General features: G+C 65.1%; 58 protein-coding genes and 2 pseudogenes (1 of these 60 running past the window's edge). 33 read left to right on the top strand and 27 right to left on the bottom strand.

Annotated elements, in window-relative coordinates; all coding sequences use genetic code 11:
* Together VFW69_RS03910 and VFW69_RS03905 are read right to left on the bottom strand one after the other, a co-directional pair.
* Nucleotides 1-1,433, bottom strand: the 5' portion of a protein-coding gene (locus VFW69_RS03910) for an FAD-dependent oxidoreductase (RefSeq protein ID WP_526498364.1). 184 nt of this gene lie to the left of the window's left edge; 1,433 of the gene's 1,617 nt are visible here — the first part of the coding sequence; it begins with the start codon at nt 1,431-1,433; the stop codon falls past the left edge of the window.
* Between the two features lie 14 nt (nt 1,434-1,447).
* Nucleotides 1,448-2,125, bottom strand: a complete 678-nt coding sequence (locus VFW69_RS03905) for an IclR family transcriptional regulator (protein ID WP_526498362.1) — start codon at nt 2,123-2,125, stop codon at nt 1,448-1,450.
* Nucleotides 2,126-2,252: 127 nt separating this feature from the next.
* Between VFW69_RS03905 and VFW69_RS03900 the strand changes: the two genes are divergently transcribed.
* From VFW69_RS03900 to VFW69_RS03865, 8 genes are read left to right on the top strand one after another with little or no spacing between them, the layout of a single operon-like run.
* Nucleotides 2,253-3,116, top strand: a complete 864-nt coding sequence (locus VFW69_RS03900) for an alpha/beta fold hydrolase (protein ID WP_526498360.1) — start codon at nt 2,253-2,255, stop codon at nt 3,114-3,116.
* A complete protein-coding gene (locus VFW69_RS03895; RefSeq protein WP_526498358.1) occupies nt 3,116-4,840 on the top strand; it encodes a bifunctional 3-(3-hydroxy-phenyl)propionate/3-hydroxycinnamic acid hydroxylase in 1,725 nt (574 codons plus the stop codon). Before VFW69_RS03900 ends, VFW69_RS03895 begins: the two co-directional genes overlap by 1 nt.
* A complete protein-coding gene (locus VFW69_RS03890) occupies nt 4,788-5,705 on the top strand; it encodes a 3-carboxyethylcatechol 2,3-dioxygenase (RefSeq protein ID WP_526498356.1) in 918 nt (305 codons plus the stop codon). The genes VFW69_RS03895 and VFW69_RS03890 overlap by 53 nt, the downstream gene beginning before the upstream one ends.
* An 8-nt stretch (nt 5,706-5,713) precedes the next feature.
* Nucleotides 5,714-7,441: an FAD-dependent oxidoreductase gene (locus VFW69_RS03885; protein WP_526498376.1), complete on the top strand. Its 1,728-nt coding sequence runs from the start codon at nt 5,714-5,716 to the stop codon at nt 7,439-7,441.
* A gap of 2 nt (nt 7,442-7,443) precedes the next feature.
* On the top strand, nt 7,444-8,745 hold the full coding sequence (locus VFW69_RS03880) for an LLM class flavin-dependent oxidoreductase (protein WP_526498354.1): 1,302 nt from the start codon (nt 7,444-7,446) through the stop codon (nt 8,743-8,745).
* Nucleotides 8,746-8,786: 41 nt separating this feature from the next.
* Nucleotides 8,787-9,614: a coniferyl-alcohol dehydrogenase gene (locus VFW69_RS03875; protein ID WP_526498352.1), complete on the top strand. Its 828-nt coding sequence runs from the start codon at nt 8,787-8,789 to the stop codon at nt 9,612-9,614.
* Nucleotides 9,602-10,594: a cyclase family protein gene (locus VFW69_RS03870; protein ID WP_526498350.1), complete on the top strand. Its 993-nt coding sequence runs from the start codon at nt 9,602-9,604 to the stop codon at nt 10,592-10,594. Before VFW69_RS03875 ends, VFW69_RS03870 begins: the two co-directional genes overlap by 13 nt.
* Entirely contained in the window at nt 10,591-11,409 is an 819-nt protein-coding gene (locus VFW69_RS03865; RefSeq protein ID WP_526498348.1) for an alpha/beta fold hydrolase, read from the top strand. Before VFW69_RS03870 ends, VFW69_RS03865 begins: the two co-directional genes overlap by 4 nt.
* A 3-nt stretch (nt 11,410-11,412) precedes the next feature.
* On the opposite strand, the gene VFW69_RS03860 is transcribed toward VFW69_RS03865, so the two are convergent.
* Both VFW69_RS03860 and VFW69_RS03855 read right to left on the bottom strand, forming a co-directional pair.
* Nucleotides 11,413-12,939, bottom strand: coding sequence for a multicopper oxidase family protein (locus VFW69_RS03860; protein ID WP_526498346.1), 1,527 nt, complete (start codon nt 12,937-12,939; stop codon nt 11,413-11,415).
* Between the two features lie 261 nt (nt 12,940-13,200).
* Nucleotides 13,201-13,968: an SDR family oxidoreductase gene (locus tag VFW69_RS03855; RefSeq protein ID WP_526498344.1), complete on the bottom strand. Its 768-nt coding sequence runs from the start codon at nt 13,966-13,968 to the stop codon at nt 13,201-13,203.
* Between the two features lie 169 nt (nt 13,969-14,137).
* Between VFW69_RS03855 and VFW69_RS03850 the strand changes: the two genes are divergently transcribed.
* The 10 genes and pseudogenes from VFW69_RS03850 (at nt 14,138) to VFW69_RS03805 (ending at nt 24,651) form a co-directional block, all read left to right on the top strand.
* Complete coding sequence (locus tag VFW69_RS03850; RefSeq protein ID WP_526498342.1) at nt 14,138-14,944, top strand: SDR family NAD(P)-dependent oxidoreductase; 807 nt, start codon at nt 14,138-14,140, stop codon at nt 14,942-14,944.
* 130 nt (nt 14,945-15,074) lie between these two features.
* Nucleotides 15,075-15,740 carry a TetR/AcrR family transcriptional regulator gene (locus tag VFW69_RS03845; RefSeq protein ID WP_526498340.1) on the top strand — a complete coding sequence of 222 codons (666 nt, stop codon included), beginning with the start codon at nt 15,075-15,077 and terminating at the stop codon, nt 15,738-15,740.
* A gap of 11 nt (nt 15,741-15,751) precedes the next feature.
* A complete protein-coding gene (locus VFW69_RS03840; RefSeq protein ID WP_526498338.1) occupies nt 15,752-15,946 on the top strand; it encodes a ferredoxin in 195 nt (64 codons plus the stop codon).
* A gap of 5 nt (nt 15,947-15,951) precedes the next feature.
* Entirely contained in the window at nt 15,952-17,196 is a 1,245-nt protein-coding gene (locus tag VFW69_RS03835; RefSeq protein WP_526498336.1) for a cytochrome P450, read from the top strand.
* A gap of 153 nt (nt 17,197-17,349) precedes the next feature.
* On the top strand, nt 17,350-18,411 hold the full coding sequence (locus VFW69_RS03830) for an amidohydrolase family protein (protein WP_526498334.1): 1,062 nt from the start codon (nt 17,350-17,352) through the stop codon (nt 18,409-18,411).
* A complete protein-coding gene (locus VFW69_RS03825) occupies nt 18,411-19,655 on the top strand; it encodes a M24 family metallopeptidase (RefSeq protein WP_526498332.1) in 1,245 nt (414 codons plus the stop codon). Before VFW69_RS03830 ends, VFW69_RS03825 begins: the two co-directional genes overlap by 1 nt.
* A complete protein-coding gene (locus tag VFW69_RS03820; protein ID WP_526498330.1) occupies nt 19,645-20,772 on the top strand; it encodes a M24 family metallopeptidase in 1,128 nt (375 codons plus the stop codon). The genes VFW69_RS03825 and VFW69_RS03820 overlap by 11 nt, the downstream gene beginning before the upstream one ends.
* A 2-nt stretch (nt 20,773-20,774) precedes the next feature.
* Nucleotides 20,775-21,407 (top strand): enoyl-CoA hydratase/isomerase family protein, encoded by a 633-nt coding sequence (locus VFW69_RS03815; RefSeq protein ID WP_526498328.1) that lies wholly within the window; start codon nt 20,775-20,777, stop codon nt 21,405-21,407.
* Complete coding sequence (locus VFW69_RS03810; RefSeq protein WP_526498327.1) at nt 21,407-23,836, top strand: CaiB/BaiF CoA transferase family protein; 2,430 nt, start codon at nt 21,407-21,409, stop codon at nt 23,834-23,836. Before VFW69_RS03815 ends, VFW69_RS03810 begins: the two co-directional genes overlap by 1 nt.
* Before the next feature lie 6 nt (nt 23,837-23,842).
* Nucleotides 23,843-24,651: pseudogene (locus VFW69_RS03805) on the top strand (SDR family NAD(P)-dependent oxidoreductase).
* On the opposite strand, the gene VFW69_RS03800 reads toward VFW69_RS03805, so the two are convergent.
* Entirely contained in the window at nt 24,648-25,487 is an 840-nt protein-coding gene (locus VFW69_RS03800; protein WP_526498325.1) for an SDR family NAD(P)-dependent oxidoreductase, read from the bottom strand. The pseudogene VFW69_RS03805 and the gene VFW69_RS03800 sit on opposite strands and share 4 nt — an antisense overlap.
* A gap of 85 nt (nt 25,488-25,572) precedes the next feature.
* Between VFW69_RS03800 and VFW69_RS03795 the strand changes: the two genes are divergently transcribed.
* The gene (locus VFW69_RS03795) at nt 25,573-26,064 is read left to right on the top strand and encodes a MarR family winged helix-turn-helix transcriptional regulator (protein ID WP_526498323.1); all 492 of its coding nucleotides are present in this window, start codon (nt 25,573-25,575) and stop codon (nt 26,062-26,064) included.
* A gap of 20 nt (nt 26,065-26,084) precedes the next feature.
* Nucleotides 26,085-26,501, top strand: coding sequence for a DUF5313 family protein (locus VFW69_RS03790; protein WP_526498321.1), 417 nt, complete (start codon nt 26,085-26,087; stop codon nt 26,499-26,501).
* Nucleotides 26,502-26,504: 3 nt separating this feature from the next.
* Here the strand turns inward: VFW69_RS03790 and VFW69_RS03785 are convergent, their stop codons facing one another.
* Entirely contained in the window at nt 26,505-27,353 is an 849-nt protein-coding gene (locus tag VFW69_RS03785) for a mycofactocin-coupled SDR family oxidoreductase (protein ID WP_526498319.1), read from the bottom strand.
* Nucleotides 27,354-27,591: 238 nt separating this feature from the next.
* Nucleotides 27,592-28,242 carry a TetR/AcrR family transcriptional regulator gene (locus tag VFW69_RS03780; RefSeq protein WP_526498317.1) on the bottom strand — a complete coding sequence of 217 codons (651 nt, stop codon included), beginning with the start codon at nt 28,240-28,242 and terminating at the stop codon, nt 27,592-27,594.
* A 242-nt stretch (nt 28,243-28,484) separates the two neighbouring features.
* On the opposite strand from VFW69_RS03780, the gene VFW69_RS03775 reads away from it, so the two are divergent.
* Nucleotides 28,485-29,660: an acyl-CoA dehydrogenase family protein gene (locus tag VFW69_RS03775; protein ID WP_526498315.1), complete on the top strand. Its 1,176-nt coding sequence runs from the start codon at nt 28,485-28,487 to the stop codon at nt 29,658-29,660.
* 8 nt (nt 29,661-29,668) lie between these two features.
* Here the strand turns inward: VFW69_RS03775 and VFW69_RS03770 are convergent, their stop codons facing one another.
* From VFW69_RS03770 to VFW69_RS03735, 8 genes are all read right to left on the bottom strand, one after another.
* Nucleotides 29,669-29,938 carry a DUF4190 domain-containing protein gene (locus VFW69_RS03770; protein ID WP_526498313.1) on the bottom strand — a complete coding sequence of 90 codons (270 nt, stop codon included), beginning with the start codon at nt 29,936-29,938 and terminating at the stop codon, nt 29,669-29,671.
* 173 nt (nt 29,939-30,111) lie between these two features.
* On the bottom strand, nt 30,112-30,942 hold the full coding sequence (locus VFW69_RS03765) for an acyl-CoA dehydrogenase family protein (RefSeq protein ID WP_526498311.1): 831 nt from the start codon (nt 30,940-30,942) through the stop codon (nt 30,112-30,114).
* 3 nt (nt 30,943-30,945) lie between these two features.
* Nucleotides 30,946-32,043 carry an acyl-CoA dehydrogenase family protein gene (locus VFW69_RS03760; RefSeq protein ID WP_526498309.1) on the bottom strand — a complete coding sequence of 366 codons (1,098 nt, stop codon included), beginning with the start codon at nt 32,041-32,043 and terminating at the stop codon, nt 30,946-30,948.
* An 18-nt stretch (nt 32,044-32,061) separates the two neighbouring features.
* Nucleotides 32,062-32,517: a nuclear transport factor 2 family protein gene (locus VFW69_RS03755; protein WP_526498307.1), complete on the bottom strand. Its 456-nt coding sequence runs from the start codon at nt 32,515-32,517 to the stop codon at nt 32,062-32,064.
* Entirely contained in the window at nt 32,489-33,715 is a 1,227-nt protein-coding gene (locus VFW69_RS03750; protein ID WP_526498305.1) for a metal-dependent hydrolase family protein, read from the bottom strand. Before VFW69_RS03750 ends, VFW69_RS03755 begins: the two co-directional genes overlap by 29 nt.
* Before the next feature lie 3 nt (nt 33,716-33,718).
* Entirely contained in the window at nt 33,719-34,042 is a 324-nt protein-coding gene (locus VFW69_RS03745) for a hypothetical protein (RefSeq protein ID WP_526498303.1), read from the bottom strand.
* Entirely contained in the window at nt 34,026-35,303 is a 1,278-nt protein-coding gene (locus tag VFW69_RS03740) for an aromatic ring-hydroxylating oxygenase subunit alpha (RefSeq protein ID WP_526498301.1), read from the bottom strand. Before VFW69_RS03740 ends, VFW69_RS03745 begins: the two co-directional genes overlap by 17 nt.
* Before the next feature lie 14 nt (nt 35,304-35,317).
* Nucleotides 35,318-35,866: a carboxymuconolactone decarboxylase family protein gene (locus VFW69_RS03735; protein WP_526498299.1), complete on the bottom strand. Its 549-nt coding sequence runs from the start codon at nt 35,864-35,866 to the stop codon at nt 35,318-35,320.
* A gap of 386 nt (nt 35,867-36,252) precedes the next feature.
* Between VFW69_RS03735 and VFW69_RS03730 the strand changes: the two genes are divergently transcribed.
* From VFW69_RS03730 to VFW69_RS03695, 8 genes are all read left to right on the top strand, one after another.
* Nucleotides 36,253-37,551, top strand: coding sequence for an amidohydrolase family protein (locus VFW69_RS03730; protein WP_526498297.1), 1,299 nt, complete (start codon nt 36,253-36,255; stop codon nt 37,549-37,551).
* A gap of 70 nt (nt 37,552-37,621) precedes the next feature.
* Nucleotides 37,622-38,788: an acyl-CoA dehydrogenase family protein gene (locus VFW69_RS03725; protein ID WP_526498374.1), complete on the top strand. Its 1,167-nt coding sequence runs from the start codon at nt 37,622-37,624 to the stop codon at nt 38,786-38,788.
* 108 nt (nt 38,789-38,896) lie between these two features.
* Nucleotides 38,897-40,051 (top strand): thiolase family protein, encoded by a 1,155-nt coding sequence (locus tag VFW69_RS03720; protein ID WP_526498295.1) that lies wholly within the window; start codon nt 38,897-38,899, stop codon nt 40,049-40,051.
* Nucleotides 40,052-40,179: 128 nt separating this feature from the next.
* Entirely contained in the window at nt 40,180-40,794 is a 615-nt protein-coding gene (locus VFW69_RS03715) for a TetR/AcrR family transcriptional regulator (protein ID WP_526498293.1), read from the top strand.
* The gene (locus tag VFW69_RS03710; RefSeq protein ID WP_526498291.1) at nt 40,791-41,297 is read left to right on the top strand and encodes a hypothetical protein; all 507 of its coding nucleotides are present in this window, start codon (nt 40,791-40,793) and stop codon (nt 41,295-41,297) included. Before VFW69_RS03715 ends, VFW69_RS03710 begins: the two co-directional genes overlap by 4 nt.
* A 166-nt stretch (nt 41,298-41,463) precedes the next feature.
* Nucleotides 41,464-42,738: a cytochrome P450 gene (locus VFW69_RS03705; protein WP_526498289.1), complete on the top strand. Its 1,275-nt coding sequence runs from the start codon at nt 41,464-41,466 to the stop codon at nt 42,736-42,738.
* Nucleotides 42,735-42,923: a ferredoxin gene (locus VFW69_RS03700; RefSeq protein ID WP_526498287.1), complete on the top strand. Its 189-nt coding sequence runs from the start codon at nt 42,735-42,737 to the stop codon at nt 42,921-42,923. Before VFW69_RS03705 ends, VFW69_RS03700 begins: the two co-directional genes overlap by 4 nt.
* Before the next feature lie 29 nt (nt 42,924-42,952).
* Entirely contained in the window at nt 42,953-43,237 is a 285-nt protein-coding gene (locus tag VFW69_RS03695; RefSeq protein WP_526498285.1) for a DUF1330 domain-containing protein, read from the top strand.
* Between the two features lie 3 nt (nt 43,238-43,240).
* On the opposite strand, the gene VFW69_RS03690 is transcribed toward VFW69_RS03695, so the two are convergent.
* The 6 genes from VFW69_RS03690 to VFW69_RS03665 all read right to left on the bottom strand — a co-directional run bounded on the left by VFW69_RS03690 (nt 43,241) and on the right by VFW69_RS03665 (nt 48,693).
* Nucleotides 43,241-43,441, bottom strand: a complete 201-nt coding sequence (locus tag VFW69_RS03690; protein ID WP_526498283.1) for a ferredoxin — start codon at nt 43,439-43,441, stop codon at nt 43,241-43,243.
* An 11-nt stretch (nt 43,442-43,452) separates the two neighbouring features.
* Nucleotides 43,453-44,658 (bottom strand): cytochrome P450, encoded by a 1,206-nt coding sequence (locus tag VFW69_RS03685; RefSeq protein WP_526498281.1) that lies wholly within the window; start codon nt 44,656-44,658, stop codon nt 43,453-43,455.
* Nucleotides 44,659-44,873: 215 nt separating this feature from the next.
* A complete protein-coding gene (locus tag VFW69_RS03680) occupies nt 44,874-45,689 on the bottom strand; it encodes an NAD(P)-dependent oxidoreductase (RefSeq protein ID WP_526498372.1) in 816 nt (271 codons plus the stop codon).
* Nucleotides 45,689-46,531 (bottom strand): alpha/beta hydrolase, encoded by an 843-nt coding sequence (locus tag VFW69_RS03675; RefSeq protein WP_526498370.1) that lies wholly within the window; start codon nt 46,529-46,531, stop codon nt 45,689-45,691. The genes VFW69_RS03680 and VFW69_RS03675 overlap by 1 nt, the downstream gene beginning before the upstream one ends.
* Before the next feature lie 44 nt (nt 46,532-46,575).
* Nucleotides 46,576-48,282 carry a thiolase C-terminal domain-containing protein gene (locus VFW69_RS03670; RefSeq protein WP_526498279.1) on the bottom strand — a complete coding sequence of 569 codons (1,707 nt, stop codon included), beginning with the start codon at nt 48,280-48,282 and terminating at the stop codon, nt 46,576-46,578.
* A gap of 93 nt (nt 48,283-48,375) precedes the next feature.
* A complete protein-coding gene (locus tag VFW69_RS03665) occupies nt 48,376-48,693 on the bottom strand; it encodes a hypothetical protein (RefSeq protein WP_526498277.1) in 318 nt (105 codons plus the stop codon).
* A 177-nt stretch (nt 48,694-48,870) separates the two neighbouring features.
* Between VFW69_RS03665 and VFW69_RS03660 the strand changes: the two genes are divergently transcribed.
* Genes VFW69_RS03660 through VFW69_RS03650 form a run of 3 tightly spaced genes read left to right on the top strand, consistent with a single transcriptional unit; the run spans nt 48,871 to nt 51,518 of the window.
* Nucleotides 48,871-49,794 carry an NAD-dependent epimerase/dehydratase family protein gene (locus VFW69_RS03660; protein ID WP_526498275.1) on the top strand — a complete coding sequence of 308 codons (924 nt, stop codon included), beginning with the start codon at nt 48,871-48,873 and terminating at the stop codon, nt 49,792-49,794.
* Nucleotides 49,795-49,805: 11 nt separating this feature from the next.
* Entirely contained in the window at nt 49,806-50,549 is a 744-nt protein-coding gene (locus tag VFW69_RS03655) for a hypothetical protein (RefSeq protein WP_526498273.1), read from the top strand.
* Nucleotides 50,550-50,561: 12 nt separating this feature from the next.
* The gene (locus VFW69_RS03650; RefSeq protein WP_526498271.1) at nt 50,562-51,518 is read left to right on the top strand and encodes an LLM class F420-dependent oxidoreductase; all 957 of its coding nucleotides are present in this window, start codon (nt 50,562-50,564) and stop codon (nt 51,516-51,518) included.
* 16 nt (nt 51,519-51,534) lie between these two features.
* On the opposite strand, the gene VFW69_RS03645 is transcribed toward VFW69_RS03650, so the two are convergent.
* Genes VFW69_RS03645 through VFW69_RS03635 form a run of 3 tightly spaced genes read right to left on the bottom strand, consistent with a single transcriptional unit; the run spans nt 51,535 to nt 54,323 of the window.
* A complete protein-coding gene (locus tag VFW69_RS03645; protein ID WP_526498269.1) occupies nt 51,535-52,710 on the bottom strand; it encodes an acyl-CoA dehydrogenase family protein in 1,176 nt (391 codons plus the stop codon).
* Nucleotides 52,711-52,731: 21 nt separating this feature from the next.
* A complete protein-coding gene (locus VFW69_RS03640; protein WP_526498267.1) occupies nt 52,732-53,028 on the bottom strand; it encodes a ferredoxin in 297 nt (98 codons plus the stop codon).
* Nucleotides 53,025-54,323 (bottom strand): NADH-ubiquinone oxidoreductase-F iron-sulfur binding region domain-containing protein, encoded by a 1,299-nt coding sequence (locus VFW69_RS03635; protein ID WP_526498265.1) that lies wholly within the window; start codon nt 54,321-54,323, stop codon nt 53,025-53,027. The genes VFW69_RS03640 and VFW69_RS03635 overlap by 4 nt, the downstream gene beginning before the upstream one ends.
* Before the next feature lie 36 nt (nt 54,324-54,359).
* On the opposite strand from VFW69_RS03635, the gene VFW69_RS03630 reads away from it, so the two are divergent.
* On the top strand, nt 54,360-54,833 hold the full coding sequence (locus VFW69_RS03630) for a hypothetical protein (RefSeq protein WP_526498263.1): 474 nt from the start codon (nt 54,360-54,362) through the stop codon (nt 54,831-54,833).
* Nucleotides 54,834-54,838: 5 nt separating this feature from the next.
* Here VFW69_RS03630 and VFW69_RS03625 read toward each other — a convergent pair whose 3' ends face one another.
* The 3 genes and pseudogenes from VFW69_RS03625 to VFW69_RS03615 form a co-directional block, all read right to left on the bottom strand.
* Nucleotides 54,839-55,705, bottom strand: a complete 867-nt coding sequence (locus VFW69_RS03625; protein ID WP_526498261.1) for an alpha/beta fold hydrolase — start codon at nt 55,703-55,705, stop codon at nt 54,839-54,841.
* Nucleotides 55,706-55,720: 15 nt separating this feature from the next.
* Nucleotides 55,721-56,119, bottom strand: coding sequence for a Rieske (2Fe-2S) protein (locus VFW69_RS03620; RefSeq protein ID WP_064882584.1), 399 nt, complete (start codon nt 56,117-56,119; stop codon nt 55,721-55,723).
* A 1-nt stretch (nt 56,120) separates the two neighbouring features.
* Nucleotides 56,121-56,339: pseudogene (locus VFW69_RS03615) on the bottom strand (amidohydrolase family protein); the annotation flags it as partial.

Genomic DNA, 56,339 nt, shown 5'->3' with positions numbered 1-56,339 from the left:
TGATCGGTGCGCGGTCCACCCTTGGTTCCCATCGCACCGATGCTCACCGGCACCGCGTAGAACGGGGCGGTGTCGATCGGGCCCAGCGTCTTACCGGCCGGTGTGGTCGCGGTGTCATCGCCCCAGTAGCCGTCGTAGGCGCTAGAGCCGCGGCCGAAGTCGGGGTCCGCGCCGGTGGCCACATGACGGTTCCAGCTCTCGACCGTGTGGGTCAGACCGTCGGCGTCGATGCCGGTCTTGGCGGCCAACTCGACGAGGTCTGCCGACTCGCAGAACCAGTCCGGGACGGGTTGCCCAGGTTCGATACCAAGAAATCCATAGCGCTGCAGGTGAATCGAATCGAACACCATCCACCCGCGATCGTTGACGTAGCCGCCGCGAGGATCCAGGTAATGGAAGGCACCGGCCATCGAGTTGTAATCGCACGCCTCGTTGACGAAGCGCCGGCCGGCCGAGTTGACGATGATGCTGCGAGGCCGCGTTCTTTCCAGCCGCACGCTGCGGCTGCGCGGCTTGCCCTCGATCGTGTCGCCGGGTATTTGCACGATCGGCACCCACCACGCTTCACCCATGTTGGCCAGGTCGGCCCCGTGCTCCATCGCCATGCGCAAACCGTCGCCGGTGTTGTTGGGTGGAGAGACCGCGCCGTGCATGGGGCCGCGTAGAAAGGCTTGTGTCAGCGTTGGATCCCACTCGAAGCCGCCTGTGCTCAAGATGACCCCGTGCCGGGCGCGAACACTGACCATCCGATCCGGCAGCGCCACGCGCACCCCGGTGATCTCTCCGTCTTCGACGGTGAGTCCTTCGGCGCGCGCATTGGTGTGCGGGGTCACCCCGGCATCCAGCAGGCCCTTGAGGAGCCCCGCGATCAGCGCGGTGCCGGCGACGCACAGATGGCTGGTTCGTTCGTCGATCGCCGCGTGCAGGCGCGCCCTGGTCTCGGCATCGAAACCGACGTTGGACCAGTCGGCCGGGAAAGACGTGATCTGCGTTGCCCATTCGTCGAGTTGGGCCAGGTCGAAGGGGGCCGCGCTCAGCGACCTGCCCCCCGCCGGCCGCCCGCCCGGTAACTCGGGGCGGTAGTCGGGGAAGCCGGTCGCAATCTCGAACTGAAGACCGCTGTGTGCCTCGATGAAATCGAGCATCGCCGGCCCGGTGCGCACGAACGTTTCGACCAACTCGTCGTCCATCGATCCGAGCGACTGGGCGCGTAGATACTGCAACGCGTCGGCGGGCGTCAATTCGCCGTCGGGGGAACGGTTATGGGCGGGGATCCACACGATGCCGCCAGACACGGCGGTGGTCCCGCCGACGGTCGGGGCCTTTTCGTAGACCTCCACCGAGGCGCCCGCGACGGCCGCGGTCAGCGCGGCGGTGAGGCCGGCGCCGCCACTGCCGAGCACGACGACGTCGACTTCGTGGTCCCATGACATGGACTGCTATCCCTTCAGCTCAGTAGCTCCGACAACTGCTTGGCGGCCTTGACCACCGCATCTTTCCCGCGCATCACCACGTCTTCTCGGTGTGAGATGAGGTTGATGCACGTTGGCGGCGACGGCACCGGGCGGCGCACCCCCACGGCCAGACCATAGGTATTCGGTTCGATTTCGCCGTAGGTCGTCACCCAACCGCGTTCACGCGCCCGGGAAACCAGCTCCCGTTCGCCGGGGCGCGGTGGCATGCACGCGAGCAAGGCGATGCCGGCGGCGCCGCGGTCCAGCGGGTATCGGCTGCCTTCGTGAAAGGAAAGCTGGTAGGCGACATGGCTGGGCACGATCACCGCGATCGCCACCTGCTGGTCGCCCTCGGCGATGAGCAGCGACACCGTCGTGCCGAGCTCGTCGGCCAGGGCGCGCAGCGTCGGCAGGCTCAGTTGGCGCACATTGCGATCGAAGGAAGCACCGAGCACGGCCAGGCCCGCCGCCGGCCGGTAGCGGCCGTCCTCTCCCTTGGCCACCAGACGGAACTCGGCCAACGTCGTCAGCAATCGATAGGCGATGGTGCGATGCACGCCCACCTGATCGGCGAGCTGTTGCACCGTCAGTCCGCCGGGGGAGTCCGCCACCATCTGTAGCGCGGTCAGACCCCTGGCCAGGGTCTGCGAACCGGTACCGGACCCCTTCACAGCCTTGACAGACCTTCTCGCGAGAGCGAAGCTCTATATTTAACGCACATTAGTGTGCGATATTAGCACACAACGTAGGCCGAAAACGAGAACGAGATTTCCCCCGATCTGGAGGCCGGACAGCACCGTGGCGGAGTTCGAGAGCATCTGGAGCGATCTCCAGGGCGTCGCGTTTGAGCAGGGCTACCTCGATGCCGGAGGAATACGGACCCGCTACCTACGCGCCGGCCATCCCGGCAAGCCCGTACTAATGCTGCTGCACGGATCCGGCGGCCACGCCGAGGCCTACGTGCGCAACCTCGGCGCGCACGCCGAGCATTTCTGGACGTGGTCGATCGACATGCTGGGCCACGGGTACACCGACAAGCCGGGGCATCCGCTGGAAGTCGCCCACTACGTCGAGCATCTGATGGCGGTGCTGCGCACCATCGGTGCGGATCGCGCCTACCTCAGCGGCGAATCGCTCGGGGGCTGGGTGGCTGCGCGCACCGCGGTCGACCATCCGGATGTGGTTGAGCAACTGGTGCTCAACACCGCCGGCGGATCTCAGGCCGATCCCGTGGTGATGCAACGGATCATCACCCTGTCCATGGCAGCCGCCGAGGACCCGACCTGGGAAACGGTGCAAGCGCGCATCAAATGGCTGATGGCCGACAAGTCCAAGGCTTACGACGATCTGGTTGCCAGCCGTCAACGGGTATATCGACAACCGGGATTCGTCTCCGCAATGAGCGACATCATGGCGTTGCAGGATCCGGAGATTCGCGCACGCAACATCCTCGGCCCCGACGAATACGGATCGATCATCGCTCCGACGCTCGTGCTGTGGACCAGTGACGATCCGACCGCCGACGTGGCGGAGGGTCGCCGGATGGCGTCGATGATTCCGGGTGCGCGCTTCGAGGTGATGCCCGGTTGCGGCCATTGGCCGCAGTACGAGGACGCTAAGACCTTTAACCAGTTGCACCTCGACTTTCTGCTGGGTCGGTAATGATTGCACCGGGGCAGGAGGTTCCTGACATCGACACCGACGTCCTCGTGGTGGGCGCGGGCCCGGTCGGTTTGACCATCGCCAACATCCTTGGCCTGCAGGGTATCCGCACGGTGGTGGTCGACGAGCGGGACACCCTCATCGACTATCCCCGCGGGGTGGGCCTGGATGACGAGGCGCTGCGGACCTTCCAATCGATCGGGCTCGCCGACCGGGTGCTGCCGCACACCGTGCCCAATCAGATTCTGCGGTTCGTCGATGCCAAGCGCCGAGTGCTTGCCGAGATGGCCCCGCCGGACGCGCGTTTCGGTTGGCCGAAGCGAAATGGCTTCGTACAACCGCTCGTCGACGCCGAATTGCTCGCCGGCCTGGACCGATTCGAACATGTTCAGGTGCGGTGGGGCCGTCCGATGACGGCATGCCAGGAAAGCGCCGACGGGGTGACCGTCGAGCTCGGTGGCGGCGCCGACAACGACGGCGACGCCTCACGTGTGCGGGCGCGCTATGTCGTCGGGTGCGACGGCGGCCGCAGCATGACACGCCGGGTGATGGGTGTGTCGTTTGATGGAACGACGTCGTCGACACGGTGGCTGGTGGTCGACATCGCCAACGACCCGCTCGGGCACCCGAACAGCGAGGTCGGCGCCGACCCCGAACGCCCTTACGCCTCGATCTCGATCGCCCACGGAATTCGCCGCTTCGAGTTCATGATTCACGCCGACGAGACCGATGAGCAGGCCGAAGATCCCGCGTTTCTGACGCAGATGCTGGCCAGGATGGTGCCCCACCCCGACCGGGTCGACGTGATCCGGCGCCGGGTCTACACCCACCACTCGCGGATCGCCGGCGCGTTCCGCCAGGGCCGGCTGCTGCTCGCCGGGGACGCCGCCCACCTGATGCCGGTGTGGCAGGGGCAGGGGTACAACAGCGGGATCCGCGATGCGGCGAACCTGGGCTGGAAGCTCGCGGCGGTGGTGAGCGGCCGGGCCGACGACAAGCTGCTGGACACCTATGACGTGGAGCGCCGCAAGCACGCCCGCGCGATGATCGATCTGTCCACCATGGTGGGCCGGGTGATCTCACCGACCAACCGCCGCGTGGCGACCGCGCGGGATCTCCTGGTGCGGTCGGCGTCAATTGTGCCGTCGCTCAAGCGTTATGTGCTGGAAATGCGGTTCAAGCCGATGCCCCGCTACGAGCACGGGGCCGTCGTACACGCCGAGCCCGAGCGTACCGATTCGCCGGTGGGCACGCTGTTCGTCCAGCCGCGCGTCGACACCCGGGAGCAGCAGGACGTGTTGCTCGACGACGTGCTCGGTTCGTGGTTCGCCGTGGTGTGCTGGAACAACAACCCGCGCAAAATTCTCGGTGATGTGGCGTTCGCAGACTGGAAAGCGTTGGGCGCCCGATTCTTTGCGCTGCGACCCGCGACCCAGCTGCACTGGACCGGACACGACGACCCCGATGTCGTGGTGGTGGGCGACCGGCACGGTGACCTCAAGTCCTGGTTCGACGCTCACTCGGACTCGGTGCTGTTCCTGCGCCCCGACCGATGCATCGCGGGTGCCTGCATCGCTCAGCGCGCGCCCGACATGAGTACCGCGCTCCTTGACGCACTCACACTCACGCCGCGAGGGGGTGATTTGCAAAGTGGCAATGGCTCTGTGCTGTATGTCGCACAGCCCGCTCCTGAATCTTCCGGGGCCATCGCGGGACCTGCTTGACGACATCGAAGGCGCAATCGACGAAGCGCGAAGCTTCGTCGAAGAGTATGACCCCGAACTGGTGGTCAGTTTCTCCCCGGATCACTACAACGGCTTCTTCTATAAGGTGATGCCGCCCTTTTGCATTGGCACCAGTGCCTGCGGAGTGGGCGACTACGACACCCACGCCGGCCCGCTGAACGTACCGGAGGCGCTTGCGACCGACTGCGCTAAGGCGGTCCTCGACGCGGGCGTCGACATCGCGGTATCGGCCAGCATGGACGTGGACCACGGCACCGTCCAGCCGCTTGAAAAGCTCTTCGACGATGCCACCGCGCGTCCTGTGATACCGATCTTCGTCAACGCCATCGGCGTGCCGCTGGGTCCGATGCATCGCTGCCGTGCGCTCGGCGCCGCCGTCGGCAATTACCTGGCCACCCTGGACAAGCGAGTTCTCATTCTGGGATCCGGAGGGCTCTCGCACAGCCCGCCGGTGCCGACCCTGGCGACCGCGCCTGCGCAGGTGCTGGAGCGGATCGTGCATGGCCGGCCGATGACCTCCGAGCAGCGGCAGGCCCGGCAAGCCGCCGTCATCGATGCGGCCAGACACTTCGCCGCCGGCGAGAGTGACCTGCAGGCACTCAACCCGACGTGGGACCACCGATTCCTGGAGATCATCGACGGAGGGTGGCTGAGCGAACTCGACGGGTGGTCGAATTCGTTTGTCGCCCATGAGGGCGGCAGTTCCGCGCAGGAGATCCGCACATGGGTAGCGGCGTTCGGGGCGCTGGAATCAGCGGGCCCCTATGAAATTACCGGTCGTTTCTACAAACCCGCACCCGAACTGATCGCCGGTTTCGCCATCAGAACGGCACTTCCGAAGTGACGGCCGCACTGGACGGTTTCGATCACCTTGTCGACGTGCTCATCGTAGGATCCGGCGGTGGTGGCATGACGGCCGCGCTGACGGCGCAGGCCGCCGGGCTTGACGCATTGGTGATCGAAAAGTCGTCCCACTTCGGGGGTTCCACCGCTTTGTCCGGTGGCGGCATCTGGGTGCCCGGGGCCCCCGCCCAGCGGCGGGAGGGGTATGTGCCCGCGCCCGAAGCCGTCGTGGGCTACCTCAAGCAGATCACCGACGGATTGGTCAGCGAGGCACGGCTGCGGCAGTACGTCGAGACCGCGCCACAAATGCTGCAGTTCTTGGAGCAGCTGTCCGGATGGTTCGAATTCGTCTGGAAGCCCGGCTATGCCGACTACTACCCCGAGTTGCCCGGCGGCTCGGAACTCGGCAGCACGATCAACGTGCCCGCCATCGACCTGCGGAAGTTGGGCGCCGACGAGCAAAAGCTGTTGCAGCCGCTGGCCCTGGCCCCCAAGGGAATCTGGTTGGGGCCCAAGGACCTGCGCACGTTCTACCGGATTAGGCAGTCGTGGGCGGGCAAAGGCATGCTGCTGAAGCTGATTGGGCGAATGGTCCGGGCGAGGGTGTTCGGTGAGCGGATGGCGGCCATCGGACAGTCGCTGGCGGCCCGACTCCGGCTGGCGCTGAGAGAACGCGGCATCCCGCTCTGGCTGGACTCGCCGATGGTGCAGCTGCTCACCGACTCCGACGGATCGGTTACCGGCGCGCTGGTGGAACGCGAGGGCAAGTCGCAGCGGATCGGTGCGCGCCTGGGCGTCATCCTGGCATCGGGAGGATTCGACCACGACCTCGCCTGGCGCAAAGAACTTCTGCCCGAGGTGAACCAGGATTGGAGCTTCGGCAATCCCGCGGCCATGGGCGACGGCATCCGGGCCGGTCAAAACCTCGGCGCCGCGACGGAACTGCTCGACGAGGCCTGGTGGTTCCCGGCGATCCAGTGGCCGGACGGCCGCATGCAGTTCATGCTCAACGAGCGGATGATGCCGGCGCAGTTCATCGTCAACGGTGCGGGCAAGCGCTTCATCAACGAGGCGGCCCCCTACATGGACTTCGGTCACGCCATGATCGAGGGCCAGAGGTCCGGCATGAGCCACATCCCGTGCTGGCTGATCACCGACCACAGATCGTTCACCCGATACGTCGTCGGGGGGCACCTGCCGATACCCAAGATCCCGGGTGCACCGGTCCCCACCGGCCGCAAGATCCCACCGGCGTGGCTGGAGTCGGGTGTGGTCAAAGCGGCCACGACGTGGGACGAAATGGCGGCTGAGATCGGCGTGCCCGCACAACAGCTTGCCGAAACCGCCAGCCGCTTCAACGAACTCGCCCGCCAGGGCCACGACGACGATTTCAACCGCGGGGACAGCGTGTACGACAACTACTACGGCGACCACACCTTGCCCAACCCGAACCTGTATCCGCTTGGTGATCCGCCGTACTACGCCTTCCGGATCGTGCTCGGGGACCTCGGCACGTCGGGCGGCCTGCTGACCGACGAATACGCCCGCGTGCTGCGAACCGATGGCACCGTGCTGCCCGGGCTCTACGCGGTGGGCAACACCTCCGCGCCGGTGATGGGCCGCAGCTACGCCGGTGCCGGGGCGACCATCGGCCCAGCCATGACTTTCGGCTATGTCGCGGCGAAACACGTTGCGGCCCAGGCAGCCAACCGAGCCATTAATACTCATAGGAGGTAACGATGAAAATCTCACTGTTCTACGAATTCGCCCTGCCGCGGCCCTGGGCGCCCGATGACGAACATGTCTTGTTGCAGGACTGTCTCAACGAGGTCGAGGCCGCGGACACAGCGGGTTTCTCCACCGTGTGGTTGACCGAGCACCACTTCCTCGAGGAGTACTGCCACTCGACGGCACCGGAGATCTTCTTGGCGGCGGCCAGCCAGCGGACCAAGAACATTCGGCTGGGATTCGGCATCATGCACCTGCCGCCGGCGGTCAATCACCCCGCCCGGGTAGCCGAGCGCATCGCCACCCTCGACCTCGTTTCCAACGGCCGCGTCGAATTCGGCACCGGGGAATCGTCATCGGTCGGCGAACTCGGCGGATTCAACATCGATCCCGCCGACAAGCGGGCGCAGTGGGAAGAGGCCCTCGAGGTCTCGATCCGCTGCATGATCGAGGAGCCGTTCACCGGCTTCAACGGTGAACACGTCCAGATGCCGGCGCGCAACGTCGTTCCCAAGCCGCTGCAAAAGCCGCACCCGCCGGTCTGGGTCGCCTGCACGCGGCCGGCCAGCGTGCAGATGGCGGCCCAAAAGGCGATCGGCGCCCTGAGTTTCGCCTACACGGGTCCCGGTCCGCTGACCGAGCGGGTCAACGGCTACTACAAGGAGTTCGAGGAGAACGGCGTCCCGGTCACTCCCCGGATCAACCCCAACATCCTCGCCATCGGCGGTGACCTGTCCATGATGGTGGCCAAAACGGATGAGCAGGCCCTGCAGCGGCTCGGGCAGGGCGGCGGGTTCTTCTCGTTCGGAATCATGCACTACTACATGACGGGAGTGCACACGCCGGGGCGGACCGGAGTGTGGCAGCGGTATCTCGAAGAGGTGGAAAAGGATCCGACACTGGCGTATGGGCCCGGTCGGGGCGCGATCGGCTCTCCGGCCACGGTGCGCGAGTTCCTGCGCGGCTATGAAGAGAGCGGGGTCGACGAGATCATCTTGCTGCTCAACCCGCGCAGCCACGAGGGCACCATGGAATCCATCGAGCTGATGGGCAAGGAGGTGCTCCCCGAATTCATCGAGCGGGACGCAAAGGCCGTGGCGGAAAAGACGAAGCGGCTGGAGCCGGTCATCGAGAAGGTGGAGGCGCGTCGGCCGAAATCGACCGCACCGCAATTCGACGAGGATTACTCGTTTGGTGGACTCCCGACTGGTCGTGGCGGTAAGTTCACCGCCAGCGAGATCCCCGAGGCCATGGCGGAGATCAACGAAGGTCGCGTTCAGGCGGCGCAGCGCGCAAAGGAACAGCAAAAGTAGTGCCGGACGGCATCTGAGTCGGGAGAATTTCGAGGCGAGCCTTGGGAGAAATCGACGAGCTGTGGCGCTACGACGGCCGCCGTGCGGTGGTGACCGGATGTGCCTCCGGCATCGGCGAACACGTGGTAGCGCAGCTCACCGAGCTCGGGGCCGAAGTCATCGGGTTGGACAAACGGCGGCCGGATTTCGCGATCGACGAGTTTCATGAGGTCGACCTGGCCGATCAGACATCGATCGAGTCGGCGATCGCGGCGGTAACGGGACAAATCGATGCGCTGTTCAATGTCGCGGGCGTGTCGTCCGGGATCGGCGATCCGCCACTCGTTGTGACCATCAATTTCCTGGGGATGCGCCACGCCACCGAGGCGCTGATTCCGAAGATGGTCGCGGGGTCGTCCATTGTCAGCGTGTCATCGCTCGCGGCGGCCGCGTATCGGGAGCATCTGCGGGACGTGGCGCCGCTGCTGCGTACCGCGACGATGCGGGAGGGTATCGACTGGTGCGCTGGGCATCCCGATGCGCTCGGCACCGGCTATCAGTTGTCGAAGGAAGCGATCATCCTGTACGCCATGCGCAGCGCCACGCCGCTGGGCGCGCGGGGAATCCGCATCAACTGCACCGGTCCCGGGGTCACCGAGACGCCGATCCTGGACCAGTTGCGCGCGGCGTACGGACAGGACTTCCTCGACGACATTCCTAAGCCGCTGGGCCGCGTTTCCGGCCCCGCCGAGCAGGCTTCGGCCCTGCTCTTTCTGAATAGCCGTGCCGCTAGCTATATTTCGGGCCAGGTGTTATGGGTCGACGGCGGGAACGTGGGCGCCGCAATCGCGCGTGAACTCGAGGAAGGGCGTGCTCCGTGGCCAGTATGACCGACTTTCGGCGGGCCGCTCGCGACGTCAGTAACTGGGGCCGTTGGGGTGATGACGACGAGCTCGGCACGTTGAATTTCATCACCGAGGACAAGGTCGCCCAGGCCGCGAGTCTGGTCCGGCACGGGAGAGTGTTTCCCCTCGGCGTGGACTTCGGCTCGTCGGGACCGCAGGGCGCCTTCGGTTTTCGGCATAATCCGATCCACGTGATGACGGTGGACGGCGGCGATGTGAACACCCTTGCCAGGTACGGGCCCGACTGGCCGAGTAACCCGGTGGCGCAGCAGCTGAGCGGCTACATGACCGCAGACAACCCGTTCCGCTTCAACGACGACATCATCATCATGCCGTTGCAGGCGGCCAGCCAGTGGGACGCGTTGTCCCACGTCTATTACGACGGCCACCTCTACAACGGCTTCCCGGCCGATTCGGTGACCAGTTTGGGGGCATACCGCTGCGGCATCGACAAGGTCGACGGCAAGGGCATCACGTCACGGGGCGTGCTACTGGACCTGGTTCGTCACCGGAACGCGGACGTCTTCTTGGAAGCCGGAAACCCGATCTCGCCGGAAGAGCTGGATGACGTGGTGCGCGCGCAGGGGGTGACGATCGGCCGGGGCGACATCGTGCTTATTCGGACCGGCTGGTGGGCAAGGTTTCTCATGACCGGCAACAAGACAGAAGGCTATTCCGGGTTGGACTGGCGATGTGCCCAGTGGCTGCACGACCACGAGATCGCCGCCGTCGCGGCCGACAATCTCCAAGTCGAAGACCTGGTCTCGGGCGTCGAGGGGCTTACCTTTCCCTTGCATCTGCTCTGCCTGCGCGACATGGGTCTGATGTTCGGTGAGTACTGGGATCTCACCGCGCTGGCCGACGACTGCGCTGCCGACGGCGTCTACGAGTTTCAGCTCGTCGCCCCGCCGCTGAGAGTCGTTGGGGCAGTGGGCTCACCGGTGAACCCGATCGCGATCAAATGATGCAGCGTAAAACCATCTCGGTTGACGGGCTCACCACCAGCTATCTGGAAGCCGGCGAAGGCGACCCGGTGGTGTTGCTGCACGGTGGGGAGTTCGGTGCCGGCGCCGAGCTCGGCTGGGAACACAACTTCGCCGCGCTTGCCGCGCGTTACCGGGTCCTGGCGCCTGATCAGCTGGGGTTCGGGGAGTCCGCCAAGGTCATTGACTTCGTCGATGGCCGTGGCATGCGGATTCGGCACGTGGCGCGCTTTTGCGAACTGCTCGGTGTCGACTCGGCGCACTTCGTCGGCAATTCGATGGGAGCCATCAATCTGCTCACCGACGCCACGTCGGGCACACCGCTGCTACCAGTGCGCAGCCTGGTGATCATCTGCGGCGGCGGGGAGATACAGCAGAACGAGCATTTCGAGGCGCTGCAGAACTATGACGCGACGCTGCCGGCGATGCGCCGCATCGTCGAAGCGCTGTTCTTCGACTCCGGCTATCCCGCCGACGACGACTACGTGCGCCGCCGCCACGAGTCGAGCACCGCGCCGGGGGCATGGGAGGCGATCGCCGCTGCCAGGTTCCGCCGCCCCGGCGCCACGCCGTCCGCGACCCCGTCGACCACACGAGCCTACGAACGCATCGGCGTGCCAACGCTTGTCGTCGAAGGGGGAGACGACAAGCTCCTTCCGGCCGGCTGGGCCGTCGAGATCGCCAAGCAGATCGACGGGGCCCGTTCGGTTGTGGTCGACACGGCCGGACACTGCCCCCAGATTGAGCAGCCCTCGGTGGTCAACCAGCTGCTGATAGATTTTTTGGGCGCAGCCTGAACGTCAGAAGACGTAGTCCAGGCGGGTCATCATTCCTGCTACCTGGTGATAGATGTTGTGGCAGTGCATCACCCAGGTGCCGGGATTGTCGGCAACAAGAACGGCAACAAGCTTCTGCTTCGGCAGCACCATTACGGTGTCCTTGCGCGCGCCCGGGCTGCCGTCGGCCCTGATCACCTGGAACGTGTGCCCGTGCAGGTGAATTGGGTGATACATCATCGTGGTGTTGTCGAACGTGATAATGGGCCGTTGGCCTTGGTGGACGTGCAGAGGATTGGTCTTGCCGTAGGGCGCATCGTTGATCGTCCAGTTGTATTGCATCATGTTGCCGCCCAGCAGCACCGGCAGGTTGAGGTTGGGATCGGGCCGTCCTAGGTTGACCGGTGTTGTGGCCGTGAACATCTCGACGGTGCCCACCCGCTTGGTGAGCTCGCCCGGCTGGAATTGCGGGTCTGGTCCGCTGCCGGCGGCCGTGGAGAGCAATGCGCGCGCCAAGCCGTTCTTGCCCTCGGCGACCGCGACCAGAGGAAAGACGCCATCCGCGGCGGTCACGATGACGTCGTAGCGTTCGGCCATCCCGATGAGCAGCGCATCGACTTGTGTGGGGACCACGGGATAGCCGTCGGTGTGAGTCACCGTCATCGCATGGCCGGCGAGCGCGACCCGGAAGGTGGTGTCGGCGGCGGTGTTGATGAAGCGGATGCGGATGCGCTGGCCGGGCTTGGCATTAAACGCCATGGGAGAAGCGGAGATTCGGCCATTGATCAGATAGTACGGGTAGGCGATGTCGCCGGCGTCGCCGCCGAGGAGATCGCTGGTACCGACGCCCGCCGCCGAGGGCGGCGATGCTGGGCTCGTCGAGGTGCTAGGGCTGGTCGACGTCGTCTCGGTCGTCGTCGGTGTGGTCGACGTCGTCGTTTCGGGCGTGGTCTGCGGGGATTTGTTCGGGTTGCTCAGTTCGCTGTAGAGCTGCTGAGGACTCTTTCCGACGCCATCGGTCCAATCATCAAGGACGACGATCCATTCGGCGTCGTAGTTGCCCTCGGTCGGGTCGTCGACGATGACCGGGAGATAGAGACCGGTGTCGGCGTCCAGGCCGGTGTGCGGGTGTGCCCAGTAGGTACCCGAATTCGGTACGGAGAACCGGTAGGTGAAGTCGTGGCCGGGTGAAATGTCGGGTGTGGCCGGCTCGGCGCCGTCCATGTCGTTGCGCAGGGAGATACCGTGCCAATGCACCGACGTCGGATGATCGAGCCCGTTCGACACCGTGACCACGACCTCGTCACCGATGCTGGCGCGGATCACCGGGCCCGGGATGCTGTTGCCGTAGGCCAGCGTGCGAACGATCGGCCCGCCAATGTCGACCTGGGCCTGCTGGGGCGTCAGCTTGGCGGTGACGGTGCGGCCACGATGCGGACGGGCGGCCTCGGCTTCGGCGATGGCCGCGGCCATTCGGGCACTGCCCGACCGCTCCGTCTTCGGTTGGCTGCATGCTGTCAGCGCCAACCCACCGGCGATGCCGGCAGCCATGAAACCGCGCCTGGTGAGCCGAGTTCTGTCGAAGGGAACGCCACTAGTGGGTTGCACGGCAATCGGTGCTCCTCGTCTTTTGCTCAACCCAACGTTCTCCTGCTTGGATGCTAGGCGGAGCGCAACCGCCCACGCTAGGCCTCCCGAGCATCGCGCGCCGCATGCGCGCATCCAGACCGGGGCCTGGATGACGTCAATGTCGCTGTGCGCAAACGTATGTGGACCGAGCCGTGCTCTATCGGAGTCTTCGCCGAAGAGCTCTTATTGGGCACCGCTCGGTGCCTGCGCAGCCATCCAGTCGCTGAAGGTGGTGGGGTAGACGGCCACTTCTTCGCCGTCGGTGGGAACGATGCTGCGGTCGTCGAGCACGGCACCGTAATAGCGGGCATCATTATCCGTCACCACCGTGCGCGCATCACCCGTCGCCGCCAACCGGGTCCGGATGAAATCGTCCATACCATGCTTTTCGGGACCGGCGATATTGATCACCCCGTTGACCGGATCGCCCGTCGCCGCACGGGTGACCGCAAGGGCGACGTCCGCGGCGGCAATGGGCTGGAACGCACCGTGCGGGGCACGAACCGTATCACCCTCGGTGAACGAATCAGCAATGCCGTCAACGAATTCGAAGAACTGAGTTGCCCGCACGACCGAATACGACGATCCCGATTCCACGATCACTTTTTCCTGCGCGACTTTGGCTCGCATGTAGCCACTTTCGGCCGCCCGGTCGGCGCCCACGATCGACAGGGCGACATGATGCTGCACGCCCGCGGCCCGCTCCGCGTCTAGCAGGTTGCCGGTAGAGGTGGTGAAGAAGTTCAGGACGTCGTCGTCGGCCCAGGACGGCGAGTTGGACACGTCCACAACCGTGTGGACTCCGGCCATCGCTTCGGCAACACCTTCGCCGGTCACGGAATTGACGCCCGTCCTTGGCGATGCCGGAACCGCAACGTGTCCCAGCTCGGTGAGATTGGCGACGACCTGTGACCCGATCAGCCCGCTGCCACCGATTACCAACACCTTCATGATCACGCCTTTCAAGTTTCCCGACGAACTGGCTTTCTCAGCATGGCCTAGACGTCGGCGGGCCGGAACCCCGATAGCGCTTGGTCATAGCGATCTCGGAGGACTTCGCCCGCGGTGTCGTTAAATCAATTGCTTGACTTAACGCGGCATGCGCCGATTAACTCGTCGTGTGGTTAACGAATTGGACGGCAAGGTCGCCATCGTCACCGGCGCGGCGTCCGGTATCGGCCGCGGTCTCGCGGAGCGCTTTGTGGCCGAGGGCGCGCAGGTCGTCATCGCCGATGTCGAGACCGATCGCGGCGAGGCGCTGGCGAAGTCGCTCGGCGCCAACGCCGTCTTCCGGCAGACCGACGTCTCCGACCCCGAACAGGTGGGAGCGCTGGTATCCGGTGCCGTCGAGAAGTTCGGCGGCCTGCACGTCATGGTGAACAATGCCGGGATTTCCAGCCCGCTGCGCAAGTTGCTGGACGACGACCTCAGCGATTTCCACCGTGTGATGGGGGTCAACGTGCTCGGCGTGATGGCTGGAACCCGAGATGCCGCGCGGCACATGGCCGAACACGGGGGCGGGTCGATCATTAACATCACCTCGATCGGCGGCATCCAGGCCGGCGGCGGCGTGATGATCTATCGCGCGTCCAAAGCGGCCGTCATTCAGTTCACCAAGGCCGCGGCAATTGAGCTGGCTTACCACGAGGTTCGGGTGAACGCCATCGCGCCCGGCAACATACCGACGCCGATCTTGGGAAAGTCGGGGACCGGCATGGACCCCGAACAGCTGAGGCAGTTCGAGGCGCGGATCCGCGAGACGATGCGGGAGGATCGGCCGCTGAAGCGCGAGGGCACTCCCGATGACGTCGCCGAGGCGGCGCTGTATTTCGCGACCGACCGTTCGCGCTACGTCACCGGAACCGTGCTGCCGGTCGACGGCGGGACCGTGGCGGGCAAGCCGATCCGATCCAAGAAGCACGGCTGACATCGCCGAAAGGCTCCGGCGCGACGATGCAGCACGCTCGGCTTACGCACGGCTGCGGCCGCAGCGCAAACCAGAGCCCAATTTAAATCAATCGCTTGACTTAAACTCTGACACGAGGTTGACTGATCCAATGACCACCGCCGGCCGGACCGTTCGCACCGAGCGGGCCAGTTCCACCCAGGAGGCGATCCTGGTGGCGGCCGAGCGCCTGTACGCCGAGCACGGCATGTTCGCGGTGTCCAACCGGCAGGTCAGCGAGGCCGCCGGCCAGGGCAACAACGCCGCCGTCGGTTATCACTTCGGCACCAAGGCCGACCTGGTGCGGGCGATCGAGCACAAGCACCGCGGACCCGTCGAGCAGCTCCGCGAGCAGATGGTGTCCGACCTGCTGGCCTCGGGCGGGTCCGACGAATTGCGGTCCTGGGTGGCCTGTTTGGTGCGCCCGCTCACCGACCACCTGGAGCAGCTCGGAAACCCGACCTGGTACGCGCGCTTCGCTGCCCAGGCCATGACAGATCCGGCCTACTACAACATCGTCGTCAAAGGCGCGCTCAGCTCGCCGTCGCTGGTGCAAGTCGTCGACGGCTTCAACCGCTGCCTGCCCAACCTGCCGGCGGAGGTGCACTTCGAACGCAACATCATGGCCCGAAACCTGTTGATGCACACCTGTGCCGACCGTGAACGCGCTTTTGCCACAGGCGCACTGGCGTCCCACCGTTCATGGCGGGCTGCGGCATCCGGGCTCATCGACGCGGTCGTGGGCCTGTGGTTGGCGCCCGTGACGGCGTACGAGTGAAGGACTCGCGGATGAAGGTGACTGTCGACCAAGATGTTTGCGCCTCTTCGGGGAACTGCGTGATGAATGCTCCCGAAGTGTTCGATCAGCGCGATGACGACGGCGTCGTCGTCCTCCTCAACCCCAATCCACCACCCGAGCGGGCCGATGGCGCGCGGCGGGCGGCGGCTGCGTGCCCCGCGCTGGCCATCCACCTCGAGGAGTGAAAAAGATGACAGACACACTGACGAGCACTGCAACTGCGCAGACCTCCGATATCCCGGACTACCCAATGGCCAGGGAGCCGCGCTGCCCGTTCGCCCCGCCACCGGATGTCATGGCACTAGCGCAAGCCAGGCCGCTGTCGAGGGTCCGGATCTGGGACGGCAGCACGCCGTGGCTCATCACCGGCTACGAGCAAGTGCGCGAGCTGTTTTCGGATTCCCGGGTCAGCGTCGACGACCGGCAGCCCGGATTCCCGCACTGGAACGAAGGCATGCTGTCCACGGTGCACAAGCGCCCGCGGTCGGTTTTCACCGCCGACGGTGATGAGCACACCCGGTTCCGGCGCATGTTGTCGAAGCCCTTCACGTTCAAGCGCGTCGAAAATCTGCGCCCGACCATCCAGCAGATTACGGACGACCACATCGACGCGATTCTCGCCGGACCGCAGCCCGCCGACATCGTCACCGCTCTGGCCCTGCCGGTGCCCTCGCTGGTGATCAGCCAGCTGCTGGGAGTGCCCTACGAAGACGCCGACATGTTCCAGCACCACGCCAACGTCGGGCTCGCGCGTTACGCCACCGGTGAGGACACCGTCAAAGGCGCGATGAGCCTGCACAAATACCTTGCCCAGCTGGTCGAGGCCAAGATGGAGAATCCGGCCGAGGACGCTGTTTCCGACCTCGCCGAGCGGGTCAAGGCCGGCGAGCTCAGCGTGAAAGAGGCCGCCCAGCTGGGCACCGGCCTGCTGATCGCCGGGCATGAGACCACCTCCAACATGATCGGGCTCGGTGTGCTCGCCCTGCTCGAAAACCCCGACCAGCTGGCCGTCATCCGCGATGCCGAAGACCCGAAAGTCCTCGCCGGTGCGGTGGAGGAGTTGTTGCGTTATCTCAGCATCATTCAAAACGGCCAACGCCGCGTCGCGCTCGACGACATCCACATCGCCGGTGAGACGATCCGTGCCGGCGAGGGAATCATCATCGATCTGGCCCCGGCCAACTGGGATTCGGACGCGTTTGCCGAACCGGACCGGCTGTACCTGCATCGCTCGGGCGCCGACCGCAACGTCGCGTTCGGCTACGGCCGGCATCAGTGCGTGGGACAGCAGCTGGCCCGCGCCGAACTGCAGATCGTGTTCCACACCCTGGCCCGGCGCATCCCCACCCTGCAACTCGCCGTTCCGATCGAGGAGGTTCCGTTCAAGGACGACCGACTCGCCTACGGCGTCTACGAACTGCCGGTGACCTGGTAGCCCAGCTCGCTACTTTTTAAAATTGCGGATCCGAATGGAGGGTCAATGATGACGACTCGAACAAGCACGCTTTACCCGCCCGGAGGTTATGGCGCTCCGAAGGATCGACGTGGGCACGCAGCGGGAAGCGATGTCGGTTTGCCGCAGGGGACCGTGGTCTTCTCGGCAGACAACCACATCTCGCTGGCGGATGACATCTTCTATCAACGCTTTCCGGACGACCTGAAGGAAAAGGCGCCGCGGATCTGGTACGAGGACGGTGCCTACCAAGTCGGACGCAAGGGACAGTCCTTCCTGCCGGGCGACTTCAGCGCCGTGCTGATGCAGTACGACGATCTTCCCGGTGCCGCGAGCACCAACATCGAGGCCCGGATCCAAGAGCTGCACGACGACTGCGTCGAGAAGGAACTGGCGTTCCCCAACGCGGTGCTGGCGCTGTTTCACTACCCGGACAAGCAGCTTCGCGAGCTCGCCTTCCGCATCTACAACGAATACATCGCCGAGCTCCAAGAACGTTCGAACGGCCACTTCTACGGCGCCGGGTTGATCAACTGGTGGGACCCGCAGGGCACCAGGAAGACTCTGGAAGAGCTCAAGTCGTTGGGGCTGAAGACCTTCTTGATGCCGCTGAATCCCGGCAAGGGTGACGACGGCAACCCGATCGACTACTCCAGCATTGCCATGAGGCCGGTGTGGGACGAGATCGAGGCCGCGGGTCTTCCGGTCGCGCATCACATCGGGGAGACGCCGCCGAAAAGCCCGACCGAGTTCAACAGCGTCGTGGTCGGCATGATGATCAATATCGACGGATTCCGGGAGACGTTCTCCAAGTACATCTTCGGCGGAATTCTCGACGACCATCCCGGGTTGCGGATCGGCTGGTTCGAGGGCGGCATCTCCTGGGTGCCGTGGGCGCTGCAGGACGCCGAGCACTTGGTCGCCTCCTACCAGCACATGTTCAACCGGCCGCTGCAGCATGACGTCCGCCACTACTGGGACACCCACATGAGCGCGTCGTTCATGGTCGACCCACTGGGCCTGCAGCTGATCGACCAAATCGGGGTGGACAAGGTGATGTGGTCCAGCGACTATCCGCACAACGAAAGCACTTTCGGCTATTCCGAGAAATCGCTGAAAGCCGTCGTCGACGCGGTGGGTCCGGAGAACGCGGTGAAGATCGTCAGCGACAACGTCACGAAGTTTCTGGGTCTGTAGTGACGACGTTCGCGCAACTGGACGCCAACACCGGCGACGGACTGCTGATACCCGAAACAGCAGACCTGACCCGCCTGCGCCGCGAGACGGGGGCCCGGCTGCGTTCGGCGATGACCGAGCGCGGCGTCGACGCGATGATCCTGCTGGGCAACAACGCGGTGGTCTATGCCACCGGTGCGAGCTGGCCACTCGGAGACGCCGGATTGTCCTACGTCGAACGGCCGGTGGCCGTGGTGCTCGCCGACGACGAATTTCCGCACCTGTTTTTGCCCTTCCGGGAGGGAGCCTCGCAGGAAGCGGACTTGCCCGTCGATCACTTGCACGGGCCCGTCTATCTCGAATTCGACGAGGGCGTCGAACATTTCGCGCGTCAGCTGGCCGATCTCATTCCTGCCACGGCGGTCGTCGCGGTCGACGAGCTCACCGGCGCCATGTCGCGCTCCACGAAGCTCCTGTTCCCGGGCGGTGCGCCCGTTGACGCCGGGGCCATCGTCAGCGCCGCCAAGTCGGTGAAAACGCCGGACGAATTGTCTTGCATGCGCACCGCAATCCGGATCACCGACGAGGCGATGGTCGAGGTGCAGAAGCGCCTGGCGCCCGGCATCCGTCAGATCGATTTGTCGGCAAGCTTTTTGCGCCGCGCTTTCGAACTGGGCGCCACGGCCAGCATGCTCGAGCCGATCTGGCAGGTGATGCCGCCGAGTAAGGCGGAGGGAGTGTGGACCACGCACGGCGATTTGGCGCTGCCGCTCCTGACCACCGAGCGCGAGCTGGGCGAAGGTGACGTGCTGTGGACCGACGTCAGCATCACCTATCAGGGCTACTGCTCCGACTTCGGGCGCACCTGGATCGTCGGCCGGGATCCGTCCCCGCGTCAGCAGGCGCAGTTCGACAAATGGTTCGGGATCATGAGCGCGGTTCTCGGCGTCGCCAAGGCCGGTGCCACCGCGGCGGATCTGGGCCGCGCCGCCATCAAGGCCAACGGCGGCACCAAGCCGTGGCTGCCACACTTCTACCTCGGCCATGGAATCGGCGTCAACGCGGCCGAAATGCCAATGATTGGAACCGATCTCGGGCAGGAGTTCGACGAGAATTTCGTCCTGCAATCCGGGATGGTGCTGGTTCTGGAACCCGTGGTGTGGGAGGACGGCACCGGCGGCTACCGCAGCGAAGAGGTCTTGGTGATTACCGAGGAAGGCTGGATCCGTTTGACCGACTACCCCTATGACCCCTATGGCAACTGAAGTCCTGCCCGACGAGCGCACGCTGCGCTTCGGGCGCCGCCGGCGGGCGCTGGCCCAGATGGCGGCACATGATCTCGACGTACTGGTCCTCGGCCGGCAAGCCAATGTCCGTTACGTCACCGGGGCTCCGCAACTGTGGGTCGCCGGCACCCGGCCGTTCGGCCCGACCTGCGTGCTGGTGCGTGAGACCGGCGCCGTGCACCTCCTCAGCACCTGGGACGAGGGCGTTCCCGATGACATCCCGCACGAGAACCTCTACGGCATCTCGTGGAACCCGATGAACACGATGGCGGCGCTGCAGCGCATCGACGGCGCGGCAACCGCACGGCGCGTCGGAACCGACGCGCTATCCCCAGTTTTCGCGCAACTCCTACCGACAGCGTTTCCCAACGCGCGGCTGGTCGACGGCGAGCTGGCCATGCGGGCCGCGCGCCGCATCAAGACGGACGAGGAGATCGCCGCGCTGCGGGAATCCGTCGCGGTGGCCGAGTCGGCGCTGGCGGCAGCGGTTTCCGAACTGCGGCCAGGGATTACCGAACAGGCGCTGGCCGGCGTCTTGTTAGAGGCCTCCGCGGCCGGCGGTGTGAGCACGCCGTCGAATCAAGATGTCGCATGGGTGACGTCACGCAAGCACCCGTGGCGGCGCGCCCACGGCGACGGGCGTATCCAGGACGGCGATCTCGTGGCGTTCTCCGCCGGGGTGCTCGCGGGAGGCTACGTCGGCGAAGTGGGCCGGACCTGGCCCGCCGACAACCGGCGTGCGCCCAGCGGCGAGGCGGCCCTGCATGCGCGTTGGGACCGCTTGTGGGACAAGCTGATCACCGCCTGCCGGCCCGGTGCGGGAGCGGACGAACTGCTCGCCGCCTACGAGGCCGCGGGTGAGCCCGAGCCACCGATGCCGGTGGCCCGCGGCCTGGGCATGGGGTTCGACCCGCCCGTCATTTCCAAGCACTTGCCTACCACCGCGGCCGAGGAACGCCTGGAGCCGGGAATGGCGCTGGCCGTGACGGGCTACGTGTGGGAAGAAGGAGTCGGCGCGGTATTCGGACGAGAAGCGGTCCTGATCACCGCGGACGGCGCCGAAGTGCTTACCGCGAGCCCGTTCTGGCAGTCCTAGCCATGCCCGAGCCCTCCGAGCCGGCGGCCGAAGAGATCATTCGGTACCAGAAAGACGCCACGACGCGGATCGCGACGATCACGTTCGACCGGCCGGACTGTCTCAATGCGCCGACCATCTCCAGCGACGATGCACTGTTCGGGCATCCGTCATTTCGGTACTACGGCTGGGGTCCACGCATGTGGTGGTGGGCGCAGACCATGGGCATCCGGAAGTTTCAGGAAATGGTGTTCACCGGGCGGTCTTTCACCGCCGCCGAGATGTATGACTGCAACTTCCTCAACAGCGTGGTGCCGCGGGATGAACTCGAGGCAGAGGTGGAGAAATACGCGCTGGCCTGCGCCAGTAACCGACCCACCGACACGGTCTTCATGCAGAAGGTCTTCTTCGAGATCATGAAGCAGTTCCAGGGTGAATACCTGGGCAGCATGCTCAGCGGCGTCTTCGAGTCGATGGGCGCCAGCGTGCGCCCGGACGTCGGCGACGAGTTGATGCTCGACGACGCGATGAAGCGGGGCCTGGGCGATGCTGTCAAGGACAACGACGATAAGTTCCCCGCCGAATGGCGGCTGAGCAAGAAAGCCCGCAAGAAGGCGCGTGCCGACAAGGACCCCAAAGCGAAGCGAAAGAAATAGTGACGCGACACCGCGTCGAAGCGCCACTACTCGGCTATACCGTCGTCGACCTGTCCACCGGTATAGCCGGCGCCTACTGCACCAAGTTGCTCGCCGACGGCGGCGCCGACGTCGTGAAAGTCGAATCGCCAGAGGGTGATCCGCTGCGCCGGTGGTCGGCTTCGGGCGCCACCATCCCGGCCGGCGGAGACGGCGCCCTGTTCAGCTTCCTGGCCGGGGCAAAACACAGCGTCGTGGCCGATCCCGCCGGCGACGACGATACCGAGCTGGTGAACCGGCTGCTGGCCTCCGCCGACGCGGTGGTGTGGTCGGCCGGCTCGAAAGTGGCCGAGCACTCGGACTTTACGCCGCACGCCATCCACGGCCGCCACCCGCATCTCACCGTCACCTCAATCACCCCCTTCGGGCTGGAAGGTCCCTGGCGAGACCGCCCGGCTACCGAATTCACTCTGCAGGCGTGGTCGGGCGGAATCGTCGGGCTCGGCCGCGGCGAGCAGGAACGTCCACCCGTCTTCGTCGGCGGTCAGGTCGGCGAATATCTGGCCGGCGTCTACGCAAGCGCGGCCACTCTGGTGTCCCGATGGCGTCGAATCGACGGCGGCGCAGGCGAACTGCTGGATCTCTCGATGCTAGAGGCACAGATTCTCTGCCTCACCTATTACCCGGTTACCTATTTCGAGGTGCTCGGCCGGCCGTGGCGAGACATGCGACGGCCGACGATTCCGGGAGTGGCTCAGGCCCAAGATGGCCTGGTGGATCTCGGCTGCGGGACCGCGCAGCAATGGTTCGACCTGTGCGCGATGGTCGGTCATCCGGAGTGGATCGATGAGGAATCGCCGCTGTCGATCACCGAGCAGGCCAACATCCACGCCGACGAGATCTTCTCCTGGCTGGCCGGCATCCCGGTCGACGAAATCCGGGAACTGGCCTCGGCATTCCGTATTCCCAACGCGCCGGTCGCCAACGGCGCCAACGTCGCATCCTTCGATCAGTTCGTGGAACGTGATTCATTTGTGCGTAATCCGCGCGACGGGTTCCAGCAGCCGAGTCACCCATATCGGATGCGACCCGCGCAGTTGCGCCCGCCGCAGCCGGCGCCGCGGCTGGGAGAGCACACCGAGTACTACCGCGCCGCGGACCTTCCGGCGCGACCGGCGCCGGCCGGTGTGGCGAAAGCTCTGCCCCTGAGCGGGCTTCGGGTCTTGGACATGACGACCTTCTGGGCGGGACCCTGCTGTACCCATTCGTTGGCCTTGCTCGGTGCCGAGGTCGTCCACGTCGAATCGACCCGCCGCCCGGATGGCACACGGATGATCGCCGGCATACCGATCAGCGAGGACCAGTGGTGGGAGAAGTCGCCGATCTTCGAGGCCCTCAACACCAACAAGAAAAGCCTGACTCTTGACCTGCAGAGTCCGCGCGGTCGCGAATTGCTGCGCGAGCTCATCGCGACGGTCGATGTGATCGTGGAGAACTTCACGCCGCGAGTGCTGGACCAGATCGGGCTGGATTTCGCCACCGTTCAATCGATTCGGCCGGACACGGTGATGGTGCGGATGCCCGGGTTCGGTCTCCAAGGCCCGTGGCGTGACAACCCGGCATTCGCCTACGTCATCGAATCCGCTTCCGGTGTGAGTTGGCTTACCGGCTACCCGGATCGCACGCCGTATGACCCCTATTCGATCGGTGATCCGAACGCCGGTGTGCACGCGCTCAACGCGATATTGCTCGCACTCGAGCACCGGCGCCGCACAGGCGAAGGCGTATTCGTCGAAGCGGCGATGGTCGACGCCGCACTCAGCATCTCCGCCGAGCAGGTCATCGAGTACTCGGCATACGGCGCCCTGCTGGAGCGCGTCGGCAATCGGGGGCCGACCGCCGCGCCGCAGAACCTCTACCTCAGCGCCGACATCGACGAATTCGGCCGGCTCGATTGCTGGGTCGCCATCGCGGTCGCCACCGACGACCAGTGGGACGGTTTGGGCCGAGCCCTCGAATCGCCCTCCTGGGCAACCGATCCCGGGCTCTCGACCGAAGCCGGCCGGCGCACACACCAGGAGTCCATCGATGAGCGACTCGCTGCCTGGTGCGGCCACCGCAGTCGCGACGAGATTGTCGAGACCCTGTGGGATGCCGGCGTGCCGGTGGCCAAAGTCATGCAACCGCATCGTCAAACTGAACTGGAGCAGTTGGCGTTCCGGGATTTCTTCGAAGAGGTCGACCATCCGGTCAACGGTCCGGCTAGGCTCAGCACCGTGCCGATGAGGTTCTCAGCCGGGCCCCACAAGTTCCACACCGAGCATGCGCCGCTGCTGGGGCAGCACAATTATGAGCTGCTATCCGGGCTGGGTTTGTCCGATTCGGACATCGCCGGCCTGGAATCCGACGGCGTGATCGGCCGCGCACCGGCCACGCGCGCGAGGAGTTGATCGACCATGGCAATCGATCCCTCGAATATTCTGCTTACCGGCCGGGTCGCGGTGGTGACGGGTGGGGGAGCGGGCATCGGGCGAGGTATCGCGGCCGGGATGGGGCATTCGGTGCTCGGGTGGCGATCTGGGAGCGCGACCGGCAGACCTGTGCGCAGGCAGCCGAATCCATTGGCGCCCTTGGGATTGTCACCGATGTTCGGGACAGCGATCAGTTGGACGCCGCGTTGCAGCGGACCACCGCCGAACTCGGCACGCCCACGATTCTGGTCAACAATGCCGGCGGTGTGTTCTCCTCGCCGTTGCTGGATACCAGCGAAAACGGCTGGGAAGCACTGTATAAGGCGAACCTGCGACACGTGCTGCTCTGCACGCAGCGAGTAGCCCGGCAGTTGGTGACCGCCGGCGTCGGCGGCAGCATCATTTCGTTGACGTCGATCGAGGGCGCGCGCGCCGCGCCGGGCTACGCGGCCTACGCGCCGGCCAAGGCCGGCGTCATCAACTACACCAAATCCGCGGCGCTGGAATTGGCGTCAGACGGCATCCGGCTCAACGCGATAGCACCCGACATCACCCTCACCGAAGGCCTGACCGCGCTCAACAGCGACGCCGCGACGAGCGCCATGGGCGATATCGTGCCGCTCGGACGCCCCGGTCATGTCGACGAAATCGCCGGCACCGCAGTGTTTCTGGCTTCCGACATGTCGGTCTATCTCACGGGGCAGACGCTACACGTCGACGGCGGCACCAACGCCGCCGGCGGCTGGTACCACGATCCGCGGACCGGGGACTACCGGCTGGGCCCGTCCGGTTAGTGTTTCCACCCTTCGGCGGCCTGGTCGTCGAAGGTGCGATCGATGCGCTCAAACCTGCGCTTGACCGAGGCCCGGGCCGCCTCGTGCGGCAGGATATACAAGCGGTTGGCCAGAATCGCGTCGGCGGTGAGCCGCGCTACGCCATCGACCGACACTGTGTCATCCTGCGTCGGCGGGAGCTGTCCGAATCCACTCGTCAGGTCGGGCGCTGACGCGAGCCCGTCATCCGCGCCGCGAATTCGTTCCGAGTTCGCGACCAACCCGGTCTCGATGACCATCGGACAGAGCACCGAGACGCCGATGCCGTTGTCCTTGACTTCCCGGGCAAGCGTCTCGGCCAGTCCGACGACCCCATACTTGGCAACGCCGTACGCCCCGAGTCCGGCGTTGGGCACCAGCCCGGCAAAGGAAGCGGTGAAGGCGATGTGGCCGCCGCTGCCCTGCTCGATCAACCTCGGCACGAACGCCTCGACGGCATGGATCGAACCCCACAGATCGATGTCGATCACCCAGCGCCAGTCCTCGTGCGTCATCGCCGCGAGCGGACCCGCGACGACGATGCCGGCGTTGCTGAACACGACATCGACCTGACCCAGCAGCCGGAAGCACTCATCCGCCAGGTGAACCATCTGATCGAGGTGCCGCACGTCGCACGCCACTCCGTGCGCGTCGAACCCCTCGGCTTTCAGTTGCGCGACGGCCCGTTCCAACGCGGACTGATCGACGTCGGCCAGCACCAGGCGGGCGCCGCGGCGGGCGAATTCGGTGGCGGTGGCCAAACCGATCCCACTCGCACCGCCGGTGATGACTGCGCCGCGTCCCTCGAAATCGTCCATAGATTCCGAGCGTATTACTCGCGCCGGGGACGCTGTGAGAGACATCATGTGGATAGTGGCCTAACTATTAGGGCACCATACAAGTATGGCCGCCCCCACCGCGCGTGACATCGATCCGTTAGCCCTCGAACACCAGGTGTGTTTCGCGCTGACGACGACCAACCGGGCGGTCTTGGCGGTGTATCGGCCCCTCTTGGAGCCGCTCGGCCTGACCCATCCGCAATATCTGGTGATGCTGGCACTGTGGGATCACCGCAAGGCCCCCGCGGCGGACCAGTTCCCGCTGTCGGTCAAGCAGATCGCCGCCGCGTTGCAGATGGATTCCGCCACGCTGTCGCCCATGCTGAAGCGCTTGGAGGGGCAGGGGCTGATCACCCGCGCCAAGAATGCTGGCGACGAGCGCACCACCGACGTGATGCTCACGCAGCGCGGAATCACCTTGCGGGAGCGAGCACTTGAGATTCCGCCCGCCGTCGTCGCACGGCTGGGGGTCGAGCTGGCCGAACTCGAGAACCTACATCAGGTCCTCACCCGCATCAACGCCGCCGCCGTGGCGGCCGGCGCATTGCAATCCTGACATCACCCTGAGGAGCCCCCATGCCCGACGCGAAACCCAATCTCTGGCAGCGGATCGGCTATTCCTACGGCCGGCGACTGCCCGACTCGATGCGCACCTGGGTGGCACGAGACCTGGCCGGGGAGGGGGCCGTCCGCCGGCACATGATCAGGTGGGCCATCCCACCCCTGCTGGTCCTTGCTCCATTCTGGCTGCTGCCCGCCTCGCTCTACGTGCACACGGAGATGACCGCGCCGCTGTACATCTGGGCTCTGCTGATAACGCTTGCCCTGAACAAGGTTTGGCGGCGGCACCGGCTGGCAGTCCATGGACTGGACCCGAATTTGGTCGACGCGATCGCCCGCCGGAAGCAGGCGCGGATGCACGAGGACTACGTCGCCCGCTACGGGCCGCGACCCGAATCGGCCGACTGGCAGTCGAATAGCAGCCCCTTCTGACGGCTACTTCAGGCAGCTACCCGCATCGATGGGTAGGGTCACGCCGGTGACGTAGCGAGACTCGTCGGAGGCGAAGAACAGCACCGCGTTGCTGATGTCGATCGGGTCGACCCAGGGAATCGGCAGTGTGTGGAACATCTGGCAGATCGGCGCCATGTCGTCGGGACCGGGGCTCTCCAGGTCGGGTCGGAACATCTTCCAGGTGCCCTCGTTCATGATCATCGGGGTGCTCACGTGCGTGGGGTGCACGGAGTTGACGCGAATCATGTGCTGCCCCAACTCGACTCCGAAGGCGCGCATCAGACCGACGACGCCATGCTTGGCAGCGACGTAGTGGCCGGTGTGTGGGTAGGCCTTGAGCCCGCCCACCGAGCTGGTCAGGATGATCGAGCCACCGCGGCCGCCGGACAGGATGTGCGGAACACCGGCCTTCACGCTCTTCCATACCCCGGACAGGTTGACGTCGATCATTTCCGTCCAGTCTTCTTCGCTGGTCTTGTCCAAAGTCTCGCCGCCGTTGCCGATTCCGGCGTTGGCCACGATGATGTCGAGCCGGCCGAGCTGCTCGACGCCGTTGTCCACCGCCGCCTTGAGCGCGTCGAAGTCGCGCACATCGACTTCGGCCGTGAAGATCCTGCGGTTGTGCCCCTTGACCAGGTCGGCGGTCTCGGCGAGGTCTTCGGGTGTCGACGCCGGGATCGCGGTGTCCACCACGCCCTCGCGGATCGGCTTGCAGATGTCGACAGCGATGATGTCGGCGCCCTCCTGGGCCAACCGCACCGCATGGCTGCGGCCCTGACCGCGTGCCGCTCCGGTGACGAAAGCGACCTTGCCCTCAACACGTCCGGTCATGGCTACCTCAACTCCTGACTTGATCTGATCGGCGCGCCTCAGCGGAGAACAAACGCGTTCGGAGGACCGCGGGCCTTGCCGCCCTTGAACTCTGTCATTGCGCCGTCACGGGTGTCAATGACGAATCCGTTTCGGCTATCTGTGGTTCTAGATATTAGAGAATCTCATTCTCACCGGCAAACGCCGTGCGCTATTTGCTCATCATGAGATGGAGAGGATCGCGCCGTCTTCGGGTGTGCTACGCGACGAATCCGCGTGAGCAGAAGTCCCACACCTCTTCGGCGGTGATGGGGTGCATCGTCGCGTCGTCGGGCCCGCCGCTGGATTGCGCGATGAACATGACGGTCTGCATGGCCATGGCGGCCACCCGCTTGGGATTGATGGTGTTGCGCAACTTGCCGGCATCGTGGGCCGCGTCCATCAGTTCTGTCAGCAACGCGAGCAACGGTGCATGAGCGACCTTGACCTCGGCCGGATGCGTCACCAGCAACCGAGGGGCAAAGTCGGTGAACAGCGGACGCTTGGCCGTCGGGTCTGGGCGCGATGCCTCGTACAGGAGCTGAACGGCGACCTGTAGCCGCTCCAACGGATCGGTTTGGCTCTCGGTGGCCGCGCGGATCTGGTCGGCCGATCGGCTCAGGGCATCCTCGAAGAGCGCCAGCAGCAACTCGTGCTTGCCGTCGAACTGCAGGTAGAAGCTGCGCAACGACTGGCGGGAGCGGTCCACGACCTCCTGCACGGTAAAGTCCGTGCTGCCCTTTTCGATGATGATGGCCTGGGCCGCGTCGAGAAAGCGCTGAACACGCTGCGCCGCACGCAATTTCGCCGTCTTGATGGACCTTTCGACGGCGCGCTGCTTCCAGGCCGGCTCTTCGCTTGGATTGGTCACGGCCGACTCAGGTGATTGCCGCGAGGGGAGAACATGGTTGGACTGTACCGGAGAACGCCGTGACATCGCTGCGCTCGACCCCCTCACGGATCACGTGTCGGAGATTGTAACTTTCTTACCACGAGAATAGTATTCTCTCAGACGTTTGTATGGAAGCTTAACCGCAAGAGCGAACCGCGTCGGCGGCGGAAACCTGGATCTACCGACGGCGCGGTGTGCTCAGGACCATCTCGGGAAGTGCTGTGCAGCTGACGTTTGACGCCGAGGTGGAGGCGTTCCGAGCCGAATTCGTGGCCTTCCTAGACGCACATCTGCCTTCCGAGGCCGAGGCGTTCGTGCGACCCCAGTCGAGTTCGGACATCCCGGAGTGGGCCCGCCGATGGCAGCGCTTGCTGTTCGACAGCGGATGGCTACAGCCCGGTAATCCGCCGGAGTTCGGCGGCCGCAACGCCACGCTGTTGCAGCAATACGTGTACCACGAAGAGCTGTCGCGGCGCCGCATCTATCAAAGCTTCAACCCGCAGGGTGTGGGCATCATCGCGGCGTCATTGCTGTCGTTCGGCACACCCGAGCAGAAGCAACGCTGGGCGGTGCCGATCCTGCGGGCGGAGATCACCGCGTCGCTGGGTATGAGCGAACCCGGCGCGGGCTCGGATCTCGCCTCGCTGAAGACGCGCGCGGTCCTTGACGGTGACCACTTCGTCGTCAACGGGCAGAAGGTGTGGACATCGGGCGCCCATCACGCCGATGTGTTGCTGACATTCGTGCGCACCGATCCGGACGCGCCAAAGCACAAGGGCATCAGCGCTTTGCTGATTCCGACCGCGACCCCCGGTGTGGTCCGCCGCCCGTTCGCCTCGGTGGGCGACATCGAAGACGTCGACTTCAACGAGGTCTTCTTCACCGACGCACGGGTGCCGGCCGAGAACTTGGTGGGCGAGCTCAACGCGGGCTGGCGCGTCGCGACTGGTTCGCTCGGCCATGAACGCGCGATGCTGTGGCTGGATTACGCAGACATGCTGCACGCGTTGACCGTCGAGTCCAGCCCCTCGGGTCCGGTGCAGCGGGATCACTACGCGACGATGGTGATGGATTTCTATGCGATGCGGCTGCTGGGGTCGGCGACGCTGGCCAAAGCCGCGCGCGGCGAAGAGGACGTCCCCGCTCAGTCGGTACTCAAGCTGCTCGGCTCGGAGGCCATGCAACGCGCCGGTGAGGATGTCCTCAACGCCAAGGACGGCGACGGACTGGCATTGCGTGCGGTCACCGCCCCGTTCGCGCCGCTCAACCTGGACAGCCACTACGGCAGCTGGTTCGACCGGTATACCCGCACCTTCGCCGCGACTATCGCCGGCGGTACGTCGGAAATCCAGCGCAACATCATCGCCGAACGCGTACTCGGGCTGCCGCGCAATTGATTTGCGCGTCAGTGCTTCCGGGCGTCCAACTGGGCGTAGTAGCCGATGGCGACGAGACCCGCCACTATCGCGATCGCCCCTAAAACCATGCCGGCCACGGCGGTTCGGGGATTGTTCGCCTCCCCGCGGCCAACCCTTCGCCGGGCGATGTCGCCCGTCACCACCGCCGCGATGCCAAAGGGCACACCAAGCAGCAACCAGCAGGTGAGGAGTCCGACCAGGCCCAGCAGTACCGAGGCGACGCCGAACTGGTTTTTTGGTGTGTCGGGGTGACTCATGCGTCCCATCCTGTTGGTGTCGGGACGAGTCTACGTGGACATACCACCCGCATGCCCTGATTGTCATCGCCGGTATTCAGCGAAATCGACGCTACCGTGCAGTCCACTCGAACTTTTGTGCGCTACCGTCGATCTCGGTTGATGATCCGCGTGGCCGCGCGGGGTGCGACCGGTTACAGCTGCGCGAGCCGTGGCGCAGAGCCGGCCGCCACCAACGCTTTTCCGGCCGCACGCGTCAATTCTCGAGAGCTGCCCAGCAGCCCGTCGAGAATCAGCGACCGCTTGATGTGGTGGTGCAGCGGATGCTCGGCGGTAAAGCCGATACCGCCCAGCACCTGCTGGCAGTGGCGTGCGGAGGTCAGCGCGGCCTGACCGGCCGCGGCCTTGGCCAGCAGGGAAGCCAGTCCCTGCGGGTCGTCGCATTCCGTCGCGGCATGCAGTGTGGCCTCGGCGCCCTCAATCGCGACGAGTGTCTCGGCCAGCCGGTGCCGGATCGCCTGGAACGAGCTGATGTGGCGGCCGAATTGAACACGGTCCACGGCGTGCTGACGAGCCTGTGACAGCATGGCGCGGCTGGTGCCGACCAGCCACCACCCCACGGCTCGCCAACCGGCATACAGCGCGGCTGAAGGCAACGGATCCTCCTGCGGCACACGGTGTATCGGCAGCAGTTCGTCGATCGCCGAGTCGGGGTGGTCGCGGCGTTCCCACAGCACCCAGGAGCCGCCGGCGAACGGCAGCGGCAAAACGCCCCCGGGCGCGTCGCCGCCCGCGCACAGCACCACGTCGTTGAGCACGGCTGCGTGCGCGCCGGTCTCACCGAGCAGTTTGAACACCAGAGGGATTGCAACATCGGGCATTTCGTCGAGCATGTCGCGCCAGCCGAGCTCGGTCAGCGCCGCATCAAGCTTGGCTCCAGAGGCGGCGCTCATCGTCGTCCGCAGCGACTCTGCCAGCAGCCGCAGCGATTCGGGGTCTGACTCGATGTCTGCCGAAGGGGCCACGGTTCACTCCTTCCCGAGATCGAGCAGCCGGCGGGCGATGATATTGCGCTGGATTTCGGCGGTGCCGCCGTAAATCGTCGCCGCGCGCGAGTACAGGTACTCCGAACGCCACGGCGTGTCCTCGAGCTCGAGCGTGCCCGGCAATACATCGCGGACGGTGTCGTAGAGCCGCTGCTCCGCGGAGGCAAGCAGCACCTTGTCGATAGAGGTGTCGGGCCCCAGTCGGGCCCCGTCGCGCATCCGGTGCTGAGTGGCACGCGACCGGCAGCGCAACGTGTGAAGCGCCAGATAAGCGCCGCCGAGCGCGGATTCGTCGGGCTCGCCGGCTTCGGATGCCGTCGTGATCAGATCGTCGAAACGCGAATAGAGGTAGGCGATCCGTTGCCAGAAGCAGGCGGAACGCTCATAGGGCAACAGGTCCATGGCCAGTCGCCAGCCGTCCCCGGGCTGGCCCAGCATCCGGTTGGCCGGAATCACCACGTCGTCGTAGTACACCTCACAGAATTCGTCGACGCCGTGCATCGTCCGCAGCGGACGCACGGTGATGCCCGGAGTGTCGAGATCGACGAAGAACGCGGTGATTCCGTCGTGCCCGGACGCGGTGCGGGTAAGCAGGACGCACCGGGTGGAGAACTGCGCGAAGCTGGTCCAGACCTTCTGCCCGTTGACGATCCAGTTGTCGCCATCCTGGACCGCCCGGGTCGTCAGCGATGCCAGATCACTGCCCGAACCCGGCTCGGAAAAGCCTTGGCACCATTGCTCTTCGCCGCTCAGCAGGCGCGGAACCATCTCCTTGGCGAGCTCCGCCGGCGCGTAGTCGATCATCGTGGGCGCGAGCACCTCGAGCATCGAATAGGGCCCGGGTTCGGCCAGGCGACGGCCCACGACCTCTTCGCCGACGATCGCGCGCAGCACGGCGGGACCGCCCAATCCACCCACCTCAACGGGCCAGCCGAACCGCATCCAATCGGCGTCGTAGAGCGCACGGCTGACCCGGGCGAACTGCCGCATGTGCCCCTGCAGCGAGTGGTCCGGCTCGGGGGTCAGATCGTTGTCGTCGAGCCACGCGCGCAGGTCGGCCCGGAACTGCTCGACATTCACTTCGATTGGTCGGCTCCTTTAAGTCGCTGCCTGGGCCGCATTGTCACCGGCGGGACGCCCGACGGCGTGCGGGCGTCCGGAGTCGTGCACTCCGCTGCGGCGGATAAAGGTCATGGCGCGGGTCTTCAGTCGCCACCCGTCGGCGGTTCGCACATAGGTGTCACGGTAGTAGCCGATCCGCATGTCGTGGGTGGCGTGATCGATGAAGCACAACGGTTGGGTGCCGCTGGCCGCATCCGCGTCCAGGTCGACCACCGCTGTTCCGGTGAGAAACAAGCCCTTTGGGGCCGCGGCCACCAATTCCGGGAATCGGCTCAGGCTGTAGGTTTCGCCGAAAGCGCTGTAGGTGCCGTCGGGCGTGAAGACGGCGACGAGGCCCTCGATGTCCGCCTGGGTGATGGTGACCGCGTAGCGTCCGAGCAGCTGCTGGATCTCGACCAGATCTTCAGTTCTGGTTGGCTGATCTGTTGACATAGACCTTGCCGCCTTTCATGACAAAGCTGACGTTGCGGGTAACGGTGATGTCTTCCAACGGGTTTCCCGGTACCGCGATGATATCGGCAAGCTGACCCGAGGCCAGCCGGCCCAGATCGGTCGAGTTGATCAGCTCGGCGGCGGTGATCGTGGCTGCTCGCAGCACTGCCAACGGCGGCAGGCCCCACTCGACAAGCGTGACAAGCTCGTCAGCGTTTTTGCCGTGCGGTATCGCGGGCGCATCGGTGCCGACGGCGATCTTCACCCCGGCCTCGTAGGCAGCCTTGATCGATGTCTTCGCCTTCGGGAACATCTCGGCGGCTTTGTCCTGTAACTCCTTCGGAGCGCGGGACACGTCCATCGCCTCGGCGAGTCTGCGAGTGGTCACCAGGAACCGGTCGTTGTCGACCAGCATCTGGATCGCCTCGTCGTCCATGAGGAACCCGTGTTCGATGCAGTCGATACCGCACGCGACCGCGTGCTTGACTGCTTCCGCTCCGTGGGTGTGCGCGGCGACGCGCAGCCCGCGCCGGTGCGCCTCGTCAACGATCGCGCACAGTTCCTCGTCCGAATAATGTTGTGCGCCAGCCTCACCGGTCAACGACATCACGCCGCCGGAAACGCACACCTTGATCAATTCGGCGCCGTGCTTGATCTGGTATCGCACGGCCTTGCGGATCTCGTCGATTCCGTTGGCGATGCCCTCTTCGACCGTGAGCTCGAGTGCGCCCGGCATGAATGCGGCGAACATCGTCGGGTCCAGGTGCCCACCGGTCGGTGTGATGGCGTGACCGGCCGGCACCACCCGCGGCCCGTCGATCCAGCCCGCGTCAATCGCCTTGCCCAGCGCGACATCCAGCAGGTAGCCGCCGGTCTTGACGAACAGGCCCAGGTTGCGCACGGTGGTGAAACCGGCGCGCAGCGTGCGCCGGGCGTTGCCTACCGCGCGCAGTACCCGCGTCGGCGGGTCGTCCTGCACCTGGGACAGCCCGGGCGTCTCGCCGCGCCCGCCCATCAGGAGGTTGACCTCCATGTCCATCAGGCCCGGCAACAGTATCTGGTCGCCGAGATCGATGATCTCGCCTTCGGGGTCGCCCCCGACGCCGACGATCCGATCGTCCTCGATCTTCAGAATGCCGGGCCGGAGGATCTCACCGGCGTCGACGTCGAGCAGCCCAGCGGCCTTGAGCGTCAGCACCGCTTAGATCACCGGCTCCCGCAGTACCTCAACCCACGCCGCGCCACTGTCGGGAACCCGCGGCTGCTTCCACGCCTCGATGGGGAACGACACCATGACCAGCGACTGCATCATGTGCATCAAAGCCTTCGCGTCATCCGGCAAGTCATCCAAGGAGAATTTGTCGCAGTACGCGATGACGTCGTTCAGCAACGGAAACGCGACGTCGTAGAACTCCTGCATCTGGTGCATCGTCGAGGCCAGCCGTTTGGCGTAGCGCTCGGGCTCGGTGGCCAGATCCCAATCCAAATAGGGCTCCAGAGCCGCGAATTCAGACGGTAACGCCATTGCGCTGGTGCTCCTTCACGTAGTCAGCGGTCGTCTTGTGTAGATGACGGATCAACACTTCCTGGTCGCAGAGCAAAAACTCCTTGACGGCCCGGGTGCCGATCATGGTCTGGGTCGCTTCCAGCGTGTTGGCGTCCTGCAGCGCGTACTCCTTGAACGTCACCGCAGCCAACTCCTGGGCCAGCCGTTCCCGCGCATTGCGCGGCGGCACGAAATACAGCGTGGACTCGAAGATGTGTTTGTCCACCGCGGTAGGCCAGTACTGATAGGTCAGGAACCAGCCCGGCTCCCAGATCAGCAGCATGAAGTTCGGGTAGAAGAGCCACGAGTCGATGCCCCACTGCGGCACCCTCTTCACGTTGACGCCCGGTGGCAGCTCGAGTTTTTCGATGATCTCCGGCTTGTCCCACGGGCCGAACAGACCGCTGCGCAACACCTGGTCCATCGGCTTGACCATCGACATGTCTGGCGGCGGTGCCTGACCACCCCAGGTTGACTGCAAGTTGTGCGGGCCGGCCAACTCGTAATGCAGCGCCTCGTAGCCGAACTTTTGGATCTTGGCGGCTTCTTCCTTGGTGTACTGCCCCTGGTGCAGGATCGGCGCGTGGTAGAACTCGACGAAGGCATCGATGAACAGCTTCCAGTTGCTGCCGACTTCGGCCCGGTAGGAGTAGGTCTCCGTCATCTCGCCGAACGGGTAGCCCTCGATGCTCTTGGCCAGCGGGCCGAGGTAGTCAATGAGCGGCGCTGCGTTGTCGTCGAAGTTGATGAAGATGAAGCCCTCCCACACCTCGCACCGGACGGATGCCAGGCCGAAGTTGCCCTTGTCGAGGTCGAAGAACTCTTCTTCCTGTTGGACGAAGGTCAGGTCACCGTCGAGGCTGTAGCGCCAAGCGTGGTACTTGCAGGTGAACTGTCGGCAGGTGCCGGAGGTCTCCTCGTTGGGAAAGTCGTTCCACACCAACTTGTTTCCACGGTGGCGACAGACGTTGTGGTACGCCTTGACCGACCCGTCCTTGGTCTTGGTGATGATCACCGACGTGCCCTTGCCGGCCGACGGCAGTTCTCTGGTGAAGTAGCTGCCGGTGCGGGGGAGGCGCTCGACACGGCCGACGTTCAGCCACGTCTTCCTGAAGACCGCGTCGCGTTCGGCTTCGAAGAAGGCCGGGTCGATCGAGTCGGTGTAGTCAACCGGCGCGGTCCCGAGGTCGGGGTAGTTTTCTGTCCAGCTGCCGGCGGCTGGCTTGGGGAAGTGCGGCAACGTTCTTGCTCCTCTTATTCGACGTTGTTAGCGGCTGTGGTGGCGTGTTCGAGCTGGATGCCAAAAGTGTTGAAGGCCATGGCCAGCAGGGCGTAGCAGCCGACCGTGAAGACGAAATCCATGCGCTGCTGGTCGTTGAGGCGCTCGCCCAGTGCCGCCCAAGTCTGGTCGGACAACTCCGACTTCTCATCAAGTTCATCGACGCCGGAGATCACCGCGCGGTCGAAAGCGTCGAATTCCTCGGCGCTGCCATCGCCGAATTGCTGCACCGCCGCGATCTGCTCGTCGGTGATCCCTTCGTCCTTGGCCATCCTGACATGGTGCGACCACTCGTATGCGCACTGACGACGATGAGCCACCCGCAGGATGGCCACTTCGCGGATGCGAGCCGGCAGCGTGGACGACGTCAACAGGTGGACATTGAATCGAAGAAACGCCTTGGCGAGCGCCGGGTGGTGAGCCAGCGTGGAAAGCGCGTTATTGGTGTCCGCTCCACGCATAGCCGAGAGTGCCTGCTGGGTAGCCTCGTCCCACTGGTCGGCTGGGAGCGGCTGCAAGCGCATCAGGAGTGTCCTCTCGGTGAAAGAGAATCAGATTCTCATTTGCAACTAACAGACTGGCACGAAACGCGCGCCCGGTCAATGCCGGCGTGCCGCGCGGCGCGAGTGGGGCGCCGCCTGGCTGACGCGGTCGGCCGGATGGCCTGAGGCTCGACCGGGCCCGCCGCACCGATATGTCACGCCGGGTTCTACCCACTGCGCTGCCGCTTGGCGGCGGGAAATCCGCCGGTCCGCTCGGCCGCTGGTCAGGCGGCTGTAGACGGCCGCAGCAACCTCTGGATGTTGATTCTCGTCTGGCGAGAAGATAGTTTTCATTTTAGTGATCTTGGCACGGGACAGCGATTCGCCGAGGCTGTAATCGATCCGATGGATCCGATGGAAGGAAGCTCATGAACAAAGAAGACATGATGCTGATCAGCGTCGACGACCACACCGTCGAGCCACCCAACATGTTCAAGAACCACCTGTCGAAGAAGTACCAGGACGACGCACCTCGGCTGGTGCACAACGATGACGGCTCGGACATGTGGAAGTTCCGCGACACGGTCATCCCGAACGTGGCATTGAACGCGGTCGCCGGCCGGCCGAAGGAGGAGTACGGCATCGAGCCGACGGGGCTCGACGAGATCCGGCCGGGTTGTTACAACGTCGACGAACGCGTCAAAGACATGAACGCCGGCGGCATCCTGGCGTCGATCTGCTTCCCGTCGTTCCCCGGCTTTGCCGGTCGGCTGTTCGCCACCGACGATCACGACTTCTCGATCGCGCTGGTGCAGGCCTACAACGACTGGCACATCGACGAGTGGTGCGGCGCCTATCCCGCGCGGTTCATCCCGATGGCGATCCCGGTGATCTGGGATGCCGAGGCGTGTGCCGCCGAGGTGCGCCGGGTAGCCAAGAAGGGCGTGCATGCGCTGACCTTCACCGAAAACCCGGCCGCGATGGGTTACCCGAGCTTCCACGACGAGTACTGGAACCCTCTGTGGAAAGCGTTGTGCGACACCAACACCGTGATGAACGTCCACATCGGGTCGTCGGGCCGGCTGGCGATCACCGCGCCGGACGCACCGATGGACGTGATGATCACGCTGCAACCGATGAACATCGTGCAGGCCGCCGCGGACCTCTTGTGGTCGCGGCCGATCAAGGAGTACCCGGACCTCAAGGTTGCGCTGTCCGAGGGTGGGACCGGTTGGATTCCCTACTTCTTGGAGCGCGCCGACCGCACCTACGAGATGCACTCCACCTGGACGCACCAGGACTTCAAGGGCAAGCTGCCCAGCGAGGTCTTTCGCGACCACTTCCTGACCTGCTTCATCAGCGACAAGGTCGGAGTGGCGCTGCGCAACATGATCGGCATCGACAACATCTGCTGGGAAGCCGACTACCCGCACAGCGACTCGATGTGGCCGGGTGCGCCAGAAGAGCTGTGGGATGTGTTATCCATCAACAACGTTCCCGACGACGAAATCAACAAGATGACCTACGAGAACGCCATGCGGTGGTACTCGTTCGACCCCTTCACGCACATTTCGCGCGAACAGGCCACCGTCGGTGCGCTGCGTAAGGCCGCCGAGGGGCACGACGTGTCCATAAAGGCGGCAGGCCACGATAAGGACAGCCGAGGCGGCTCGTCTTTTGCCGATTTCGCGGCTAATGCGAAAGCCCTTACCGGCAACAAGGATTGACACACCACCGGACGAATCCGCGCGCCGGTGCATTTCGATCGAAGGAGACTGAGCAGTGCCCGGCGCTGGAATGAACTTTGAGCTGACCGATGACCAGGAACTGATCCGTCGGTCAGTGGCGGAGCTGGCGCGGAAATTCGACGACCAGTATTGGATGGAAAAAGACCAGGCGCACGAATTCCCGACCGAGTTCTACCGCGCCATCGCCGATGGCGGCTGGCTGGGAATGACGATCCCCACCGAATACGGCGGTCACGGCCTCGGCATCACCGAAGCGACGATCCTGCTCGAGGAGGTCGCCAAATCGGGCGGTGCCATGAACGCTGCCAGCTCGATCCACCTTTCCATCTTCGGCATGCAGCCGGTCGTGGTGCACGGTTCCGATGAACTCAAGGCCCGAACGTTGCCCACCGTCGCGACCGGCGACGTCCACGTCTGCTTCGGCGTCACCGAACCCGGTGCCGGGCTTGACACTTCGCGCATCACTACGTTCGCCAAGCGCGACGGCGATCGCTACATCGTCAACGGTCGCAAGGTCTGGATCTCCAAGGCGATGGAATCCGACAAGATTCTGTTGCTTACCCGGACGCAAAGCTACGACGAGGTCACCAAGAAGACCGACGGGATGACGCTGTTCATCACCGATCTCGACCGCAGCCGGGTCGACATCCGCCCGATCCGCAAGATGGGCCGCAACGCCGTCAGCTCCAACGAATTGTTCATCGACAATCTCGAGGTGCCGGTCGAGGACCGAATCGGAGAGGAGGGCAAGGGCTTTCAGTACATCCTCGACGGCCTCAACCCGGAGCGGATGCTCATCGCGGCCGAGGCTCTCGGTATCGGACGGGTGGCGCTGGAAAAGGCGGTGAAATACGGCAACGAGCGCGAGGTCTTCGGCCGGCCCATCGGGATGAACCAGGGATTGCAGTTCCCGCTCGCCGATTCACTGGCCCGCCTCGATGCCGCCGAACTGATGCTGCGCAAGGCTACCTGGCTTTACGACAACGGCAAACCCTGTGGGCGCGAGGCCAATACGGCTAAGTATCTCTGCGCCGATGCCGGCTTCACCGCCGCGGACCGGGCGCTGCAAACTCACGGCGGCATGGGTTACGCCGAGGAGTACCACATCACGCGGTACTTCCGCGAGGCCCGGCTGATGAAGATCGCGCCAGTTAGCCAGGAGATGATTCTGAACTTCTTGGGAGCCAACGTCCTGAAGTTGCCGAGAAGCTACTAGGTCTAACGTCGAACGTGTAGTCACGGCGGATTTTTGGTGATTTTTTCGCCCTCAGTACACGCTCGGTGATGATGGGATAGTCGGGCGAGAAGCAATCGGAGTAGGGATATGCGCGAAACAGTCATCGTCGAGGCCGTGCGTACACCGGTGGGGAAGCGCAACGGCGCGCTGGCCGGCATGCACGCCGCCGACCTCTCCGCGGTGGTGCTGACCGAACTCGTCGAACGCACCGGCATCGGTCCGGACATCATTGACGACGTGGTCTGGGGCTGTGTGTCCCAGGTGGGCGACCAGTCCAGCAACATCGGTCGCTACGCGGTCCTGGCCGCTGGTTGGCCCGAGACGATTCCCGGGACCACCGTCAACCGCGCCTGCGGGTCCAGCCAGCAGGCGCTGGACTTCGCCGTGCAGGCGGTGATGTCAGGCCAGCAGGATGTCGTCGTGGCCGGTGGAGTCGAGGTCATGAGCCGCGTTCCGCTCGGTTCGGCCCGGGCAACCGGCATGCCCTATGGTCCGAAAGTCCTTGCCCGCTATGACGATTTCTCCTTCAACCAGGGCCTGTCGGCGGAGATGATCGCCAAGAAGTGGGGTTTCTCACGCACCCGGCTCGACGAATTCTCCGTTGCATCCCACGAGCGGGCCGCCGCGGCCCAGGACGGTGGCTCATTCACCGAGCAGATCGTGCCGGTGTTCGTCGACGGGGCCGACGACAACGTCCTCACCGCCGACGAGGGCGTGCGGCGCGGCAGCAGCGTCGAGAAGCTGGGTACGCTCAAACCGGCCTTCGCCGAAGACGGCGTGATCCACGCGGGTAACTCCTCGCAGATCTCCGACGGCGCCGCCGCGCTGCTCGTGACCACCGCCGAGATGGCCGTCGAGCTGGGCTTGACCCCGATCGTGCGGTACCTGGCGGGCGCGGTGACCGGAGCGGATCCGGTGCTAATGCTCACCGGCCCCATCCCGGCGACCGAAAAGGTGCTGAATAAGGCCGGCGTCGCGCTGTCCGACGTGGGCGTCTTCGAGGTCAATGAGGCCTTCGCGCCCGTGCCGCTGGCGTGGCTGGCGGAGACGGGCGCGGACCCGGCACGGATGAATCCGCTGGGCGGCGCCATCGCGCTGGGACATCCGTTGGGCGCATCCGGGGCGGTGCTAATGACACGCATGGCGCATCACATGCGCGACAACGGCATTCGTTACGGGCTGCAGACCATGTGCGAGGGCGGCGGCACCGCCAACGCCACGGTGGTGGAGCTGCTGAACTAACGGCGGCGGCCTGCCGCACATAAAACCGTGCCCCACGTGACCCTTGTCACAGCGGTCAAACTAACCTACTGTGTGTTTACTAGGTTGGTTTTCCCGGTGTCGAAACAACGTGGGTTGAGGGGGTTCTGGTGCCCGTCGCACGGCGATACGACACGCTGCTCGCCAAAGGGGAGGACCGCAAGCAGCGGATTCTCGACGTCGCGCAACGCCTGCTCACCCGCAACGGCTGGCGCAGCACGACACTCGCGCAGATCGCCGGCGAGGCGGGGGTCACCCCCGCGGGGCTGCTGCATCACTTCGAATCGAAGGAGCAGCTGTTGCACGCGGTGCTCGATGCCCGCGACCTCGATGACGACACCCACGCCGACCGGACCGGTGACCTGTTCGACCAGATCGCCGCGGTCGCGGACCGTTTTCACCGGGCCCCCGAACTGGTGGGCACTTTCACGGTGCTGCTGGTCGAGAACATCCTTCCCGACGCCCCGTTGCACGACCGCATGCTGGCCAGGCACCGAGCCGCAACCGACATCGTCGCCGATCTCATCCGTCGCGGTCAGGCGGACGGCCGGTATCGCGAAGACATCGACCCCGCCGTCAAGGCAGTAGAAATTCTCGCCTTCGTCCATGGAATGGAAACCACATGGTTACTCGATCCTTCGATTCCGCTAGCCGAGGCGTTCAAGCAGTACGCCGAGACACTGGCGCGGGACTTCGCGCCCCCGAAGAAGCTCGAGAGGATATGAGGTACCGGCTCGACGTCGTCGCCGCCACCGTCGCCGACGTGGTGAGGTTCGCCGGCGGCTGGATCTTCGACCGGTCGATGGCGGGTTGGGACGTCACCGTGCTGGTCGCCGACCACCCCGACGACCGGCCGCTGCAGATCATCGGCGCCCAGGTGCTCGACCTCGAAGACACGCTGGCGTCGGTGCAATCGCGTCCCCGCCCGCAGGCCCTGGCGGCCGCGGCGGACCTGTTCGGCTGCGACCCGCGGGTGCGCCAAGGCGTGCTGCAGGCCCTCGACCAAGGCGTCACCGAGGTCACGCTATGGGGGGAGAACTGGCCGTCCGAACTCGACGACAGCGTCGGCCTGGTGCAACACCAGCTGAGCATGGCCGCGCAGACGTTCAAGGCCCAAGCGCTGGCGGCGGCGGCTGCGCCGCATGCCTCGATCGGTCACGTCGAGACATTCCGGAGCGGGCTGCTGGCGTGGCCGTCGGTCGCCGCCGACCTGGTCCCCGCCAGCTGACCGCCGCGGCCGGTAGCCGCGCGCAACAGCGAGTGCGGTCCAGCCGATCGCCGTTCGTTGTGGCGCCCAGGCAGGGTCCCTCGTTGACGACCACCAGCCCATGTGAAAATGTAATACTCATCTGCGAGAGGCACGTTCTCACTAGCCGAGATTCAAGGAGCAGGAGATGGCGAAGGAATTCTCCGAGTTGGACTTCTTCCGCGGCAGCGAGCTCATCGCAGACCCGTACCCATATTACGAGGCGCTGCGCGAGCGCTGCCCCGTCACCCGGGAGAGCCATCACGACGTCACCATGATCACCGGGTGGGACGAGGCCTGCGCGGTGCTCAACGACGCCGAGACGTGGTCCTCGTGCATCTCGGTCACCGGCCCGTTTCCAGGCTTTCCCGTCCCGCTTGAGGGTGACGACATCACCGAATTGATCGAGCAGCACCGCGACGAGCTGCCCTTCAGTGACCAGCTGCCCACGCTCGACCCGCCGACCCACACCGACCATCGCTCCCTGCTGATGCGTTTGATCACCCCGAAGCGCCTCAAGGAGAACGAGGACGCCATGTGGGCGCTCGCCGACCAGGCGCTCGACGATTTCCTGGCGCCCGGACAGGGCGAATGGATCAAGGGCTTCGCCGGCCCGTTCACGCTGCTGGTCATCGCCGACCTGCTGGGCGTGCCCATGGAAGATCGCGACAAGTTCATCAAGGGCATCCGCGAGCACTCGGGTGGCGGCGTCGGTGGCACCGGCAAGGAATCGCTGGCGCACAGCCCGCTGGAATTCCTCTACGGCCTGTTCTCCGACTACGTCACCGACCGCCGGCGCGACCCCCGCGACGACGTGCTGACCGGCCTGGCTACCGCGACGTATCCCGACGGTTCGGTTCCGGAAGTCGAGGATGTGGCGCGCGTCGCCGCCAACGTCTTCTCTGCGGGTCAGGAGACCACCGTGCGGCTGCTGGGTGCGGCCCTGCAGACGCTGGGGGAGCGCCCCGACATCCAGGCGCAGCTGCGCAAGGACCGCAGTCTCATTCCGAACTTCATCGAAGAGTCGCTGCGCCACGAGAGCCCGGTCAAGGGCGACTTCCGGATGAACCGGGTGCCCGTCAACGTCGGTGGCGTCGACCTGCCCGCCGGCAGCACCGTGATGATCGTGCAGGCGGCCGCCAATCGGGATCCACGCCGGTTCGAAGAACCCGCCACCTTCGATCCGGCCCGCAAGAACGCGCGCCAGCACATCTCGTTCGGGCGCGGTATCCACAGCTGCCCGGGAGCGCCATTGGCGCGGGCCGAAACCCGGGTGGCGATTGAACGGTTGCTCGACCGCACGGCGGATATCAGGATCGACGAGAGCGTTCATGGGCCGGCGAATGACCGCCGCTATGACTATGTTCCGACGTACATCCTGCGCGGCCTGACCGAGCTACACCTGGAGTTCACGCTGGCATGAAGGTATGGGTAGACGACCAGCGGTGTCGCGGTCACGGCATGTGTCTCACGCTGTGTCCCGACGTGTTCAGCCTGACCGACGACGGCTACGCCGAGGCCATAGATTCCGAAGTACCAACGGAATTGGAGGCGGACGCTCGGGAGGCAATTCAATGCTGTCCCGAGCAGGCGATCAGTGAGAAGTAATCAACCGCACGGGCGAGTAGGAGATTCGAGTGGCTAAAGGGTATGTCATCCTGACCGAGGCAATTAAAGATCCGGAAGGGATGAAGGCTTACGGCAAAGCCGCGGGATCGGCGATGAGCGGTGCCACTATCCTCGCGGTGGACACCGCACCCAAGGTCATCGAGGGTGACTGGCACGGCGACCAAACCGTCGTACTGGAATTCGAGTCGGTCGATGCCGCTCGGGCGTGGTACGAGTCCGAGGACTATCAGAAAGCGGCGAAACTGCGCCAAGCCGCGGCGGACTGCAACGCGGTCATCCTCTCCGGATTCTGATCGCTATTCTCCGACGATGGAGATTGCCTGCCTAGGGCATTGACGGACAGCCTCGCGCACGTCCGACTCAATCTCCGGGGTGACTTCCTCCTGGTGGACGGTCAGCATGTCGTCGTCGCCCAGTTCGAATATGTCCGCATTGATGCCCATGCAGACACCGTTGCTTTCGCAGAGTCCCCAGTCGACTTCGATCTTCTTGGTCATCGCAAGGCCCCTTACCGAAGCACCTTCACGGGCACGTTCTTCCAGCCCGCGACATTCTGCATGTTCACCCGTGTGCACCCGGCCCAGTCCACTTCGTAGCGCGGCATGAAGTCGAGTAGGCGTTCCAGCGCGATCCTGCTCTCCATCCGGGCCAGCGCCGCGCCGAGGCAGCTGTGGATCCCGTACCCCAGTCCGAGGTGTTGCGCCTCGGTCTGGTCGCGCTCGATGTCGAAAGTGTCGGCGTCGGTGAAGGCGTCCGAGTCGCGGTTCGCCGCGGCGCCGCAGAGGAACACCGGCTTGAAGGGTGGAATCACGCCACCGGCGACGTGTGCCTCTTTGAGGGTGTAGCGGACGTTGTACTGCACGGGACCCGCGTAGCGCAGTAGCTCCTCAACGGCGCCCGGGATCTTGTCGCGATCGTCCTGCAGCTTCTGCCATTGCTCGGGATGACGGGCGAAGAGCACCGCCGCGTTGCCCAGCAGCTTCGTCACCGTCTCAGCGCCAGCACCTCCCAATAGCGTTGCGAAGCCGGTGATCTCGATGTCGTCCAGCTTGCGCGGCTGGCCGTCCTCGCCTGGAATCTCGGCCGCGATCAGCCTGCTGATCATGTCGTCCTGCGGGTCCGTGCGCCTCTCCTGGATGAGACCGAAGTAGTACATCGCCGTGTCGATGTTGGCCTGTATGCCGGCCTCACTGGCCTCGATCTGTCCAGGCTCGTGATGCAGGCTGGTGTCGATCCAGTGGCGTACCTGCTGGCGGTACTCCTCCGGCACCCCCGCCATCCGGGTGATGACCTCCACCGGGAACGGTCCGGAGAAGTCCTGCACGACGTCGAAGTTGACGGGATCCGCGGCGCCAAGATACTTCTCGATGACTTCGACGACCGTCTCGCGCTGCGACTGAATGGCCCGGGGGGTGAACGCCTTGTTGAGCAAGCTGCGCATGTGGCGGTGCTCCGGCGGATCCATGAAGATAATCGACTTCTGCTCGGGAGAGATGCCCCTGCGCACCATAGCCAGGTCGCAGCCGCGGGCCGACGAGTAAGTGTCGAAGTCCTTGAACGCTGCCGCAACGTCCTCGTGGCGGGTCAGCGCGTAGAAGTCCTCTTTATCGTCGTAGTACAGCGGGGCATCCTCACGCATCCGTCGGTAGATCTCGAACGGATCGTTGAAGTACTCCTCCGAGAACGGATCGAAGACGACCTTCGATTTTGTCACTGAATCCTCCTCAGCGGCGAGGGTGGGCTGCAACCTTTACAGCGGAGTCCGGGACTGTAACGCTAACGGTAATACCTTCGTGACGAACCGGAAAGACCGAAACGCTGCCATTTTCGCCCCCTCTTTCGAGGGCCGCCTCGGCCTCGACGGCCTTGATGACGTCATCCGGGGCACCAAAGTTCCTGGTCGGCGGTCCGCCCCGACGAATCCGACCCTCACCGCGGGTAACCCATCCGAGCCAATGCGGCGTCGGCGGCATCGAGCACCGCTCCACCGCTTGCGCCGGAGTGGTCGGCCAGGTCGACCACCAGCCGCACATCCTTCTGCAGCAGCCCTCCCGCAACACCGGCCAGCCGATCCAGACCGCCGATACCGCCCAGGGCATTCAGCGCAAAGCTGTTGCCACTGCTGCGGGAGACCACCTCGGTGAGACGGTCCGGTTCGACGCCCAGCTCCTTGGCCAGTGAAAGGGCGGTGGCCGCAGTGCCTAGATGGGCGGTGAACAACAAGTTGTTGAGCAGTTTCGTGGTCTGTCCGGAACCCAGCTCGCCGAGGTGAACGACCGGATCGGCATAGGTTTCGAAGACCGGACGGCAGCGCTCGACAACGTCGGTGTCGCCGCCGACCATCACCAGCAGACGGCCATCGGCTGCCGCGGCTCCCCCGCCGCTCACCGGCGCGTCGATGACGGAAACGCCTTGCGGGGCGGCCTTGTTCGCGAGCTCTCGGCAGGTGTTCGGGTGCACCGTGCTGTGCACGGCGATGGCGCTGCCGGGCCTCATCGCCGACAGCAATCCGTTTTCGCCGCAGGCGAGTTCGTCGATGTCGGCGTCGCCGACCACGCAGAGGCAGACCAGATCGCTGACGGCCGCTAGCTCGGCCGGAGACCCGGCGATTTTGGCCGGGGTGTCGGCGAACGCCTCGACGGCCTCCTGTCTACGCGCCCACAACGTGGTGGGGTACCCGCCCTCGGCGATCCGCCGCGCCATGGGGCCGCCCTGGCTGCCCAACCCGATGAATCCGACGTGCATCATCCGGCCTCCAGATCGGATTCCGTGTCCGTTGAAGCCTCAGCCACGCAATCCTGAACAAAATCAAGAACTTTCGAGTGGTAGTCAGGTGCGGCGTGGCCGAGGCTGATGTTGTGCCCGGCGTCCGGTTGTCGATGCACGACGAACTGCGGCGCGCCGGCGAACAAGGCGCCGATCTCGGTCACCGCCGCATCGTCTGTCTGCCACACCTTTTCGTGCTCGGCGATGCTGAAGTGCACCGGGACGCGCACGGCGGGCGCGAGCTCCGGGAAAGTCTTTCGCGCCCAGTCCGACACCATCTGGTCCTCGTAAGCCGGGGCCGACGGCGAAACCGTGGCGCCGCCGAGGACCTCGGGCGGATAGAGCTCCTCTGGGCTCCATAGCAATTCGCGCATGCCCGACGGGCGGCGCTCGCGGGTAGCCGTTTTCAGTATTTCCCGGGCCGCGGGGTGGTAGTGCCGGCCCGTGCCCGCGAGCTCGATGCCGAGCAGGTCGGTACCTCGCGCGTCGGCGGCCATCCGTATCGTCAGCTCGCAGCCGCCGGAATGGCCCCAGATGAATACGCCTGCGCCACGCGGTCGTTCGCCGAGTATGCGATCGACAGCACCGTAAGCCAGGTTGACGCGCTGCTCGCCGGAGACCATCGCTTCGGGATACGGCGCCGAGCTGCCGTAGCCGGGCCGATCGAGGGCCACCACGGTGAATCCGGCGGCCGCGCCGGTCCGGGCGAGAGAATACGACGGATGGCCCGGGCAGTCGAAATACATTGCGGTGGTCCCGCCCCCGTGGATCGCCACGATCACGGCCTTGGGATCGTCGACCTCAGCGACCGACGCCGACATAGGTACCCCGTCGACGATGACGAGCCGGGGGCGGGGAGCCGTACTCACGTGTCGGCCCGTAGCAGGATCACGCCGCTGGGAGTCAGTCCGCCGCTGCTGACCACACCGACGCGGGCTTCGGCGACTTGGCGGTCACCTGCCTCGCCGCGCAGCTGTGTGACGGCCTCATGCAACAGGCCCATGCCGTGGGTGCGGCCATGCGAAAGCTGACCGCCGTGCGTGTTGAGCGGCAGCTGCCCGTCGCGCGCAATGTTCTTGCCGCCGTCCAGGAATTCCTTGGCCTCACCGATCCCGCAGAAGCCCAGCGCCTCGATCCAAGAAAGGCAATTCATGGTGAACCCGTCGTACAGCTCGGCCACGTCGACGTCCGCCGGCCGCAGCGAGGTGCGCGTCCACACATGCGCCGCCTGGCCCAGCACCTGCGGCTCGTGCGTGAGAGTGCTTTGATCCCAGTCGATTCGCTCGATGATCTGCGTTCCTACGGCTTCCACCAGCACGGGCGGCTTGGCCAGATCGCGGGCGGCTTCGACGGCCGAGACGATGACGGCGATGGCGCCATCGCAGGGCACGTCACAGTCGTAGAGGCCGAACGGGGTGGTGATGGGCCGCGCGCTGAGGTAGTCGTCCATCGTCATCGGCGACCGGTAGATGGCGGTGGGGTTGAGTTCGGCGTTGGCGCGCTGGTTCAACGCGATCCAGCCCAGCGTTTCCTTCGTGGTGCCGTATCGGTGAAAGTGCCGCTGCGCGTTCATGGCCAGGGTGTGCGCCGCAGACGTGGCGCCAAATGGCATCTGCCAGCCCGACATCCGGCCCATCGACGGAGTGGTCTTGCCCTGCTTCATCAGCTCGGCGTTGGTGGCTTCCCACAGCGTGCGGAAGCACAGCACGTGACGCGCCAAACCGCATGCGACCGCAAGCATCGCGGCGATCACCGAGCCGCCCGGGCCGAACGTCTCCATGGCGCCGTTGTGCCATGTCGGCCGAATACCGAGCGCGCCCTCGAGGGCGGTGGTGCCGCCCTCCCCAAATCCGCCGACATTGATCGCGCCGGGATAGGTGGACAGGCCGTCGATGTCGGCGTACGTGAGGCCGGCGTCGGCGATGGCCGCTTCGCATGCCTGCACCGTCAGCGCAAGTGGCAGCTGCATCAACCGGCGTCCGATCGGCGACATGCCGATGCCGGTCAGCGCGACCTTGTCCTCGAACTTCTCCGGGGTGAGCATGGGCCGGACGTATTCGCCGAAGCGGTCCGGCGCGACCTCGTCGACCGGCAGCTGACCGGGCTCGGTGTCGGCCCCTTCCTCCTGCAAGGGCCGAAACAGCGGAAACCACACGTCCTCGACCTGCTCGAAGACGACCTCGACCTGCTGTCCGAGTTCGAGCTGATCGGGATCGCACTCGACGATGTTGGTGGTCAGTCGCACCCGGGGGTCCTCGGCGATAGCCACTTGGGCGATCACGTAGGGCGCCGCCAGGCCGGGCAGACTGAACCGCTCGTTGATGGTGAAGCCGGCGAGGGTCGCCCTGCCGGAGACCGCGCGCACCCCCACATCGAATGAGCGGCAGTAGCGGCATACCGGCGCCGGCGGATGGATCAGCGATTCACAGGCTTTGCATTCCTGCAACCTCAGCTTTCCGTCGGCGCCCGAGGTCCAGAAGAATTCGTTGTCCTGCGTGATCAGGGGCAGAGGGCGGCCCGGGGCTGCTGACACGTCACCTCCGCGAGTAGGCTGCTGGCCCGGGAGGGCCATTATGCAAATTGGAGAATTACGTTATCAGACAGGCGCGATCTAGATGGCATTGGCAGTGCTCGTGCTGCATGTCAGATGAGGTCGGGCGCCCCTTTAGTACGGCACCCAGACGCCGTTGAAATAGGCACCCCATTGGTGAAAGCCGACACTCCACATCGGTGCGTTCGGTGACCACCATGGCCGTGGCGGTGGGGGCGGCACGTCCTGCCCGGCAAACGACGGCGCATATGCAGGCGGTTGCGTGTACCAATCCGGCAACGCCGGCGGCGGTTTGCACTCGAACGTCGTCACATTGAACGACATGTTGGGATCGCAGTCCGCGGAGCTGATTCCCGGGGTCGCGATCACCGCGACCGCCATCGCCACGAAGGTGACCGCATTGACAGCGGTCAGACGAAAAAACCACCTCATGGTGGGCCTCCCCTTGGCGCCATCCCCGCGTTGGCTGGTCTCAGCATATGCCGTCGATACCGCCACGACCAGATTCGAGCGACACAGCACCGAGGCCGGCTTGTCGTGGCATTTCCATTCGGCCGGGAGTTATGCTCGCAACCGCGGTATCAAGTACTTAACATTCGGAGGGGCTGGTTGCTCGACGCACACAAGATCCTGATCACTGGGGCGACCGGCAAGATCGCGTTCCCCATCGCGCGTGCCCTGGCGGCAGCGGGAAACGAGGTATGGGGTGCCGCTCGCCTGAAAGATCCCGCGGCCCGGCAAAAACTCGCGGACGCCGGGATCAAACCCGTGGCGCTGGACGTCGGTGTCGGCGACTTCTCCGCTATCCCGGACGATTTCACCTATGTTTTCCATGCGGCCGTTGACCCTGGGGCCGACGACTGGAACCGTTGCGTGGAAACAAATGCACAGGCGTCCGGCGAATTGCTCTACCACTGCCGCGCCGCAAAGGGTTTCGTCTTCTGCTCTACCGGCTCGATCTACGCCTACCAGGGCCACCGACCGCTGACGGAGGCTGATCCGCCGGGGGCGCCGCTGCGTGCGAACTACAGCTTCTCCAAGGTTGCCGCCGAAGCGGTGTGCACCTGGATCTCCAACCACTACCAGGTTCCGCTCACCATCATTCGGATTTGTTCGACGTACGGACCCCAGGGCGGTGCGCCCGCCGATCGTCTCGATGCGATATTGGCGAACAAGCCCATTCGGCTGCATCCGGACAAGCCGAACAACTACAACCCAATCTACGAAGACGACTACGTGGAACTCGGCATCCGTGCGATGGAGGTCGCCGCGATCCCGCCCGTCGTGGTGAACTGGGCCGGTAGCGAGACCGTAAGCGTCGAGGAGTACTGCGCGTTCATGGGTGAGTTGGTCGGTGTCGAGCCGATCTTCGAGTACACACACCAGGCGCACACCCCGCTATGGCCCGACGTCACCCACATGCACGAGGTCCTGGGCCGCACGAAGGTGTCCTGGCGTGACGGCTTCCGCCGCATGGTCGCGGCTCGCCACCCCGAAATCCAGCTGCCCCAGCATGATTCGACGAAATCCTGAGGACCTAAACTATGCACCTTCCCGGCACGCCATCGGACGAGGTCGGTGCCATTCTTGCCGCCGGCGGAGGCGAGATCAGCACGCTGTTCGTCTCGATGGCGACGCGGCACCCCGACGGAAAAGACGCCGAGTACCTGCGTTGGCACACCCTTGATCACCGCCCGGAGCAACATCGGTTATCCGCGGTACGCGCCTCGCTGCGCCTGGTGTCCACTCCGGCCTGTCGCTCAGCACGCGCGCTCAGTGAGGGGCCGTTGGATGTGGTCGACCACGTGATGACCTACTTCTTCACCGGCACGGCCGGTCTACAGGATTTCAACGAGTTATCAACGGCACTGGGGAATGCCGGCCGCAAACTCCCGCTGCTGCCACCGGTGGAGCGCGGCGTGTATGAGGTGCGACGCAAAGCGGCCGCACCGCGCGTCAGGGTCGGGTCTGACGTTCTGCCCTGGCTGCCCGTGCGGGGCGCGTTCGTATTGGTCGAGCGCGGATCGGCATCGCCGAACCCGCTGGTGGACGTCGACGGTGTCGCAGGTGTCTGGTCCGGATTATCACTTCGGGTAGACGCCAGCTTGGCCAGTGCTCAAGAGAACCAGACGATCACATACTGCTTCCTCGATGACGATCCGATCGCCACCGCGCAACGGCTGCGCCCAGTGCTCCAGGCGCGCTGGGCCGGGTCGGACGTCGAACCTCTGTTTGCCGCACCATTTTTCGCGGTCGTTCCGTACGACTGGGATCGTCATGTGCCATAGGGAAGGGGTCGCGTGCGCATCGGCTTGATGGTTGGTTCCGACAAGGAGCGCTCGCGCGCCGATCGGCTTGCCGGGCTGATAGCCGATGGCGTCGCGGCCGAAAGCGATGGTTTCACGTCGTTTTGGATGCCTCAGGTCCCCGGATATCTCGACGCGTTGACGGCCGTAGCGCTGATCGGGCAGGCCACCGATCGTATCGAGATCGGAACGGCCGTCGTTCCGATTCAGACGCGCCATCCGATGATCATGGCGCAACAAGCGCTGACCACCCAGGTTGTGTGCGGCGGGCGGTTCACGCTCGGCCTCGGGCCCTCGCATCATTGGATCGTCAGCTCTCAACTGGGATTGCCCTATGATCGGCCGGCACGTTTGATGGGTGACTACCTCGACGTGCTCGGCGCGGCCTTCGCCGGGCCGGGGAGCGTCGATGTCGACAATGAAAACTATTGCGTCCATTCGCCGGTCGATGTCACGGATGCGTTCGAGGTTCCGGTGTTGTTGGCAGCGCTCGGCCCGACAATGCTGCAACTCGCCGGCGAGCGGTCCGGCGGCACCATTCTCTGGATGGCGGACGAGCGGGCAATCGGCGACCACGTCGTTCCGCGCATCACTGCGGCGGCTGACCGGGCCGGGAGGCCCGCGCCACGGATCGTCGCGGGGGTTCCCGTCGCACTCTGCTCGAATAGCGAGACCGACGATGCTCGCGGCTACGCCAGTGAGGTGCTCGGGCACGCGGATTTCTCGCCGAACTATGTGCGGCTGCTGCAGCAGGGTGACGCCCAAGATGTCGGCGACACCATGGCGGCCGGTGACGAGGCGGCCGTCCTGGATCGGCTGAACCGGTATCGCGACGCGGGCGTCACCGACCTCGCGGTGCGAATCGTGCCGCTGGGCAAGGACATCAGCGAGCGGAGTAAATCGCGACGTCGAACGCAGGAGTTCCTGTCGTCCCTGTGTCCAAGTTTGTGAGCGCCCGCGTAAAGGATCAGCGGGGTGGCAGGCCGAGGACGCGCTGGGCGATGATATTGCGCTGGATCTCCGATGTGCCGCCCGCGATTGTGCCTGCGTAGCTGCTGATGTAGCGCGCGAACCAGCCGGCGGTGAAAAGATCGGGGGCGTAAGGGTTGTACGGGGCCGTGAGCACTCTGTCGCGTAAACCCTCGACCCCCGCCGCGTCCAGTGCGTGCCGCAGCGCGCTCTGCTCGGCCTCCGAACCAAAGACCTTCAGCACGGACAACGCCGCAACGTCTACCTCACCCCGGGCCGCGCGCCCCAGCGCAGCCGAACCGAGCAGCCGCAGCGCGTAGTAGTCCATCACAATGGTCGCGTAGTGGTCCGCGTTCACCGCATCCGCCGGTCGGTAGTCCTCGAGCAGTTGCTCGAGCCGGTTTGCGAAGGCCATCCACATCAGGGTGCGCTCGTGGCCGAGTGAGCCGTTGGCCACCTGCCACCCGCCGTTGAGCGGGCCGACCAGATTCTCCGCGGGCACCCGGACATCGTTGAAGAACACCTCGTTGAAGTCCAGCTCCTCGGAGTCATAGACCGACGGGAAGGGGCGACGCACCACCCCCGGAGTGTCGGTCGGGATGATCAGCGCGCTGATTCCCTTGTGCCTGGGGGCGTTTGGGTCCGTGCGAACAAAGGTCAGAATGATATCGGCGTCATGCGCGCCGGAGGTCCACACCTTCTGCCCGTTGACCACGAACTCATCGCCGATCAACTCCGCCTTGGTCCGCAACCCAGCGAGGTCGGAGCCGGCTCCGGGTTCGCTCATTCCCAGTGACGCGGTCCTTTCGGCGCGCAGGATCGGGACGGCCCAACGCTGCTTTTGCTCCTCGGTGCCGAAGGACAACAGCGACGCCGCGATGATGCCGACGCCTTGCGGATTGAAGCAGTGATAGATCCGGCGGCGCGACAGCTCCTCGCGATGTACGAACTGCTGCAAGATGTTTGCGTTGCGGCCGCCGAATTCCGGCGGGTTGCCCGGCAACAGCCACCCGTGGTCGAACTGGAGCCGCTGCCAGCGGCGCGACCATTCGGGCACGTGCGAGGTCGACGACGGCCGCTCCGCGGCTTGGGCCTGCGTCGGGAGGTGTTCGTTCAGGAAGCTCACGAACTCCGCGCGAAACGCTTCCACGTCGGCGTCAAAGGCGAGTTGCACGGAACTACTTATCCGGACGGCTCAGCGCGTGAATCCCCACTCCGCCTCGTTCTCTTCGGTTTTGAGGTGTTCGGCCGGATCCTCGGTGTCGGCGAGCGGGTGCTGAGCAGCGCGGTTGGTGCGCTGACCGATTTCGGCAATGGCGTGTACGGGGCAGTCGAGCAGCGCCCGCATGACCGCGTCGCGATCCGACTCCGCCACCGTGCCGTCCCCGATGAGGGATGCGTACCCCCAGTCATCTAGCGAGAAGTATCCCGGCGCGTGCTTGGCGCAGATTCCGAAGCCGTCGCAAATGGTGCGGTCCAGACGGATTTTCATGCTTGCCTCACAGGTTCCGCCTCGTAGGGACGGTCCGCGCGGAACGCGCCGCGCGCACAGTCCGGACACGTGCCGTCTAGATGCACACTTACTTCGTCCGGGAACTGATCGAGCAGGCTGGCGGCAACGTTGGTGGCGGCATCCAGCGTTGCGCACGCGCCGCGTCCACGCAGCAGCACCGACCAACGGCGCAACCGTTGGACATCTTCTGTCGTCGCAGCGCCGTCGCGCAGCGCCCCGGCGGCCGCGGCCATCGCCGCCGTCCCGTTGAAGCACGATCCGCACTGCCCGGCGTTTTCGCGGTCGAAGTACGCGAGCACCGATGCCGCTACCGCCACGGGACAGTCGTCGGTGATGAGCGAGATCGCGCCGCAGCCCAGGCCGCTGCCGACACGTCGCATCGTCTCGTGGTCCAGGGTCGTCTCCAGCACGGAGCGGTTGAGCAGACCGGCGAAGTAGCCGCCCATCAACGCTCCGCGCACCTGGTCGGCCGAAACGCCATGTAAAGCAAGCAGTTCGGTGAACGCCAAGCCGTGGGGGAGTTCGTAGAGGACAGGTGGCTTACCGGCCCCGGTGATGGTGGCCAGGAAGGTTCCTGGCGACGGCGTCGTGCCTTGCGACCGATAATCGGCCGAGCCATGGCTTTGCAGGTAGGGCAAGTTCGCCAGAGTCTCGACATTGCTCACCAACGTCGGCCGGTCATCGACTCCCGCCTCGAAGGGCCGCGGCGGTTTGTCTGTCGGTTTGGCCGGGCCGCCGTTGATGGCACGAACCGCCGCCGTCTCTTCGCCGGCCACGTATCCCGGCTGCACGGTGAGCATGTCGATCGTGACGCCGAGCGCGTCGGGATCCAGCTCGCCGAGCGCGGCTTCGACGCTGTGCGCCGATTCCCGGTCGGACACGTAGATGTAGGCGCGGTCAGCGGCCACGATCGCCGCGGCGAGCCGCAGTCCGTCCAGGACTAGGTGAGGGCGGCTACGTAGCAGCCAGCGGTCCTTGACCGAAGCCGGTTCTCCCTCTTCGCCATTCGCGACAACAACGGGAATACCTAGCAAGGGTCCGTTGTCGCGCACCGTTCGTAACTTCACCGCCAACGGAAATGCCGCACCGCCGCGGCCGGCCAGGCCACTGGATTCGACTTCGCTCAGAAATTCATCGGTATTGCCGAGCGGGTGGTAGCCGCCGAGCTTTCGATAGGCCGCCAGATCTTCCCGACCGGGCTGCTCACTCAGCAGGCGCGGCTTGCACCCGGGCGCGCTGGCCGTGGTGACGTTGGTGGATTCAGTGGTGTTCACGGCTGGCCTGCCATCGTCTTAGTTAGGCTTGCGCACATGCGAACTGCGGTGGTGCGTGTCAACGTCGACCCGGACAGCGTGCTGACGCCTGCGCAACTACGTGACGGCATGGCAACTCTCCTCGAGGTTGCGGGCGAGGCCGGCGTCGGCGTAGTCGAAAACGACCTCGCATCCCTGCCGGCGAGTCGCCGCGAGGTTGCACTGCTCATTGCGGCCGAAGATGGCGACACGGCCAGAACCACCGCGATCGAGTTGTGCACCAAAGTGTTCAGCGTCGGCCCCGTCCCGGGTGTGATCACCTTTGTCAGCCGGGGGACTGACGACGACGCGCACGGTGTGCTGTCCGCGTTCGGGCTGACCGGTGACATCGAACGCACGCACGGTGATAACGGATTCGACATCGTCCACGTGACGCTGCGTGAGAAGGACCTCGAACGGATTCCGGAAAGCCGAGTGCACACGGCGCTGGAGGCGTCGCTCAACTGTGAGGTCCACATTCGCACCGTGTAGCGCAATCACGAGCCCAGGAATTCGAGAATCGCGGGTGCCGCCTGCACCCAGGTGTCGAACATGTTGAAGTGCTGCACCCGGCCGGCGGCGCGGTCTTCGGACGCACGCTCCCAAGCGTCCTCGGGCCAGGGCGGATCGATGAGCTTTGATCCCTTGATCAGGCAGCTGACTTCCAGCGACGTCCGCTTGGGGTGATCCATGTCGTTCTCGCCGCCGCGAATGATCAACGTGGGAACCTTGATCCGGTCGAACATCTCGTCCTCGACGCCCGGAATCGTCTGTCCCGGCTTGGAGACAAAGGCGTTGAGCCAGCGCAGCATCAACTTGAGGAATTCATCGGAGTCGAAGTCGAGGAACCGCTGCTTGTTGTCCGGATTCTCCTCGATGCGCTCACGCCATTCGGCTACTTTCACCACGCCGTCCATGCCGGTGCCGCGCACCGCGAGGATGCTGGGAATGATGTAGAAGGAGCCCAGCACGAAGGTGCCGTAGGTGCCGCCGACGATGTTCCACACCACGAGCTTGGTGACCATCTCGGGGTAGAGCATCGTGGTCAGCATGGAATCCCTTGCGCCGCCGGACCCTCCGGCCAGAATGCAGCGTTCGAAGCCCAGGCCGGTCACCAGCTTGTGCAGCGTCTCGGCGCGCATATGCGACTCGCTCTGTCCGTAGAACTGCACATCGGAGGCGCCGCAGTTGGGCCGGTCCCACAGCAGCACCCGATAACCACCCGCGGCCAGGGCGTCGGCCAGCGGACGCAGACCGGGGATCTCCTTGCTGAACCGGCCGCCCGGCGTCAAAGCAATGAGATCGCCAGAGTCACCGAGGATTTCGTAGACGACATTTCCCCCGTTGATCTCAATAGAAGGCACGCGATTCTCCTGTAGCTAGGCCTGAACCAAAACGTCGTTGCCGACGACGCGCACCGGATAGGTACGGATACTCCATTCGGGCTTGACCGCGGTGGTACCGGTCGCCAGCTCGAAACCCCATTGGTGCCAGGGACAGTAGATGTATTCCAGGTCGCGCACCATGACGGAGTCGCCCGGCGCGGTCTCGTCGACGATCGTGCGCCCCCGGGCTCGCCCCGAACACAGCGGACCGCCTTGGTGGGGGCAGTAGTTCGCGATGGCGTAGAAGGTGCCGTTGACGTTATAGACGCCGACGCCGTGCCGTCCGATCGGTACCAGCTTGTGTGTGCCGGGCGGGATTTCGTCTACGGTTGCGACGACGTGCTCGCGGCCCTGGGCGAGGCGTGGCTCGGGCCGTTTGGTTTCTTCCGTCAACTCAGAGCACCCGGGTCTGACCCTCGAGGACCGGAACGGTCTCGGGCAGGTGATAGGTCGCGATGCCGTTTTTGTACATCACTGCATCGCGCGCGTGCTTCGGCAGGTGCTTGACCAGCCAGCGCGGGTCGTCGAATGTCCAGTGCGGGTAGTCCGAGGAGTACAGCAGGATCTTCTCGCACTCCATCCATTCCAGCGCGCGGGTCAGTTCGGTCTTGTC

It is taken from the genome of Mycobacterium sp. (assembly GCF_036273375.1).
Classification (GTDB): Bacteria; Actinomycetota; Actinomycetes; order Mycobacteriales; family Mycobacteriaceae; genus Mycobacterium.
Note: the sequence above shows the minus strand (reverse complement) of the source record. Positions and strands in the feature narration are given on the sequence as shown.

What these genes read in the sequence shown, in the direction of transcription:
- VFW69_RS03895 (WP_526498358.1), top strand. Translation starts at nt 3,116, where the DNA reads ATGATTGCACCGGGGCAGGAGGTTCCTGACATCGACACCGACGTCCTC.
- VFW69_RS03890 (WP_526498356.1), top strand. Translation starts at nt 4,788, where the DNA reads ATGTCGCACAGCCCGCTCCTGAATCTTCCGGGGCCATCGCGGGACCTG.
- VFW69_RS03880 (WP_526498354.1), top strand. Translation starts at nt 7,444, where the DNA reads ATGAAAATCTCACTGTTCTACGAATTCGCCCTGCCGCGGCCCTGGGCG.
- VFW69_RS03865 (WP_526498348.1), top strand. Translation starts at nt 10,591, where the DNA reads ATGATGCAGCGTAAAACCATCTCGGTTGACGGGCTCACCACCAGCTAT.
- VFW69_RS03860 (WP_526498346.1), bottom strand. Translation starts at nt 12,939, where the DNA reads ATGGCTGCCGGCATCGCCGGTGGGTTGGCGCTGACAGCATGCAGCCAA.
- VFW69_RS03855 (WP_526498344.1), bottom strand. Translation starts at nt 13,968, where the DNA reads ATGAAGGTGTTGGTAATCGGTGGCAGCGGGCTGATCGGGTCACAGGTC.
- VFW69_RS03845 (WP_526498340.1), top strand. Translation starts at nt 15,075, where the DNA reads ATGACCACCGCCGGCCGGACCGTTCGCACCGAGCGGGCCAGTTCCACC.
- VFW69_RS03840 (WP_526498338.1), top strand. Translation starts at nt 15,752, where the DNA reads ATGAAGGTGACTGTCGACCAAGATGTTTGCGCCTCTTCGGGGAACTGC.
- VFW69_RS03835 (WP_526498336.1), top strand. Translation starts at nt 15,952, where the DNA reads ATGACAGACACACTGACGAGCACTGCAACTGCGCAGACCTCCGATATC.
- VFW69_RS03820 (WP_526498330.1), top strand. Translation starts at nt 19,645, where the DNA reads ATGGCAACTGAAGTCCTGCCCGACGAGCGCACGCTGCGCTTCGGGCGC.
- VFW69_RS03815 (WP_526498328.1), top strand. Translation starts at nt 20,775, where the DNA reads ATGCCCGAGCCCTCCGAGCCGGCGGCCGAAGAGATCATTCGGTACCAG.
- VFW69_RS03800 (WP_526498325.1), bottom strand. Translation starts at nt 25,487, where the DNA reads ATGGACGATTTCGAGGGACGCGGCGCAGTCATCACCGGCGGTGCGAGT.
- VFW69_RS03795 (WP_526498323.1), top strand. Translation starts at nt 25,573, where the DNA reads ATGGCCGCCCCCACCGCGCGTGACATCGATCCGTTAGCCCTCGAACAC.
- VFW69_RS03790 (WP_526498321.1), top strand. Translation starts at nt 26,085, where the DNA reads ATGCCCGACGCGAAACCCAATCTCTGGCAGCGGATCGGCTATTCCTAC.
- VFW69_RS03785 (WP_526498319.1), bottom strand. Translation starts at nt 27,353, where the DNA reads ATGACCGGACGTGTTGAGGGCAAGGTCGCTTTCGTCACCGGAGCGGCA.
- VFW69_RS03770 (WP_526498313.1), bottom strand. Translation starts at nt 29,938, where the DNA reads ATGAGTCACCCCGACACACCAAAAAACCAGTTCGGCGTCGCCTCGGTA.
- VFW69_RS03755 (WP_526498307.1), bottom strand. Translation starts at nt 32,517, where the DNA reads ATGTCAACAGATCAGCCAACCAGAACTGAAGATCTGGTCGAGATCCAG.
- VFW69_RS03745 (WP_526498303.1), bottom strand. Translation starts at nt 34,042, where the DNA reads ATGGCGTTACCGTCTGAATTCGCGGCTCTGGAGCCCTATTTGGATTGG.
- VFW69_RS03735 (WP_526498299.1), bottom strand. Translation starts at nt 35,866, where the DNA reads ATGCGCTTGCAGCCGCTCCCAGCCGACCAGTGGGACGAGGCTACCCAG.
- VFW69_RS03730 (WP_526498297.1), top strand. Translation starts at nt 36,253, where the DNA reads ATGAACAAAGAAGACATGATGCTGATCAGCGTCGACGACCACACCGTC.
- VFW69_RS03725 (WP_526498374.1), top strand. Translation starts at nt 37,622, where the DNA reads ATGAACTTTGAGCTGACCGATGACCAGGAACTGATCCGTCGGTCAGTG.
- VFW69_RS03720 (WP_526498295.1), top strand. Translation starts at nt 38,897, where the DNA reads ATGCGCGAAACAGTCATCGTCGAGGCCGTGCGTACACCGGTGGGGAAG.
- VFW69_RS03710 (WP_526498291.1), top strand. Translation starts at nt 40,791, where the DNA reads ATGAGGTACCGGCTCGACGTCGTCGCCGCCACCGTCGCCGACGTGGTG.
- VFW69_RS03705 (WP_526498289.1), top strand. Translation starts at nt 41,464, where the DNA reads ATGGCGAAGGAATTCTCCGAGTTGGACTTCTTCCGCGGCAGCGAGCTC.
- VFW69_RS03700 (WP_526498287.1), top strand. Translation starts at nt 42,735, where the DNA reads ATGAAGGTATGGGTAGACGACCAGCGGTGTCGCGGTCACGGCATGTGT.
- VFW69_RS03690 (WP_526498283.1), bottom strand. Translation starts at nt 43,441, where the DNA reads ATGACCAAGAAGATCGAAGTCGACTGGGGACTCTGCGAAAGCAACGGT.
- VFW69_RS03680 (WP_526498372.1), bottom strand. Translation starts at nt 45,689, where the DNA reads ATGCACGTCGGATTCATCGGGTTGGGCAGCCAGGGCGGCCCCATGGCG.
- VFW69_RS03675 (WP_526498370.1), bottom strand. Translation starts at nt 46,531, where the DNA reads ATGTCGGCGTCGGTCGCTGAGGTCGACGATCCCAAGGCCGTGATCGTG.
- VFW69_RS03670 (WP_526498279.1), bottom strand. Translation starts at nt 48,282, where the DNA reads ATGGCCCTCCCGGGCCAGCAGCCTACTCGCGGAGGTGACGTGTCAGCA.
- VFW69_RS03665 (WP_526498277.1), bottom strand. Translation starts at nt 48,693, where the DNA reads ATGAGGTGGTTTTTTCGTCTGACCGCTGTCAATGCGGTCACCTTCGTG.
- VFW69_RS03655 (WP_526498273.1), top strand. Translation starts at nt 49,806, where the DNA reads ATGCACCTTCCCGGCACGCCATCGGACGAGGTCGGTGCCATTCTTGCC.
- VFW69_RS03640 (WP_526498267.1), bottom strand. Translation starts at nt 53,028, where the DNA reads ATGAAAATCCGTCTGGACCGCACCATTTGCGACGGCTTCGGAATCTGC.
- VFW69_RS03630 (WP_526498263.1), top strand. Translation starts at nt 54,360, where the DNA reads ATGCGAACTGCGGTGGTGCGTGTCAACGTCGACCCGGACAGCGTGCTG.